Source organism: Arthrobacter sp. TmtSoilC79 (assembly GCF_059739405.1).
In genome coordinates, this window is the sequence record NZ_AP046051.1 from 2,214,460 (window position 1) to 2,272,130 (window position 57,671).

The following is a 57,671-nucleotide window of genomic DNA, read 5'->3' on the forward strand; positions in this document are numbered from 1 at the left end:
GTCCTGTACCTGGAGCCCGCCGGGATTGTTGAATCCTTTCCGCTGCCGGGCGGTGTGCGCAGATGGGTGGTCAGGTTGGGGTCACCGGACCAAGGCACGACGGCGGCCGGGCTGGCTGCGCTGATCGGCGCCAGAACCGGCGAGTTCCCGGATGCGGGCAGCAACACCATGGTGAGCGCCTTCGAGGTCCGGTCGCGCCTGGCAGAACGAATGGTGCACGGCCGGGTGGTTTTGCTCGGCGACGCAGCCCACGAAATCAGCCCGATCGGGGGCCAGGGCATGAACCTTGGCTGGTTGGATGCTGCAGCATTGGCGCCCATCATGGATGCATCATTCGGTGGTTCGGACGTGGGCCGGTTGCTTCAGGTCTTTGAAAAATCCCGCAGGAAATCGGCCCGGCGTGCATCGCGTCAGGCTGGACTGAACATGGCTTTGGGCAGGCCGTTGGCGCCGGCTGCCATGGAAGCCCGGAACAAACTCTTTGCCCAAGTGCTTGGGCTTCCGGCAGTCGCCGGGCTGGTGGAACGGCGCTTCACCATGCGCTAGCTATTCCGGCGTCGTGTAATAGCAGTCGTACGTATCCTGGCTGACGATCAGGCCGTCCCGGAGCTCAAAAACGGCTGTACTCCTGGCCCGGATGGTGTCGCCGCGGTCCCAGTGCGGAAGATCGAGCAACAGCGTGGCCGACCAGTTCATTTCAAGGACAACCCGGGTGCCCTGGGCGGTGGTTCTCACCACTTCGAATCGCTGATCGGCAACAATGTCCTTGCTGTGGTCGGCGCCGGCCAAAGTTTCCTGCAGGTTCCTGGTGGAGCCGGTTTTGGACAGGGCATGGGGCCACTCAGTCAGCTGGAAGTCCGGGGCAAGGAAGGGCCGCAGCTCAGCAGCTCCGCCGCCGGCTTCAACAGTCCGGACGAATCCGAGCACACGGTCCAATGAAGATGAATCGCTCATTCGTAGAGCCTAGCCCAACTCAACGGCGACCCTTGGGGATAGGCTCTTGCCATGAACCATCAACCCCATCCTGAGGCCGTGGGCCCGGCTACGGACTTCAACTCCACGCAGATCAGGGACGCCGTCCGCAGGTTGCTTGATGCTGATGGACTCCCCCCGATTGTCCAGGCCGGACACCCCGTGCTGCGACAGTTGGCGGCGCCCTATGACGGCCAATTGGACGACGTTGAACTCGCAGCCCTGGTGGACCGCATGCGTGAGGTCATGCACGATGCGCCCGGTGTCGGCTTGGCTGCCCCGCAGCTGGGCATCCCCCTGCAACTCGCGGTGCTGGAGGATCAGTATGATCTTGACCCGGTTTCGGCCGCTGTCCGGCACCGGGAACATTTGGAGTTTCTTGCCATTGTGAACCCGCAGTACTTGCCGTTGGGCTCGGAGACGGCCTCCTTCTATGAGGGCTGCCTCTCCGTCAACGGCTACCAGGCGGTGGTGACCCGGCACCGGAATGTGGAGCTGAGATACCTCACACCCGCGGGTGTGCGCGTGGAGGAATGGTTCTCCGGCTGGCAGGCGCGCATTGTCCAGCACGAGACGGACCACCTCCATGGAACGCTGTACCTGGACCGCGCCGAAATCAGGTCCCTTTCCAGCAATGCGGAGCATTCTGCCCGTTGGGCCGCTCCGGACATTGATGATGCCCGCCGGAACCTGGGCTTCCTGCGCTGAAAGGATCAACCAACGCAGCGTGCCGCCGCCAGGTCAGCCCTCCACTTGGTTTGACGCGGTAGGCAGGTGCTGTGCCCACCAGCGAAGGATGTGCTCAAAGCGCTGCTTCCGGTGGTGTGGTGTCCCTGACCTGGACAATTCGTGGTCCTCGCCCGGAAACACCAACAACGCGGTATCCACCCCTCGGGCCTTGAGTTCGGAGTAGTAGCGCTGCCCTTGTTCGATGGGGCACCGGAGGTCGTCTTCGCTGTGCACTACCAGGGTTGGAGTCTGGACGGAACCCACCACTGCCATGGGGCTCTGGGCAGTCATCTGTTCAAGGGTTCCACCGGTGTATTCGCCCCCGAAGAACCAGCCAATATCGGAAGAACCCGTGAAGCTGACCGGGTCCAGGAAGCCGCGTTCGACGATCGCTGCTTTGAATCGGTGATCGTGGGCGATCGTCCAGGCAGTCAGGTAGCCACCATAGGAGCCGCCCATGATGCCTACCCGGTCCTTGTCCAGGGCCTTGTGGGCGGCTATGGCTGCATCCAGGTATGCAAGCACATCCTGCATGTCCAGCGTGCCCATTCGCTCCTTGATGGCACGGCCATGTGTTTGGCCGTAACCGGCCGATCCGCGGGGGTTGCACATCACTACTGCGTATCCTGCGGCAGCGTAGACCTGTGCTTCGTCGAAGAAGGCTCCGGTGTACTGGGCGAAAGGGCCGCCGTGGATCGTGAGCAGTACTGGATGGGGTCCGGGACCATCAGGGAGGACGAGCCAGCCATGGACGGGATGCCCATCGGAGGATTCGGCCTCGAAGTCCAAGGGCTCGCTGACCCGGGAATTGTTCCTGAGGCCGGCTGAGAAATCTGTCAGCAAACGCAGTTCCCCGCGTTCGAGGGAAGCGACATCGCCCACGGAAGAGGCATCGGCAAGGCTCACCGCGATCTCTCCGTTGGCAGCTACCGTTGCGCCTATGACCACCCTTGCGCCATGGACCAAGGGGGTGATCTCGCCCACCGCGTTGACATCAAGCAGTTCAACGCTGCCCAGGGCCGTGTTCAGGACAAGGACGCTGGAAGGGCCGCTGGGTTCCAACGGTCCGGAAACGTCCAAATGTTCGACGTCGGTCAGGGCCGTTGCTTCTCCCCCGCCGGTTGGCATGGCATAAAGGACGCCGTTCCGGGCAACGAAGTCCCTGCCCGTAGTCCCGAGGTCCTGGGCTGTATAGAACAACCAACCACCATCCAGGGAGGCGCGGACGCCGGTGACCGTTTGTAGTTTGCCGTGGGAAGGCTCGACGACGGACGGCTCGCCACCGGCGGCATCCACCCTGTAAACCGAGGTGACCAGATCGTCGTCGTGCCCTTCATGCAGGGCCGCCACGAAGAAAAGGTGCGACCCGTCGGCAGAAAAACACGGGGACTCGTGGTCTGCGCCGCCAAAGGTCAGTTGCGTCGCCGCGGGAATACCCGGGGCGGCAGATTTTGGCTGTTCGTGGGCAGCCCGCCCACGGGGTGCCACTGCAGGCTCACCGCCCAACTCGGGAACCTCAACCACGAACACCTGCTGGGGCTGGTCGGCGGTGTATCCAACACCGTTCATCCGGTACTGGTTCGCCGTGATCAGGCGGGCGTCCTCGCCGGCTGCGCCCACACCGTCCACCGTTCCGTACCGCCCTTGTTCCGGGACGCGGGCCAAGAATGCAATCCGATGGGAGTCCGGCGCCCAGATGAAGCCGGCAACCCCTGAGTGTTGGGCAGTAATCCGTTGCGGTTCGCCGCCGGCGGCCTCCACAACGAACAACTGGGGTTTGCCGTCGGGATCACTTCGGAGAAACGCAAGGACCAGTCCGTCGGGTGAGAAAGCAGGGGAACTGTCCCTGAAGCCGCGGGTAATGCGACGCGGGTGCTTGGTGGTGTCCAGGGGCACTGTCCACAGCTGGCCGACGTAGCTGTCGGCGTCAAAATCCGGCCTGGTGACTGATACCACCGCCTTGGTCCCATCAGGGTGGATGGCCGGGGCGGACACTGAGTTCAGCAGGGGCAGTTGCTCGGGTTTCACGAGGGTGAGCCTAGCCCGGGACCCCGGTGGGCGGCTCCAGACACTCCGTCCAGCCTTAGGATTGAAGCCATGTTCTCCGATGCCCTCGCCGCCCTTCGCTGTCCCCTGTGCCAAGGGACGCTCCAGGTGCGGGAAGATCCGCGGAGGGCACTTGCCTGTGGGTCGGGGCACCTTTTCGATGCCGCCAAACAGGGCTACTTCAACTTGCTCACGGGCAAGGGCACTGTTTTCGAAGCAGACACCGCCGATATGGTGGCCGCCCGCCACCGGTTCCTGGACGCTGGACACTATTCAGGTTTGGCCGCAACAGTTGCGAAGGAAGCTGCGGGAGCCCTCCAGGGTCCCGGCGCCCTGGTTCTCGACGCCGGCACGGGCACGGGGCACTACCTCAATGCAGTTGTTAACCAGTCCGGAGCGGCAGCGATCGGCTTGGACATCTCCAAGTTTGCACTCCGCAGGGCTGCCCGCCTCAATCCCCAAGCGGTGAACCTTGTGTGGGACATTTGGCGTCCCTTGCCGGTGGCCGATCATTCGGTGGACGTGGTCATGGTGGTTTTTGCCCCGCGAAACCCGGCCGAATTCGCGCGGGTGATCCGTCCCGGCGGAAAACTGATAGTGGTGACACCCAGGCCGGGACACCTTGCCGAGGCAGCAGCGGCCACCGGAATGCTGGGCATTGAAGAGGGCAAGGAGGAACGTTTGGCCGGGACGATGAAGGACCATTTCAGTCCTGCTGCCGCTTACGGCCTGGACATCCCCCTTGAGCTGACTGGCCCGCAGGTGCAGGACCTGGCCTACATGGGACCGGCCGGCCACCACCACCGGCGCCACGCGGAGCAAGGCGTCCCTGCCGGTGTGCTGGCCACCACGGCCAAGTTCCGGATCAGCGTATTTACCGCGTCCTGACGTGGGACGGCGCATCGGGCTAGGATGGAAGAACAGCGACTGTGATCCCGCCCGCGGGATCCGGGACCAAGGGGGAATCGATGTTCGAATGGCTCGGCGAGAATTGGTGGGCCCTCTGGCTCACAGCCTTCCTCGCGTTCGCAGTGGTGGAAATGCTCACCCTGGACCTCTTCTTCATCATGCTCGGCGGCGGAGCCTTGGCAGGCTTGGTGGCCGACTTTGCCGGCGCGGATTTCTGGCTCCAAATTGTCATCTTTTGCGTTGTTTCCCTCCTCATGATCGCGTTCGTGCGTCCCGTCGCCCTGAAGCACCTGCATAAGGGCCCCGAAGAACAACGGTCCAACATCGATCGCCTCATTGGCCAACCCGCCCTCGTCATCGAAGCCGTGAGCGGCACCAGTGGGCTTGTCAAAATTGGCGGCGACGTCTGGAGCGCCCGCAGCACCGCAGGGGTCATCGATCCCGGTGCAACAGTTCAGGTCACCAAAATCGACGGCGCGACGGCGGTAGTCGCCTCGCCCGCCGAAAACACCCCGCGCTGACAGCGCGCCTTACATTTATGCGGTTCGGCACTCTGGCCGGACCGCGACATCAGACCACGCAATTGGGGAACGAAGGAGATGTATGGACGGCTTAGGAGGAACAGCAGCAGCAATCGTGCTGATTGTTCTCGTTATTTTTGTCATCATAGTGTTGGTCCGCTCGGTCAGGATCATCCCGCAGGCACGCGCCGGCGTCGTTGAACGGCTCGGGAAGTACCAGCGGACGCTGAATCCCGGGCTGACGATTCTGATTCCGTTCGTTGACCGGCTCCTGCCGCTCCTGGACCTCCGCGAACAAGTGGTGTCCTTCCCGCCGCAGCCCGTCATTACCGAAGACAACCTGGTGGTCTCGATTGACACCGTGGTTTACTTCCAGGTCACGGACCCCAGGGCAGCGACGTACGAAATCGCCAACTACATCCAGGCGGTCGAACAGTTGACCACCACCACGCTCCGTAACGTGGTGGGCGGGCTTAACCTCGAAGAAGCGCTCACCTCCCGCGACCAGATCAATGGTCAACTGCGCGGCGTTCTGGACGAAGCAACGGGCCGTTGGGGAATCCGCGTCTCGCGCGTGGAACTGAAGGCGATCGATCCGCCCCACTCCATCCAGGACTCGATGGAGAAGCAAATGCGCGCCGAGCGTGATCGCCGTGCAGCCATTTTGACAGCTGAGGGCACCAAGCAGTCCCAGATCCTTACTGCCGAAGGCCAACGGCAAGCTGCCATCCTTGCTGCCGAAGGTGATGCCAAGGCGGCCATCCTTCGTGCCGACGGTGAAGCCCAGGCAATCCAGAAGGTCTTCGATGCCATCCACAAGGGCAATCCGGACCAGAAGCTCCTTGCTTACCAGTACCTGCAGACCCTCCCGAAGATCGCTGAAGGAAGCTCCAACAAGCTGTGGATCATTCCCAGTGAAGTGGGCGAAGCGCTCAAGGGAATTGGCGGGGCCCTCGGTGGGAGCAACGGGGACTCTCCCGTAGGTCTTTTCGGTGGACATGACGGCACGGCCTCCGCCGGCACGGCCTCCGCGGAGCCCGCAAGGCCCGCCGAATAACTGGTACTACGGCGCTACGAGCGGTCAGCCACTCCGGCTGGCCGCTCGCTGCATGTGGGTGCTTTTAGGTAGTGGTGGTTGTTCGGCGTATAATGGGATATTTGTCCGGCTGGTTCAGTGCGGATGGAACATAAAAGCTTTGCCATGCGTTGCAATGAGTGATGCAAGGTGTGCAGAAGTAGTCCGTAAGGATCGTGAAAACGGCTTACGGCCAACGCGGGGTCCTTGCTCCGCGTACAGACAGAGGGAGTAATCATGAGCGATCGCAGCCTGCGGGGTATGCGTCTTGGCGCCCAAAGCATGGAAACTGAATCCGGCGTTGAACCGGCACCGCGCCAGCGGGTCGAGTACCGCTGCGAAGACGGCGAGCAGGTCTTCGTGACCTTCTCCTCCGAAGCTGAAATTCCCCCGGTATGGGTTTCCAAGACCGGCAAGGAAGCCCTCCTGGTCGATGGTGAGCGCCCGGTGGACGCTAACGAGAAAGCGGTCCGCACCCACTGGGACATGCTCCTGGAGCGCAGGAGCCTTCCTGAGCTGGAGCAGATCCTGGAGGATCGTTTGAACATTCTGCGTGAGCGCCGTGGAGAGCGCCGCTCCGCTTAGTCCGCACCTGTACTGGACCAACCGGCCTGTATGACCAGGCTGTGCGGACAGGCGGCTGGGCGACAGACGGTTGCGCGGACAGACGCAAAAAGGCCGGGTTCGGTTCCCACTGGGAACCGGATCCGGCCTTTTCTGTTAAAAAGCTACTTGGCCGTGGCCGAAGACTTGCCGGTCAGCTTGGCCCAACGGGCCGCCAATCCCCACTTGGTAACGTTGATCATGGCTTCCACCACGATGTTGCCGCTCATTTTCGAGGCACCCAGTTCACGTTCGACGAAGGTGATGGGACGTTCCTCGATGCGCAGGCCAAGCTTGGCTACCCTCCATGCGAGGTCCACCTGGAAACCGTAGCCAACCGACTCTACTTCATCCAGGTTCAGGGCTTCGAGGGTGCTGCGCTTAAAGGCGCGGTAGCCGCCGGTGACGTCCTTGATCTTGACCCCGAGCATGATGCGGGCATAGGTGCTGCCGATCCTGGAGATTGCCTGGCGGTAGAGCGGCCAGTTGACCACACTGCCACCGGGTACCCAGCGCGAGCCCATGGCCAGATCCGCTCCGTCTTTGACTGCATCCAGGAGCAGGGGCAACTGTTCGGGCTTATGCGAACCGTCCGCGTCCATTTCCACCAGGACGTCGTACCCCGCGGCGAGGCCCCAGTTGAAGCCGGCAATGTAGGCAGCGCCGAGACCTTCCTTGCCCTTCCGATGAAGCACATGCACCTGGTGGTCCGCAGCAGCGAAGTCATCTGCGAGCCGTCCCGTACCATCAGGGCTGTTGTCGTCAACCACCAGGACATCGGACTCGGGAACTGCTGCGCGCAGCCGCCCCAGGGTCACAGGGAGCGATTCGAGCTCGTTGTAGGTGGGAATGATCGTCAGGACACGCAAGTAGAGGCCTTTCCTTGATGGAGCGGTCAGTGTGCAGGATCAGCCATAGCGGCTGGAATTCCGGCGCAACTCTCCATTATAGGACGCCGAAAGGCACTGCCTCGGCGGCTGTGGCGTCCGACACAATCAAAAGTGCACTTTGGGGCGGGGCATGGCCCGCGGGCAGATCCGCAAGCCCAGGACCAGTGGCGACCGGGCAATGAGTCCCGGTCGGACTGTTTTCTGGGTCGTTGCGGACCTGCCCACCTGTTTGCCGCCACCATGAACGGTTTCCGGCCACGACCGGACCACCAAACCGCGGCTCTCGTACCCTGGATTGATCATCCGTAGAGCCCTAATGCTACGGACTCACCCCGGGCTGTCAACCGGTCGGTGACCTGCGGATCCGGGTGTCATCCCAGCTCAAAGGCACCTTGGATGATGCAGAAAATATGTGCCTAGACGCGGAGCGATTCGTGGGCGAACAGCTCCCGCCCCTCACGAACCGTCTGCAGGCAACGGGGGTCACTGCCGGTGTCGAGTGCCGGCAGCAGCGGGGTCCGCGCCCGCGGATCCGTGCTCCACGACTGAACCCGGCTGTCTGCCACCTGGACCATGAGCTCTTCGACTTCCCACACAGCGAAACTGGCGGGCGCACCTGGCACCAGTTGTCCCATCAGGGGGTTGCGGTGCTTCGCGGCCCGCCAGCCGGCGCGGGTATGGCCAAGGAAGGCGGCCCTGGCGGAAATCCGTTGGTCCGGGTTGCTGTGTTCCAGGCACGCGCGCACGCTGGACCACGGCCGCAACGGTGTAACGGGGCTATCGCTGCCAAAGGCAATGGGGACGCCACTGGCGTAGAAGGACGCAAATGGGTTCATGGCCTTGCTGCGACCACCCAGGCGCTGTTCATACAGCCCGCCCGGAGCACCCCAGGCGGCGTCGAAGCCCGGTTGGACACTGACGGTCATGGAATACTTGGCCAGTTTGTCGATGGCGGATTGATCGGCCAGTTCAACATGCTCAAGCCGGTGTCCGGCAGCCCGGATCCGCTGCTCCCCCACCTCGGCAGCAGCAACGTCCAACGCTTCCAGAACTGCGGCCAGGCCAGCATCGCCAATGACATGGAACCCTGCCTGGATGCCGAGCTGGGATGTGGCAACCAGATGCCGGGCTGCTTCATCGACCGAAAGGTACAGGCTACCGCGGTTCCCGGGAGCGTCCGAATAGTCCTCCAGGAGGGCGGCCGTCCGGGAACCCAAGGAACCGTCCACGTTGAGGTCTCCGGCGAGACCCAGGACCTTGGTCCCAAGACCGGCCAGAATACTCTCGGCGTGTTCTGCCGAGGATGCCAGGTCACCCCAGTACGGAAGTACTTCAGGGCTGATGCCGTCCTCATTCCACGAGGCAGAGAGCTGCAGGTCCTCGGGGCCGCAGATATGGGGCGCCGACATCTCGGCCATAGCCACGTATCCGTTGGAAGCGGCTTCCTTAAGGGCACGTTCCTGGAGCGCGCGCCTTTGGGCTTCTGGGAAGCGTCGGGCGGCCAGGCGTGCTGCGGTGTGGGCTCCGCGTATCACCCGGGCGTCCCCGCCGAACCCGTCAAGGTTCCTGAGGCCGGCCGCTGCGGCCAAGGACGATGAGACCAGGGCGGAGTGGACATCGATGCGTGAGAGATAGACCTGTCGTCCGCCCGATGCTCGATCCAGCTCTTCAAGCGTAGGCAAAGAGGGATCGTTCCAGGCGGTTTCATCCCAGCCGTGGCCAATAATGGTGCCACTGCCGCCCGCGCCGGCTACGGCGTCGAGCAGCTCCCGGGCGGAACGGACCCTGCCAAGGTCCAGGCCGGACAGGGCCAGGCCCGTTTCCGTCAGGTGAGCATGGGAGTCGACAAAGCCGGGAGCCAGGAGGGCGCCACGGAGGTCGATGATCTCCATTGAAGAGTCAGCGATGGACGTGGCGGCCTGCTCCGAGCCAACCCAGGCCACGGTATCGCCATCGACCACGATGGCCGTGGCAAAGGGATCAGCGGCTGTATAGATGGACCCGTTGCGGTACATGGTGACCTTGCGGTCCGCTCCAGTCTGGTGCTGGCCGGCCGGTGCGCCTGGCTGATTCATGCGGTGTGCTCCTTGAGCGTCGAAAAATGTCAATCGGTGGGGGTGGCGCTAAGCCACGGTGGAGTAGGCCACTACACCGCGGCGAACCAGGTCAATGGACTCGCGGCAAATCCGTGCCACCCTTGGATCCAGCTGCGGGATCTTTGCCAGTTGGTCCAGCAGATCCACTACTTGCTTGGCCCAGCGCACGAAGTCCCCTGCTGCGAGGTCGGTGCCGCTGAGAACGTCCTGGAGATGGCGCCCCTTGGCCCACTTGTACATTGGCCACATCAGACCCAGCTCCGGCTCGCCGGTCAAGGGAAGTCGGTGGTGTTCTTCGGTGTCCTCCAGCTGGGACCATTCCCGGACGACGATATCCACCGCTGACTCCAGGGAAACGGACGGCATCCTTGGCCGCAAGCCACGGTCTTCGCGTTTGGCTTGATACACCAGCGTGCTGGCCAATGAGGCAAGTTCGGCGGCGTCGAGATCACTAAGGGCTCCGCGCCGGACTGACTGGGAGATGAGCAGATCCTTTTCACCATAAATCCGGCGAAGCCGCTGCCCATCGGCGCTGATGGTGACGTTGCCGGCGTCGTTCGTCTCCAGGTAGCCGTAGGCGGAGAGCAGATCGCACACGCGGTCGAACGTCTTTGCGATCGTGTTGGTGCGGCCCTGGATCTGGCGGACCAGGCCGTCGGTTTCCCTGCGCAACTTCCACCAGCGCTCCGACCACCGGGCGTGGTCTTCCCGCTCGCTGCATCCGTGGCAGGGGTGCGCCCTGAGGGCACGCCTCAGATCCGCGATCTTCTTCTCCTGGTCCGGCAGCCGCGCGCCCAGGCCGAAGTCCTCGTGCCGGCTGTTGCGCCGGCTGTGCGGTGCGTCTTCGCTGATGGCGTGGCGCATGGAGGATGCGAGGTCGCGGCGTGACTTGGGTACTTTTGCATTGAAGGACTTGGGAATCCGGATCCTGGTTACCGGAGAAACAGGTCCTTCGAGATCGTGCACGCCAATCCGACGAAGCTGGTTATCGGCGGTCAGCACTGATGGCCGGGGCTCACGGGCGTTCGGATCCACGTCAAGAACCACCGCATGGCCGGCAAGCCTGCCGCTGTAAATGCTGATGACATCGCCGGGGATCAACCTGGCCAGGGAATCAGCAACGTGCGACTTACGGGCACGCTGGTGGTCCCGGGCCGCGAAGTTCTCGGCATCGCTGAGTTCGCGCCGGAGTTTTGCGTACTCGGTGAAGTCACCCAGATGGCATTGCATGGACTTGGCATAGCCGGCCAGTGACTCTTCCCGTCCCCGCACCTGCCGGGCAAGGCCCACCACGGAACGGTCAGCTTGGAACTGCGCGAAGGAGGACTCCAGGATTTCGCGCGCCCGGACGCGGCCAAACTGGGCGATCAGGTTAATGCTCATGTTGTAGGTGGGCCGGAAGCTGGAGTTCAGGGGATACGTGCGGCGTGAGGCCAGGCCGGCCACGGCAGCGGGGTCCGTCCCCGGCTGCCACAGCACCACGGCATGGCCTTCGACGTCGATGCCCCGGCGTCCTGCCCGGCCTGTCAGCTGGGTGTACTCCCCCGCAGTGATGTTGACGTGGGCTTCACCGTTGAACTTTTCCAGTTTTTCCAGGACCACGCAGCGGGCCGGCATGTTGACGCCCAAGGCCAGTGTTTCCGTGGCGAAGACAGCCTTGACCAAGCCGTCGGCAAAGAGCTTTTCCACCACCTCCTTGAAGGTGGGCAGCATGCCTGCGTGGTGGGCGGCAAAGCCCCTCATGAGTCCGTCACGCCAGCCCCAGAAGCCCAGGACGTCGAGGTCATCGGCTGGAATCTCGTGACTGGCTTCGTCCACGCGCTGGGCGATGACCTGCTGTTCACGCTCGGTTGTCAGCCACAGCCCTGAGGCGGCACACTGTGCGACTGCAGCGTCGCAGCCTGCCCTCGAGAAAATGAAAGTAATGGCAGGCAGAAGATCCTGGCGCCTCAGGCTCTCAATGACTTGTGGCCGGCTGGCCTTGCGCACAGGACTGCGCTGCTCGGATTGCTGCCGTTCGTCGCGGTGACGGTCCTGACGACGGCGGCTGCGTCCGCCGTGGCCGTAGCGGCCACTCATGTTCATGCGGCTCTCGGAACGGGCCATGGCGAGGAGGTCCGGATTGACCTCAAACTCGGGCCCGGTCACCGCTTGACGGACTTTGGCTGCGGACGAACGCTTCGGGTGGACCTTCCGGCGTTCCGCGGAGGTGGGTTCGGTGGCTTCCTCAGCGGCCTCGGAGATCTCGGGCACCTCGGTTTCCGGCGCGCCAGTGGCTTGTGGCGCAATTTCATCAAAGGTGGTGTCGCCGGCGAAGAGGTCGACTATTTCGCGGCCCACCATGACGTGCTGCCACAATGGCACCGGCCGGTGTTCGGACACGATGACATCGGTATCGCCGCGGACAGTGTCCAGCCAGGCGCCAAACTCCTCAGCATTGGATACCGTGGCGCTCAGGGAGGCCACTTGTACCTCGCTGGGCAGGTGGATTATGACTTCTTCCCAGACGGCACCGCGGAAGCGGTCGGCCAGGTAATGGACCTCGTCCATCACCACGAACCCCAGGTCACCAAGGGTTTCCGAATCCGCGTACAACATGTTGCGCAGGACCTCGGTGGTCATGACCACTACAGGGGCGTCCCCGTTGATGGTGGTGTCACCTGTCAGGAGCCCAACATTGGCAGCGCCGTACTTTGATGCCAGCTCCGAGAACTTCTGGTTGCTGAGCGCTTTGATGGGGGTGGTGTAGAAAGCCTTGAGGCCGCGTTCCAAGGCCAGGTAGATCGCGAATTCACCAACGATCGTCTTGCCTGCTCCCGTGGGTGCTGCAACCAGCACGCCACGGCCTTCCTGCAGCGACCTGCACGCCTCACGTTGGAAGTCGTCCAGTTCAAAATCCAGGGAACGGCTGAAAGCGCCCAGATAGGTTTTGGACTCAGCAGCCCGCTGCGCTGCAGCCTGGTAGCTCTCTGACGGTGAAGGAGACCCGGAAATAGAGGACATGCATCAAGCCTAGTGGCCCACGGTCTAGAGATTCTCCAGATCCGTGGCCGGCGTCGCAATGTCCGCAGTGGCTTCAGTCTCAGCTGCCCTCTTGATGGCGCGGCGTTCGCGGCGGCGGTCATTGAGGACGCAGACTCCAATGGCCGCGAAGAACAGGAGCAACATGGGTGCTGCGAGATAGAACATGCTCATGGCATCAGCGCCGGGAGCAGCCATGGCAGCGAACAAGCAAACCAGGAAGATGGTGATGCGCCAACTCTTGATGAGTTGCTTGCCTTTGACAATGCCGGCGAGGTTCAGCCCAACCAGCACCACGGGAACCAGGAAGGCAATGCCGAACGCCAGCAGGAGCCTCAGCACGAATGCCAGGTAGATTTCGGCACTGATGAAGTTGGACCCGCCCTGCGGCGTGAAGTCGGTCAGTACGCGGACGGCGTTGGGCAGGACCAGCCAGGCGAGCAGTACGCCGCCGATGAAGAGGGGCACGGCCGCGGCCACGAAGGACAACGCCAGCCGCCGCTCCTTCTTGTGGAGGCCCGGCACGATGAACGCCCAGAGCTGGTAGATCCACACCGGGCTTGCCAGGAGCACGCCAAGGAACACCGAGACCTGGACCATGAGGTCAAATGAACTGGCCACTCCATCAAAGTTCAGGGTGGCGGCACGCCCCTCCTTCTCGTTGAGGTCCTTGATCGGTTTGATCAAGGCCTCCAGGAGCGGCTGGTAGACGATGAAGCCCACCACGGTGCCCAGGATGATGCCGATTGCAGCCTTGAAGAGCCGGTTCTTCAGCTCCTTGAGGTGGTCAAGGAGCGCCATCCGGGCTTCGGGGTTGGCCTTGCGCCCCTTCGTTTCTACCACTTCTCTTTAGACGCGGTTGGAGGGCGGAACGTCAGTCTCGCCGTTGTTCCTGGCCTTGGCGTCGGGGTGGCCTACTACCTTGCCTTCAACGGCGTCGGAAGCCTCCGCGGAGTCCTTCGTTTCAGAAGAACCGTCCTTCTTCATTTCCCGGACTTCCGACTTGAAAATGCGCATCGACTGCCCAATGCTGCGCGCCATGGACGGCAGCTTCGGCGCTGCGAAGAGCACCAGAGCCAGGACGATGATGATGATGAGATGCCAGCCTTCGAGCCTCATGTGGGGAGGTCCTTTCCTTTTGGATACATCCTACGTCTATCTGAATTCAATGTCGTGCAGGGATTGGGGCTGACCCCGCTCTGCTTTGCGCTTGACGCGCTTCTGGCGACGAACTTCCTGGCGGAAGGCTTTGGCCGTCAGGTAATCATGACGCATCTGATCCGGTGAGGCAAAAATTGCGGACCCCGGCACGGGGCTGTCTTCCGGCGTTTCAACATCGGAGGTTTCGGGCGCAGGTGAAAGGTTGCTGAAACGTTTACCCGCGTCGCCCAGTTCATGAACAGTTGACATGAATTTCCTGAACAAGCGATACCCAAGCGTCAGGTGAAGCAGCAACGAAAGGGCTATGAGCGCGATCCACAACAGGATCCAGAACCACCAAGGCATCTGAGTAGTCTAGCCAGCCGTGCCGTCGGAAAGGGAGTCGTACTGATTCGCCGCCGCGTTCAGCCATACCCGTGTTTCCTCCCGCAAGGCCTGCGGGTCCAGTATCCGGACCGCTCCGCCGTGTTGCGAAACGAACATTGGCAGCCACTCTGCGGTGCCGAACCGTACTTCAGCGAGGAGGCCGCCGTCGGGCAGTTGTGCCGTGCGTTCAGCGTAGTAGTCATCCGCCAGCCCGGAGCCTTGCCTGGTCAGCTGGAGCACCACCAGGACGTCGTCGTCGCTGGGCGTAAACAGCCGTGCAGGGTAATCCTGCTCTGCAGTAGCCAGTCCCGATGCCGGAAGTCCGTTCGGTTCAACAACTTCCACTCTGTCCAGGCGGAAGTTCCTGATTCCGGCCTTGCTGTGGCAGTACGCCTCGAAGTACCACGTATTATCCATCGAATAGAGCCGCAACGGATCAACATCGCGTTCGGTCAGTTCATCGCGTTGCCGGGAAAAGTACTTCAGATGCAGTTGGCGTCCGTCCCGGATCGCCTGGGTGATGACGGCGAAGGCCTGGGATTGTTCAGGCTCTATGGATTGCCCCGCGACGGCACCGGCCAAGCGTCCGGCCTGCCCCGCCGCGCCGGTCAGCTTGATGGTGACAGACTCCAGGGCGCTCCCCGGCTGGTCTTCGGAGACGCCGGCCAGTGATGGCAGATCGCCCAGCATGGCCAGGCCGGTCAGCAAGGCAGCGGCTTCGTCTTCGTTGAAACGCACCGGACGGTTCAGCTCCAAATGCTCGGAGATGTACACATGGTCGTTTTCCCACTGGATATCCAGGAGGTCATCCGGGTATCCCTCCGGAAGTCCGGAGCAGATGAGGATCTTGAGGTCATCAATCAGCGCTTTGCGCGTAATACCGAAATGATCTGCCACTTCCTGGATGTGGAGCCCTTGGTGGTGTACCAGGAAAGGGACCAACTGAAGCATCCTGGCCAGTTGGTCTTCCGAGGTACGTTTGCGGGCCCGCTGCGCCCGTGCGGCCTCAGGAAACTCCACCGGAACAGCCGGTTCAGCGTCGAACTCCAAGGCAGCCCTGAGCCGGCGAACGACGGCGTCACGCAGCTCGGCGGGACCCTCCACTTTGACGTGGGGGCCGTAGGAGGCCAGTTCTTCAGCAAAAGCCTCCGGGTCGCGGAACTCAACGGTAACCCGGTCACGGCCACGGTCATCCGGAGCCGTTTCGAGGGCCCTTTTCCGCAAGGCAAGCAGCCGGTCCTTGTCGACAACCAGCACCGCCCGCTGCTCGGGCAACTCGTGCAGGGCATCCAGCTCAGCCCGGGCATTGAAACCGGCCGGAGGTTCGAAAATGCTCCCGGGCACCACGGTTACCGCGGTTGTCATCCGCGAAAGGCGGAACAGCCTCTTCGCTCCCCTCCCCCGGTCAAAGCCCACGAGGTACCACTGGCCAAAGCGGCTGCCCAGGCCCCAGGGCTCAACCTCGCGCACCTCTTCACGCCCGGTACTGACAGCGAGGTAGCCGAAGCGGACCGGATGGTTTCCGTGCATGGCTGCTACGACGTCGTCGAAGGCCTGGCCCGCGGGCTTGATGCGGGGCTGGACGCCGGCAGGAAGGTCAACGTCCGCGAAACCTCCCGCGGCCTGAAGTTTTCGGACCGCGTTCGCAGCGGCCGAACCAAGTGCTGCCCGTTCCCACAGTTGCGCGGCGAGCAACAGAACGGTGCATTCTGCAGGCGTCAGGCTTACATCAGGGAGCCGGTTGGAGTCCTTGCCGATGCGGTAGCGCGTTGACGCCGGGTCATCGACACCGAAGTGCCGGGGGTCGGTGAGGGTCTCGATGTCAAAGCCGAACTGCTTCAAATCCACTTTGTCGCGCTCGAACATGCGCCCAAAGGCAACGTCGTTCTCTGCGGAGTCGTGATAGACCTTCTCGCGGAGGACGGAGCGTGGAAGGCCCACCCTGGTATTGAGCAAAGCCAGGAGAAGGTTCAGGAGTCGTTCAGTGCGGGATGCGGACACGTTGCTACGTTACTAAAGACCGGCGGGAAAGCAGCAAGGCGCGTCACCAACCGGGAAAACCGGAAGGTGACGCGCCTTGGCTCAGAGCTCAGTCCTAGCGGACAGCCACGAGGTCGACAACGAAGATCAGGGCTTCGTTGGGCTTGATCGCTCCACCGGCGCCACGGGAGCCGTACGCGAGTTCGGAGGGGATCTCGAGGCGGCGGCGGCCACCGACCTTCATGCCCAGCAGGCCCTGGTCCCAGCCCTGGATGACCTGGCCTACGCCAACACGGAAGTCCAGCGGAGCGCCACGGCCCCAGGAAGCGTCAAATTCTTCGCCGGTCGACCAGGCAACGCCGACATAGTGGGTGGAAACGGTGTCTCCGGCTTTGGCTTCCGCGCCGGTGCCTTCGATGAGGTCCGTTATGACGAGGTCAGTGGGGACGTCGCCTTCCGGGAAGTCGATTTCGGGCTTGGTGCGGTCGAAATCACGCTGTCCAAATGACATGGTTGCTCCTTGGTGTGAGGGACGGATTGTGTCAGGAACCAGCTTAAACCAGCACCCTTGCAGTCCGTGTACGTTCTGGTGTGGTTACTTGACGCCGAGGATGTCGACGACGAAGACGAGGTCGCCCTTGGCTTTACCCTGGCCGGCTTCACCGTAGGCCAGGTCCTGAGGGATGACCAGCAGGACGCGCGAGCCAACAGTCTTGCCTTCCAGGCCCTGGGTCCAGCCCTTGATGACTCCGGTAAGGGGGAAACTGGTGGGCTCTCCCCTGTCGAAGCTGGAGTCGAACTTGGTGCCGTCCGAAAGGTTAACACCCACGTAGTTGACCGTGAGGGTATCAGTGGTCTTGACAGCAGCTCCGGAGCCCTTGATGAGGTCCTGGGCGATGAGTTCCTTCGGGGCGGCCACGCCGTCCACGGAGATCTGGGGAATGCCCTTGTCGTCTTCCTTCACGGTGGGCAGGCCGGCGGGAGGAGTCACAGCTTCACCTTCGGGCTTCTCCAGGACAGGAGCGGCATCCTTGGCAGAGACAATCTTGAAGACCACCAGTTGCGTCGCGGCGGGAGTACCACTGGAGGAATTGCCGGGAGCGGCAATGGCAACGTGGCTGCCGACCTTGGCACCGATGATGGCGTTGTAGATCAGTTCATTGCTGGACTTGATCTGGTCCGTCAGGTCGATCGGCTGGGGGCCGTTTGCGTAGCCGTCTTCCAAGGTCTTGCCATCGTTGCCGTCCACGGCAACGTAGGCCAGTTCGGCTGTTTGTCCGGCCTTGACCCGCTCTCCGTCGCCTTCACTGACGACGTCGACTGTGGGTTCGGCCACCGTCAGGGGCTTGGAGAACTCGATACCCGGCGCTTTGTCGTTTCCGTTGTCCGTCACCTTCACGGAGTCGAGCTTGGAAACGTCGCCAACGGATTTGCTGGTGGGCTCGGCGGCCGGCGTGCCCGAACCACCGCAAGCGGTGATGAGCAGAAGGGCGGGCAGGAGGATTGCTAGGAGTCGGCGCACAAAAAAGACACTTTCGTCGGGGCAAGGGAAGCTCGGAAAGGCACATTGCGCCTCCAAGCAGGTTGGGTCCCGGGAAGAGACCACTATCCAGAATAGCCCGTGAAGCTGGGAGTCAGCTCATAGAGTCCAGCAGCGCATCCACCCGCTCATCGACGCTGCGGAAAGGGTCTTTGCAAAGGATTGTCTGGTGGGCCCGGTCGTTGAGCTTCAAATGGACCCAGTCGACGGTGTAGTCGCGGCCAAGTTCCTGTGCCCGGCGGACAAAATCTCCCCGCAGCTTCGCCCTCGTGGTCTGCGGAGGTGCATCCACGGCATCCTTGACATCTGTTTCCGTCACCAGCCGGCGTGCGGCGCCCCGAGCCTGCAGAAGGAAGAAGAGTCCCCGCTGCCGGGAAATATCGTGGTAAGTGAGGTCGAGCTGGGCAATTCGCGGCGAATCCAGGCTGAGGTCGTGACGACGCATGTACCCGTCCATCAACTTCTTCTTGATAGCCCAGTCCACCTCGGTATCAATGGTGGACGTGTCACCGCTGTCGATCGCGTCCAAGGTGCGCTTCCACAGGTCCAGGATCAGCGGCACGTGGGCATTGTGCGCCCCGTTGGTGGCCACAAACTCAGTGACCTTGCCCAGATACTCGCGCTGGATGTCGAGGGCGGTCAGCTGCCTGCCGTTGGCAAGCCTGACCAGCGCACGGCCGGTCAGGTCGTGGGAGATTTCACGGATGCTCCGGATGGGGTTCTCCATCCGCATGTCGCGCATGATCACCCCGGACTCGATCATGCGGAGGATCAGGTCCACGGTTCCCACCTTGAGCAGCGCCGTTGTTTCGGACATGTTGCTGTCGCCCACAATGACGTGGAGGCGGCGGTAGAACTCCGCGTCCGCATGCGGTTCATCCCGGGTGTTGATGATGGGCCGGGACCGGGTGGTGGCTGAAGATACGCCTTCCCAGATGTGGTCGGCGCGCTGGGAGAACGCAAAGGTGGCGCCGTGGGGTGTTTTGAGGACCTTGCCTGCTCCCGCGATCAACTGCCGGGTCACCAGGAAGGGAATGAGGATCTCGGCCAGACGGGAAAACTCGCCGCGGCGCGGGATCAGGTAGTTCTCGTGGCTGCCGTAGGAGTTCCCTGCGGAGTCGGTGTTGTTCTTGAACAGGTACACAGTTCCGTTGAAGCCCTCGGCCGCCAGCCTTGCCTGCGCCTCGTCCACGAGGTCGTCCAGGATCAGTTCGCCGGCCCTGTCGTGGGCAATCAACTGGGCGAGGTCGTCGCACTCAGCAGTGGCATACTCCGGATGTGAGCCCACATCCAGGTAAAGGCGCGAGCCGTTGGTCAGGAACACGTTCGATGACCTGCCCCAGCTCACTACCTTCCGGAACAGGTAGCGGGCAACTTCCTCCGGAGCCAGCGGCCGTGAATCCGGGCTCGAATAGGAGATGCCGAATTCGGTCTCGATGCCAAATATTCTCTTATCCATCTCAAGACTCCTCTGTGAGCAACCGGGTCATGTCCTCCGGCAACAGCCTGCGGAACGCCCTCCGGGAGCCGCGGTGGCTTTCGGAGGCACGGTACAGGACCGCAGCTTCGACGGCGGTGGACGGAAGGGCGTCAGCGTCCTTGTCCGTGGAAAGGGCACGCAGGGCCAAACGCATGGCTCCGGCAAGGCTGAGGTCGGGCTCCCACGCACCACTGACGACGTCGGAAATTTGATCGGCAAGACCGCCCATGACCACGAAGCCGTTCTCATCGGCGATGGAACCGTCAAAGGTCAACCGGTAAAGATGGTCCTGCTCCTGCGCCAAACCTACCTCGGCCACAGCGAGTTCCACTTCAAACGGCTTCTGTTCGGCGGTGAATACAGCTCCCAAACTCTGGGCGTAAACACTCGCCAGGCCGCGGGCGGTGACGTCTTCCCGGTCGTAGGAGTAACCCCTGACATCGGCGTACCGCACGCCGGCCTGCCGAAGGCTCTCGAACTCGTTGTACTTACCCACCGCGGCGAACGCGATTTTGTCGTAGATCTCACCAATCTTGTGCAGTGATGGCGAGGGATTCTCTGCGATGAGCGCAATGCCGTCAGCGCAACTGATCACCACTACCGAGCGGCCCCGTGCGATGCCTTTCCGTGCAAAATCCGCACGGTCCTTCATGAGTTGCTCAGGTGAAACATAGAACTGCTGGGTCATCTCAGGCCTCCCGTCCAGCGATGGCGCGGGATTCGACAATCTCCCCCGCGATGGCGGCGAGATCCCGTTCCGGAACCCGGCGGTTTCCGGCACGGTTGACGGTGTAGACCACAGGCCAGAGTTGGCGGACAGGATCAGGCCCGCCAGTAGCTGAGTCGTCGTCGGCGGCGTCGTACAGGGCCTCGACGGCCACAGCTACGGCCGCTTCTTCGGAAAGGTTTGGCTTCCACAACTTCTTCAGCGCTCCACGGGCAAACACTGAACCTGAACCCACGGAGTGGTGTTCCTGCTCTTCGTAGCGGCCACCCGTGACGTCATAGGAGAACAGCCTGCCGACCCCTGAGACCTGGTCAAAACCTGCAAACAATGGAATGACCGCCATCCCCTGCATGGCCATGGGCAGGTTTCCCCGGATCATGGCACCGAGGCGGTTGGCCTTGCCTACGAGGCTAAGCAACGTGCCCTCGATTTTTTCGTAGTGCTCCAGTTCAACTTGGAAAAGCCGGGTGATGTCAATGGCAAGACCAGCTGTTCCGGCAATTCCCAGGACGGAGTACTCATCCGCCGGGAACACTTTTTCGATATGCCTGCTGGCGATGATGTTGCCCATGGTGGCGCGACGATCCCCCGCCATCAGCACACCGCCGGCATAGGTCAAAGCGACGATCGTGGTGGCATGCGGAGAGGCAGGTATGGTCCCGGCCGGCAAGGATTGGTTGAACGGCAGGAGTTCGGGGCGCGAGCGTTGGAGATGCTCCGTGAAAGAAGATGTTGCCTGGTTGGCCAGGGGGCCGGTTGACGGGTCCTGCATTGCTGCACTCCTTCGACTCTGCGTTCCGATGCCCGGCGGCCTCACGCCTGCCGGGCAGTACATCCTGTAACGGGGGTCCTGTTACTGGCCACCCTTTTGGACAAACGCCCTGACGAACTCTTCAGCGTTCGACTCAAGAACGCCGTCGATTTCGTCGAGGAGGTCATCCACGCCCTGGGTCGCATCCGACGCCTGGGCCGCTGGTGCCGCGGGCGGGGCCTCGGGGACATCCACCTCGGTTTCGGTGTCCCGGGACTGCGGTTGTTGCTGCTCCTGTGCTGCCATTTTCTTTCTCCCTACTGTCAGTCTCCTGATGGTGGAGACTTCCTACTGCCATATTGCCACGCTGCGGGCTGCTGCGTATGGCTTTGACCAGGCCAGGATCCTCCCGTGGCGGGGCGTCCTCAACTCTTCGCCGGCGGAGTATTCCGGCCCATTAATTCGGACAGGAATGCGCCGGCTTCATGGTGCCGCTCAAACAGGGCACCGGTCAGTGCCTCAGTGCCACGCAGGGGTTCACGCGTGGGGACCCTTTGCAGCTTGCCCAGGCCCGGAACATCAAAAATGACCGAGTCCCAACTTGCCCCGACCACGTCCTTGGCGAACTTGGAAACACACCGGCCGCGGAAGTAGGCGCGGGTGTCCGACGGCGGTTCGGTGACCGCCCGGGCGATGTCGGCGTCGTCGACGATGCGCGTCATGCGGTCCTTGGACAGCAGCCTGTAGTAGAGGCCCTTCTCCGGCCGGATGTCAGACCACTGGAGATCAACCAAGCCCAGGCGGGCGTCGTTCCACGCCAGTCCGTCGCGGTTCCGGTATCCCTCCAGGAGCGATTTCTTGGCTACCCATTCCACGGAGGAAGCGGCCACACCAAGATCAGTGCCCAGCGTTGTCAGCGTCGATTCCCAGCGTGCAAGGACGTCGTGGGTGTGGCCGTCTCCCGTGACGGAATCCGCCACTCCCGTTTCCTGGGAAAGTTTCGCGGCTGCCTCGTAGTACATCCATTGGATGTCCAGTGCTGTGACCCTGCGGCCATCGAGCAACCTGACAGTGGCTGCCAGAGTGGTGTCGTGGCTGATGGCCTGAAGCGCCTGGACAGGCTCATGAACCTCAATTTTTGGAGCCTGGCCTGCCTCCACGAGGCTAAGGACCATAGCCGTGGTACCGAACTTGAGGTAATTGGAGGCCTGGCTGAGGTTGGCGTCGCCAATGATGACGTGGAGCCGCCGGTACTTGTCGGCTGTCGCGTGCGGCTCATCGCGGGTGTTGATGATCGGGCGCCGGATGGTGGTTTCCAGGCCCACTTCCGCCTCGAAGAAGTCGGCCCTCTGGCTGATCTGGTAACCGGGGGTGGAACTGTCTTGCCCCAGTCCAACCCGTCCGGCCCCGCAGACCACCTGGCGGGAGACAAAGAACGGAGTCAGGCCACGGATGATGTCGCCGAAAGGCACCGAACGCGGCATGAGGTAGTTCTCATGTGAACCATAGGACACAGACTTGTTGTCCGTGTTGTTCTTGTAGAGGTTGATGGGAGGCAGGCCGGCATCAGCTGCCACTTTGCGCACGGTGGCCAAGGCAACCAAATCCCCTGCGGCATCCCAAGCCACAGCGTCACGCGGGTTGGTGACCTCAGGGCTGGAATACTCAGGGTGCGCGTGGTCCACGTAAAGGCGTGCCCCGTTACCAAGGACCATGTTCATCAAGAGGGAACCGGACTCGTCCGCACCATCGAGTTCCAACTCCTGGCGGCCATAGGCCAACGCGACGGCCTCGGCGTCGAGCACTGGTGGCTGGTCCGTGAGTTGGCTGGGGTCCGCGGCAGCCCTGTCCAGGGTCCAGCCACGGGCGTCGTGCAAAGGTTCTTCGTCCGTATAGTCCCAGCGCGTTTCGGCGCCGCCGGCAGCCCGTTGCCGGGTAACCGTGGCGTACGCCTGAATGATCCTGGCAGACATCATGGTGGCGTTCGCCCCGGGGGCGGACGGTGCATGGATGCCGTATTCAGTTTCCGAGCCCATGACGCGCATGGCACCGCCGGCGGGCAACTTCTCTGCAGGCGTACCGTCCGGTCTTGCCGTCATAGGTACTGGCCCGTGTTGGGGGTGGTTTCAATGGACTTGCCCGGTTCCTGTCCTGCCTTGCCTTGGACGATGGTGCGGATGTAGGTGATCCGTTCGCCCTTCTTGCCCGAGATCCGTGCCCAGTCGTCCGGGTTGGTGGTGTTGGGCATGTCCTCGTGCTCGCGGAACTCATCCACCACTGCCCGCAGCAAGTGCTCGATCCGGAGCCCCTTCTGGTTGTTGGTCAGGAGGTCCTTGATGGCGTACTTTTTGGCACGGTCCACCACGTTCTGCACTACGGCCCCGGAGTTGAAGTCTTTGAAGTAGAGCATTTCCGTGTCGCCGTTTGCGTACGTGACCTCAAGGTACTCATTGGACTTTTCGGTGGAGTACATGGCTTCCACCGTGCGCTGGACCATGGCGTCGACGGTGGCTTGCACGTCTCCGCCGTACTCGGCCAGGTCCTGGGCATGGAATGGCAGGTCGGTAGTGATGTACTTGCCGAAGATGTCCGCAGCGGCCTCGGCATCGGGGCGCTGGATCTTGACCTTTACGTCCAGGCGGCCCGGCCGGAGGATGGCGGGATCGATCATGTCTTCACGGTTGGAGGCGCCAATGACAATGACGTTGTCCAAGCGCTCAACGCCATCGATCTCGCTGAGCAGCTGGGGAACAATGGTGGTTTCGACGTCGGAGGAAACGCCGGTGCCGCGGGTGCGGAACAGCGAATCCATCTCATCAAAGAAGACCACCACGGGGCTGCCGTCGGACGCCTTTTCCCGTGCGCGGGAGAAGATCAGCCGGATGTGGCGCTCTGTCTCGCCTACGTACTTGTCCAGCAGCTCCGGGCCCTTGATGTTCAGGAAGTAACTCTTCAGGTCGGTATTGCCGGCGCGCTCTGCAGCGCGTGCAGCGAGCGAGTTGGCCACAGCTTTGGCAATAAGTGTCTTGCCGCAGCCCGGAGGGCCGTAAAGCAGGATACCCTTGGGTGCTTTCAGGCCATGCTCCCGGTAGAGGTCCGGATGAAGGAACGGCAATTCCACGGCATCGCGGATCTGTTCAATCTGCGGGCCCAGGCCGCCGATGTCCTGGTACGTGATGTCCGGTACCTCTTCGAGGACGAGGTTCTCCACCTCTGCCCGAGGCACCTTTTCCAACGCATAGCCGGTCCGTGAATCCAGGGAGAGGGCATCCCCGACTTTCAGGTGGACACTCTGCAGTGCCCCCGAGAGCCGGACCACACGTTCTTCGTCGGCGCGGCCTACCACCAAGGCGCGGTCCTTGCCAAGCATTTCCTTCAGCGTTACCAGCTCGCCGGCCCGTTCGTAGCCAAGGCCCGCCACCACCAGCAGGGCCTCGTTCAGGAGGACCTCCTGCCCAACGGCAAGCTGGTTTACGTTCACCAGCGGGCTGACGCCCACCCGCATCTTCCGGCCGGCGTTGAAGATGTCCACGGACTCCTCCGTGGCGGCCTGGCTGGAACTGCCGGCTGTTGGCTGCTTCCGCGGATTGATCTGCACCACGGTCCCGAAACTGTAAGGCGGCTGGCCCTCTTGCTCCAGTGCACCCTTCAAACGGAGGATCTCGGCCTTCGCCGTCTCCAGCATGCTCACAAGCTTGCTGTTGTTCTGGGTCGCGGCTGCCAGCTGGCGGTCAATGTGGCGAAGCTTGTCCCGGAGGATATTGATCTGCCGTTCGGCAACAGTCAGGTCGCTCGAGGGCTCGGGCGGTTGGACAGCTGCAAGCCTCCGGCTTGCTGCTTCTTCCGCTGCGGCGTGTGCTTCTTCCGGCGTCGGCCGTCCAAGGTCGTTGTTTGACGTATCCACGATTCATCAGCCCCTTCCTGCGCTTAAGAAGACCTTAGTCCCGAAAAGCTCAGGGTGCTGGGTGACATCCGGAATGCGAACCCTATTGTGACCTTTGTCAGTTTGTGACTGCGGGATCATCCTGGACGTTGGTCCCGGCAATGGCGTCGCGGGCGGCCCGGCGGAGTTTCTTGTCCGAAACGGACCTCTCCCCCACAGCGGCCGGTGTCCATGCGTTGAGGTCCTCTTCGCTGAACTCGGTCTTGGACGGGCGGCGCTTGACGGAAATTCCGGTCACGCCCTCGGCAAGCCGGCGGGTCACCAGGAGGAAGCCTGTGTGGGCCACCATGCGGTGGTCCGGCCGGACCGCCAGGCCTTCGAGGTGCCAACCGCGCACCATCGACTCCCATGCGTCAGGCTCGGTAAAGCGTCCATCAGCGCGGATGGCTTCCGCTGTGCGGGACAACTGGGTGACGGTTGCCACATAGTTGATCCAGACGCCGCCGGGAGCCAGGACCGTAGCCACGGCATCAAGGCACTCCCATGGAGCCAACATGTCCAGGACCACGCGGTCCACGGAGCCGGGGGCCTCGGCCTTGACCACTTCTTCCTGGAAGTCACCCAAGGAAATCTGCCACGCAGGGTGCGGTCCACCGAAGATGGTCTCCACGTTGCCGCGGGCGATGTCCGCGAATTCTTCACGACGCTCAAAGGAATGGAGGTAGCCGTTGTCGCCGACTGCCCGCAGGAGCGAGATGGAGAGGGCACCGGAGCCGACGCCGGCCTCGACTACGCGTGCGCCCGGGAAGATGTCAGCCATGGTGACGATCTGGGCGGCGTCCTTCGGGTAGACCACTGCGGCGCCCCGGGGCATGGACAAGACGAAGTCCGAGAGCAGGGGCCGGAGGGTCTGGTACTGCTGGCCAACGTTGTTGCTGACCACGGAACCATCGACCTTGCCGATGATTTCGTCATGGTTGAGGAAGCCCCGGTGGGTATGGAAGGCACCGCCCACTTCGAGGGAGATGGTGTTCATGCGGCCACGTTCGTCAGTGAGCTGGACACGCTCGCCTACGCGGAAAGGCCCGCGCCGACGTGCGGCACCCGTGGGCTGCGGGGCCTGGCCGGGGACTGCCTGGCTGGCGGCTGCCTGGTCGGCGGTTGCCTCGTCGTTGCCTGCGTTGGCTTCGGGGGCGGCGGTTTCGCTGCTCATGTACTGTTCCTCGCTCCTGTACGGCCGGGCCGCAACATCATGCTGGCGGTTGGGCGCCAAAAATTCACTGGGTTCTTCGGTAAAACCGCCGGCATGCAACTCTACCGGCAAGGATGTCAGGCGCGCCCGCTGCGGCGGGCTTCCTTACCTGTTATGGCTGTCACTACTGCCTGCTGGCGCAGAAGGCCGGTGACGATTCCGTTGTGGTCCACCACAGCGTATTCGCCGCCCTCCAGCCGTGCCAAGTACTGGATCAGTTCCTGGCCCTTGGACCATTCCGGGACATATGCGCCGGCGCCCAGGGCATGGGCCACTGCGGTGACGGGCGTCGTCGTCGTTGATTGGGGAGGCACTGCCGCCGCTGCGCCGAAGTCGACAACGCCCTGCGGTTTGCCATCAGGTCCGCAAATTACGACGGCGGGACTTCCGGCCGGTGATATGTCCAGGACGTCGGCCACGGTGGCCGAGTTCGGCACGCCGACGGCGCGCTCCGCCAGGCCCGCAGCACTTACAAGGTAGAGGCGGCTGCGGAGCTTCGCGTGATGGATGGAGCTTGAGGCGCCCATCCATAGGAAACCGCAGACGAGGACGGTGATCAACATGAGGTTGATGTCCAGGGGTGAGCCGCTGATGAGGGGAAGGCCGATGAACCAGATGACCAGGGCGGCCACGATGATCCGGCCGGACCAGCCGGCAGCGATGGTGCCCTTGTCCTGGTCGCCGGTAGCTTTCCACACGGCCGACTCCACCAGTCGCCCGCCATCCAACGGCAATCCGGGGAGGATGTTGAACAGCCCGATCAGGAGGTTGGCCCACATCAGGATATTCGCGAGGATGTCAGAGACGCCGTTCAGGGCGCCGGTGGACAGTACTGCCCACATCCCTGCCGCCAAAACGAAGTTGGACGCCGGCCCCGCCAACGCCACCACCACGGACCGTCCCGGAGATGCAGTGAAGTTCTCAAACTGTGTGTGGCCGCCCCAAAGGTTCAGCACAATCTTTTCGGTAGGCCATTTGAAGACCTTGGCGCTGAGGGCATGTGCCAATTCATGGACCAGGACGGAGACCGCGAGGAGCAGTGCGTAACCCAGGGCAACAAAATAGGCCCCTACGCCGAGGTCCGGCATCCGTACCAGCAGCGCGGGTCCGTAGACGATGACCGTGAAGCCGGCGATGACGAACCATGAATACGCCAGGTAGACGGGAATCCCCGCGATCTTCCCGAGGGGGATGCCGTCTTTCTTGGTGGTTGCATGGTGCGGTGTGGCGGAGCTGGTCACCTAGTTGGCCCCTTCAAGCTGGTTCGCTGCAGCGAAACGGTCTTCGACGAGTTGCTGCAGATCGGCTGGGGTCCGTCCCACCAGGGTGTCCCAGGCAACCATGCGGGAATCCTCCGGCAGCGGCACCTGGTGTGGAATGCCGACGGTGACAACACCGGAGGCGATCGCCGCGGTGGCGCCCGGAACGGAATCCTCGAGTGCGACGCAGTGGTGGATCGTCAGGTCCGGATCATCAAGGCGCAGGCGTTCCACCCCCGTGAGGTAGGCCTCAGGGTGCGGTTTTCCATTGGCAACGGTATCGCCGGTAACCATGAACTCGAAGTAGGGCTTGGGAAGGCTCTCCACCACCACGCCGGCCAACGGGCCTTCTGACATGGTCACCAAGGCGCAGCGAATACCGGCCTGGTGGAGATCATCGAGCAGTTCACGGGCCCCGGGCCGCCAAGGAACCTCTTTGCGAACCTGCGCGATCACCTGTGCGCTCAAAGTATCCACGATCTCACGGGCCTCAAGCTCGACGCCGGCGGCCTGAAGGACAGCAGCGGAGTGAAGCAGGGACTGTCCCACCAATTGCATGGCCTGCTGGTGGGACCAGCTTCCGCCATGGGACTCCACCAGCGCACGCTCGGCCGCGATCCAATAGGGTTCGGTATCGACCAGTGTGCCATCCATATCCCAGAGCACGGCTTTGAGGAGGGGCTGGCTGGGTAACGAATGCATGGTTTCAAGTCTACGTGGAACCTGGCGGACGCCCGCGCGTGCATTGCGCTGTGGGCGAATAAGGGACACGCACCGGTGCCCAATGCCATGCATCCACGAGGGTCTTGGACGTAGGGTGAGTGGATGAACAGTGTGGACGGGACACCCGAAGGACAGGACATCACCGCGGAGCCCGAGCGTTTCCTCAAGGAACCTGCGGAAGGCCAGCGCGTCACTGTAATGCTTGCCGCCTTTGAGGGCTGGAACGATGCAGGCGAGGCCGCAAGTGATGCGCTGCACTACTTGAACAAACTGTGGGACGGCAAGAAGGTCGGCACAGTGGACGCCGAGGAATATTACGACTTCCAGTTCACCCGGCCCACCGTGCGGCGCACATCCTCCGGAGCGCGCAAGGTCAAATGGCCATCGACCCGGATCTACAAAGCAGCCGTACCGGACAGCAACGTGGACGTGGTCTTCGTCCTGGGTACCGAGCCTTCCTACCGATGGCGTGCCTACACCACCGAACTGCTGGTTCATGCCGAAGCGCTCAAGGTTGATTCGGTCATCCTGATTGGCGCGTTGCTGGCAGATGTTCCCCATAGCCGCCCGATCCCGGTCAGTACCACCACGGAGGACAGTTCCCTGCGGGAACGGCTGAACCTGGAGGCCTCGCAATACGAAGGGCCGGTGGGCATCGTAGGTGTGCTCGCTGAGTTTGCCATGCTGGCCGGACTTCCCACCGTTTCCCTCTGGGCGGCGGTCCCCCACTATGTGGCCCAGCCGCCGTCGCCAAAAGCCCAGCTTGCCATCCTGCACAAGGTGGAGGACCTCCTGCAGGTCCCCCTGGACAGCCAGGCCCTTGCCGAGGAATCGGAAGCCTGGGAGCGCGGCGTGGACGAACTTGCTACCGAAGACCCGGAGATCGCCGCTTACGTGCGGCAGTTGGAAGAAGCCAAGGACACCGCCGACCTCCCCGAAGCTTCCGGCGAATCCATTGCCCGGGAGTTCGAGAGGTACCTCAAGCGACGCGGCAAAGACCGCCCCTGAGGCGGCACGGACACAAGAACGGCAGCGGCCCCGCAGCATGGCGGTTTCTCGGGGCCGCTGCCGTTTGCTTGGGCTTGAGGGCTTAGAGTTCCACGCCCAGCAATGCGTTGATTGCGTCTGAGATCAGGGCACTGTCCTGTTCCGAAGCTGTGGCGTTGGCCCGGAGCGTGACATCGGCCCACTCGTCGATCGCGGCAATGGCTCCCGGGGCGTTGAGGTCGTTGGCCAGCTCGCTGCGCATGGCGGTCACCAGAGGTCCTGCGGAACCTGCAGGGGCATGCCCGGCGGCATCACGCCACCGCGCCAGCCGCTTCTTCGCTGCGGCGAACTCTTCCTCGGTCCATGACCAGTCCGAGCGGTAATGGTTGGCCAGGATGGCCAGACGGATGGCTGCTGGTTCTTCACCGGCGGCGCGGAGCTTGGAGACAAGGACAAGGTTGCCCTTGGACTTGCTCATTTTTTCTCCGTCCAGGCCCACCATGCCCGCGTGGGAATAGTGCTGCGCCAACGGCACTCCGGACAGGGAGTAGGCGTGGCCGGCTCCCATTTCGTGGTGCGGGAAGACGAGGTCCGAGCCCCCACCTTGGACGGTGAAGGGTGCGGGGAGGTATTTCTGCGCGATGACCGTACATTCAATGTGCCAGCCAGGCCGTCCGTCTCCGAGCGTTGCGCCGGGCCAGCTGGGTTCACCGTCACGGGCGGCACGCCAGAGCAGCGGATCAAGTGCATGGCGTTTTCCGGGCCGTGCCGGGTCTCCGCCGCGTTCGGCGAAGAGCGCCAGCATCTCTGCCTCACCGAGTCCGGAGACATCCCCCAGTGTCCAGGCGTCTGTTGCGTCCGAGCGCTTGCCGGCCATTTCGACGTCGTAATAGACATCGCCGTCAGGTTCGCCGTCGGTACCGGGCACCCGGTAGGCAACGCCGTCCGCAATAAGGCGCTCGATGGCCGGCACGATGTCCGGGATGGCCTCGACGGCGCCGATGTAGTGGTTAGGTGCCAGCACGTTCAGTGCGCCCATGTCGGTCTGGAACAGCTCGATCTGGCTCTGGGCCAATTCGCGCCAGTCCACGCCCGTGGCGGTGGCGCGCTCGAGCAGGGGGTCATCGATGTCCGTGACATTTTGGACGTAGGAGACGCGCAGGCCAGCGTCGCGCCAGGCCCGGTTCAGGAGGTCGAAGGCCACGTAACTTGCTGCATGGCCCATATGGGTTGCGTCGTACGGCGTGATGCCGCAGACGTACATGGACTGTTCGGGTTGCCGCTCAACCTCCACTACACGGCCAAGGGCTGTGTCGAACAGGCGTAGTTGCGGCATGCTGCCGGGCAGCTCAGGAACAGGGCGGGAGGTCCACGATTTCACTACTCAACCTTAGTGCTAGGCACTGATGACACCGAAATAGAGGAGGACATACAACGCCAGTCCCAGCAGAATCCGGTACCAGACGAACAACCGGTAGCTGCGGGTGGAGACGAACTTCAGGAACCATCCAATGATGATGTAGCCCACCACGAAGGCGATGACGGTGGCCATTGCAGTCTCTGCCAGGCCATACGGACCGGCCAGTCCATCGTGGGAAACCGTCTTGTACAGCTGGTACAGGCCACTGCCGAATACTGCCGGGATGGCGAGCAGGAACGAATACCGCGCAGCGGCCTCACGGGTGTAGCCCATCAGCAGTCCGGCCGTGATGGTTCCGCCGGAGCGGGAGACTCCGGGAATCAAAGCCATGGCCTGGGCGAAACCGTACAGGATGCCGTGCTTGTAGGTCAGCTGTGTGAGATCCCTCTCCTGCCGTCCGATCGCGTCCGCAACGGCGAGGATCATGCCGAAAACGATCAGCATGGTGGCGACGATCCACATGCTCCGAAGCACCGACTCGATCTGGTCCTGGAACAGCAGGCCCAGGACGATGATCGGAAGGCTGCCAAGGATGACGAGCCATCCCATGCGGGCATCGGGATTGTTGCGCTCCACTTTGCCTGTCAGGGACCCGAACCAGGCGCGGATGATCCTGACGATGTCGCGCCAGAAGTAGACGATCACGGCTGTCTCTGTTCCCAGCTGCGTGATGGCAGTAAACGCGGCACCGGGATCGGAGGCGTTCGGGAGGAACGAGCCGACGATCCGCAGGTGTGCGCTCGAAGAGATCGGGAGGAATTCGGTAAGGCCCTGCACCAGGCCCAGCAAGGCAGCTTCAATCCAGTTCACGTGAATAGACCCTACGTCATGAAGACTGGGAACTCCCCGTAAGCTAGCAGCTATGCAGCAGCGTTATGTCGGGAACAGTGGGTTCCGCGTGTCCGCCTTGTCCCTCGGAACCATGTCCTGGGCACAAGAGACCGACGAGCAGGACGCTGCCGAAGTCCTGCAAGCATTCGTCGCTGCCGGCGGCACGGTGGTTGATACGGCGGCCTCCTATGCGCAGGGCCAGGCCGAGGCCATGCTCGGTTCCATGCTGGGCGATGTCGTGGCCCGCTCCGAGCTGGTCATCTCCACCAAAGCCGGCGTGTCGTTGTCGGACTCACGGCGCAGCATCAACGCCTCGCGCGGGGCCATGCTTTCCGCGCTCGATGCCAGCTTGGCAAGGCTTGGAACCGACTACATCGACATCTGGTTCGCCCACGAGTGGGACCCCAACGTTCCCCTCGACGAGACCCTTTCGGCGTTGGAACTTGCCCAGCGGACGGGCCGTGCCCGTTACGTGGGAATTTCCAACTACAACGGCTGGCAGACCGCAAAAGCCGCTGCCGTGGCAGGCTTCACGCTGGTGGCCAACCAGTCGGAGTATTCCTTGGTCCAGCGCAAGGCTGAATCGGAACTGATTCCTGCCGTGGAGGACGCCGGACTGGGCCTCATGGCGTGGGCGCCGTTGGGCCGGGGCGTCCTGAGCGGAAAGTACCGGGGGCAGATACCAGCAGATTCACGTGCCGCCCAGAACCGCCTGGCTGCCTACGTGGAGCCGTACCTGGAGCCGAGGGCCTCGCGGGTGGTGGAAGCGGTGGCCATGGCCGCACGCGGATTGGGGCGCTCTCCGATGGATGTTTCCCTGAGCTGGCTGTTGTCGCGGCCAGGTGTGGCAACGGCAGTTGTCGGCGCGAGGAACGCCGTCCAGCTCAAGGAACTGCTGAACGCGCAGTTTACGGCCCTGCCGGCCGAGATTGGACGTGCGCTGGAGGACGTCTCAGCCGCGTAGCTGCTTCCTAGCGGCGGTCCAGAATATCCAGCAGGTAGCTGCCATACCCGCTCTTGGCCAGCTTGGCGGCTTGTTGACGCAGTTCGTCGTCGTTCAGGTATCCCATCCGCCAGGCAACTTCCTCCGGCGCTCCGATCTTCAGCCCCTGCCGGTTCTCAGTGGTGCGGACGTAGTTCGAAGCATCGTTGAGGTCGCTGAAGGTCCCGGTGTCCAGCCATGCGGTTCCGCGCGGGAATTTCTGCACATGCAGCCTGCCACGTTCCATGTACTTCCTGTTGATGTCCGTAATCTCCAGTTCCCCCCGGGGCGATGGCTCAAGGTCTTTGGCCATGGCGACTACCTCGTTGTCATAGAAGTACAAACCAGGAACCGCGTAGTTGCTTTTGGGCGCGGCCGGTTTCTCTTCGATGGATACCGCCAGGCCGTCGTCGTCGAACTCCACCACGCCGTAGGCGGAGGGATCCTTGACCCAATAGCCAAAGATGGCACCGCCGTCGACGTCCACGTAGTGGCGCAACTGGTTGCCCATGCCGGGACCGTTAAAGATGTTGTCCCCGAGGATGAGGGCCACTTTGCCGCTCCCGATGTGCTCCTCCCCCAGGATGAACGCCTGGGCCAGCCCGTCCGGCGTCGGCTGCTCTGCGTACGTGAGGTTGATGCCGAACTGTGAGCCGTCGCCCAAAAGCCGCTGGAATTGGGCGGCATCGCCGGGCGTGGTGATGATCAGGACATCCCGGATCCCGGCAAGCATCAGCGTGCACAGGGGGTAATAGATCATGGGTTTATCGAACACCGGAACCAACTGTTTGCTGATTCCGAGCGTGATGGGATGAAGCCTTGAGCCAGTTCCACCTGCAAGAATAATTCCTCGCAAACCTGCCGTCCTCACCTGTGCCCAGTCCCGCCGCGGACGGCTACTCTAGGGCCATGCAGAGAATCCTTGTCACCGGCGGGGCCGGATTCATCGGATGCAACTTTGTCCACTACATCATGGAGCACACCGGCCTGCATGTCACGGTCTTGGATAAATTGACCTATGCAGGCAATGCCGGATCCCTGGCCGGTTTGCCGCCTGAACGGTTCACCTTTGTTCGCGGCGACATTTGCGATGCTGCAACGGTGGAGCCGCTGACTTCCGACGTGGACGCTGTGGTGCACTTTGCCGCAGAATCCCACAACGACAACTCCCTGGAAGAACCCCGGCCCTTCATCGACACCAACCTGCTGGGAACTTTCACCCTGATCGAGGCCGCACGAAAGTACGGGACCCGGTTCCATCACATCTCCACCGACGAGGTCTACGGCGACCTTGCCCTGGACGACCCCGCCCGGTTCACCGAGGAATCCCTCTACCGTCCCACCAGCCCGTACTCTGCCACGAAAGCGGGTTCGGACCTGCTGGTGAGGGCATGGGTCAGGTCCTTCGGCCTCAAGGCAACCATCAGCAATTGCTCCAACAACTACGGGCCCTACCAGCACGTCGAGAAGTTCATTCCACGCCAGATCACCAACATCCTTGAAGGCTCCCGTCCGCGCCTCTACGGCAACGGGCGGAACGTCCGGGACTGGATCCATGTGGAAGACCATTCCTCCGCCGTGATGGCGATTCTTGAAGGTGGCCGCTTGGGCGAGACCTACCTGATCGGGGCAAACGGAGAACGGTCCAACCGGGAAGTGGTGGAGAAGCTGCTGGCCATCACGGGGCTGCCCGTCGATGCTTACGACTTGGTGACCGACCGCCCCGGACATGACCTCCGCTATGCCATTGATTCAACCAAGCTCCGAAGGGAGCTCGGTTGGTCGCCCCGTTACTCGGATTTCGACGCCGGTCTGGCTGACACCATCGATTGGTACCGGGAAAACGAAGCCTGGTGGCGGCCACAGAAAGCCTCCACGGAATCCAAATACGCCGGCCAGGGCCACTAAGCCGTGGAACCTTCACAGCAGCTCCGTTCGCGGACTACGACCATTCCCGGGCTGGTGCTGTTTGAGATGCCGGTTCACGGCGACGAGCGGGGGTGGTTCAAGGAAAACTGGCATCGGGAGAAGATGCTGGAGTTGGGGCTTCCGGATTTCGGGCCGGTGCAAAACAACATCTCCTTCAACGCCGTCCGGGGTACAACGCGCGGAATCCACGCCGAACCGTGGGACAAGTTCATTTCGTTGGCCACAGGGAAAATCTTCGGGGCCTGGGTGGACCTGCGGGAAGGACCCGGATTCGGCACCATGTTCTGCGCCGAGATGACGGCAAAGGACGCAATTTATGTTCCCCGGGGCGTGGGGAATGCTTTCCAAACGCTGGAGGACAACACGGCGTACGCGTACCTGGTCAACGATCACTGGAGCGCGGAGGCGCAGAAGCATTACACCTTCCTCAATGCCGCCGATGAGCATGTGGCGGTACCGTGGCCAATTCCCCTCAACCAGGCCGTGTTGTCGCCCCAGGACCAAAAACACCCCCGCTTGAAGGACGTCAAGCCCATGCAACCGCGGCGAACCCTGGTCATCGGGGCGGACGGACAACTCGGCAAAGCCCTGCGTGCTGTGTACGCAGAAGACGGAAGCGTGGAATTCGCGGGCCGCGCGGACTTCGATCTTGTAACCGGGAAGCCGGATGGTGCCAGGGACTGGCGGGAATACTCCACCATCATCAACGCAGCGGCTTTCACGGGAGTGGACGCTGCCGAAACACCGGAGGGCCGCGCAGCTGCCTGGGCCACCAACGCAGTTGCGGTGGCCCGCTTGGCGAGGACCGCCGTCGAACATTCACTGACGCTGGTCCATATCTCCAGCGACTACGTCTTCGATGGAACCGCAGACGTGCACCGGGAGGACGAAAGCCCCAGTCCCCTGGGGGTCTACGGCCAAAGCAAAGCCGCCGGAGACCTGGCAGCGGCCACAGTACCCAGGCATTACATCGTGCGGACCAGCTGGGTGGTGGGAGAGGGTCGAAACTTTGTTCGAACAATGGCCGCACTGGCAACGCAGGGTTCGTCGCCGTCGGTGGTTGAAGACCAGTGGGGCAGGCTCAGCTTCGCAGCTGACATTGCTGCAGCGATCCGCCACCTCCTGGACAGCGGCGCCCCCTACGGCACGTACAACGTCAGCAACAGCGGCGAACGGACATCATGGGCCGGCCTCGCCCGGGACGTTTTCCGGCATATCGGGGCTGATCCCGGGCTGGTAAAACCTGTCAGCACGGCAAACTACGCCGGACCAGGTACAGCCCCAAGGCCCCGAAGCAGTGTTTTGGACTTATCCAAGATCCGGGCCACGGGATTCGACCCCGCGCCGGCGATGCAGCGCATGGCGGAATACCTGGACGGATTGGAAACCTAGCGGCGTCCGCAAAAAGGGCCTACAGTGGCCCTACGGCAGCCCATCCGAGGCAGGGCCGGGAGACAACTCAAGTGAACACGCTGGACGGGCAGCCGTGGCTGTCCGCGGCGATCCAGGCAGTGCAGCAGCATGGATCGCCGGCCCATTTGTTGTGTCCTGAGCTGGACCCGGAAGCCTGGAGAGCCAAGAATGCTGCTGCCAAAGATTGCGCACCGACAAGTCGCACTCCCCCACCCTCCTTCGGCCATGCAGATCAATGGCAGTGCGCTGCTGTTCAACCCCCACGGCCGAGGCTCCAAAGCCGGTCCCGGCCGGGTTCGGACCCGCGCAGCCCGGGCGGTACAGGAGGAACTCCCTGACGAACGGTGGATCACCCTGGGTGGCGCCCCTGTGAAGTTGACGGACTTCGAACACGCCGTGGGATTGATCATGGACCGGGCACAGGCCGGTGGCGCCAAGCCCTTGGGCGTTTGTTCGGCCAACCTGGACCACCTGCGCCATTTCGGTACAGGGAGCCGGTGGAACGGAACGTTGGACCAGCCTGCCCTGGTGGACTGGCTGACATTGCTTGACGGGGCCCCTTTGGTGTCAGCGGCGGCCAGGATCACAGGCAAGCAGTGGCCGCGGCTTGCCGGCAGCGATCTGGTGGGACCCTTGCTGGACGACGCCGAACGCCGGGGGCTCCGGGTAGGTTTCCTTGGTGGCAGCCCGCAGGCGCAGGAGCTCATCCGGGACAGGTTTGCCCGGGAACGGCCCCGTTTGCACGTAGCGGGCTGGTGGGCCCCGGAGCGTCCGGTGCTCCATGACGTCAGCGCATCCCGGGAGCTGGCGGCGGACATCGCTGCCTCGGCCGTGGACCTGCTGGTGGTTGGCTTGGGAAAGCCCCGGCAGGAGCTCTGGATTGCCGAATATGGTCAGCTGACAGGGGCCAACGTCCTTCTGGCCTTCGGTGCGGTTGTTGATTTCCTGGCCGGCAGGATCATGCGCGCTCCTGCGTGGGTCAGCAGCCATTCACTGGAATGGGCATGGCGGCTGATGCTCGAACCGCGGCGGCTGGCGCGCCGGTACCTTCTGGAAGGACCGGGGGCTTACCTCACGCTGCGCACGTCCAGCAGCGCGGCTGTGCCGGTGCCAGTGCCAGTCCCGGCCGTGCACGGACCGGCAGTAGCGGTGCCGGTGCCAGCGCCAGGTCCGGGGACGGTCCCGCCTTTGAGTGCAACGACAATTCCCGGCACCCCGGAGGACGGGCCCAGCCGTGCTCCGGGGCTGTTCGTCCCGGCCGGGGCCAGGGCCGACGTCGCCGTACTGGTGGTGACGTACAACAATGCCGACGACGTCGCGACGCTGATTGCCGGCTTACGGGAAGAAACGGCGGAACAGTCCATCAGGGTTGTGGTGGCGGACAACTCCCCCGATGACCTCACCATGGCCGAGGTGAAGCTGCATCCGGACGTCGTAGCGGTGCCTACCGGAGGAAACCTCGGGTACGCCGGCGGCATCAATGCCGCCATGCGTGTAGCCGGAGATGCGGACGCGTACCTGATCCTCAACCCGGACTTGCGGGTGGAGCGAGGGGCGGTAGCAGCGCTGCGTCGAAGGATGGCCCTGTCCAACGCCGGGGTGGTGGTTCCGGTCCTGCTGGATGACGACGGCACCGTGTACCCGTCGTTGCGCCGGGAGCCGGGCCTTCTGCGAGCGCTGGGTGACGCGGCCCTGGGTGGCCGGGTGCAGGGCAGGCCGGGGTGGTTGTCCGAGATGGACTTTGATTCGGAGAGTTACCTTCATGCGCACCGCGTTGATTGGGCCACGGGGGCGGCGTTGCTGATCAGTGCTGATACTGCCAGGGCGGTGGGTGGCTGGGATGAGCAGTTCTTCCTGTACTCGGAGGAGACGGACTATTGCCGGAGGGTGCGTGACTCGGGCCGTTCGATTTGGTTTGAGCCGCTGGCGCGGATGTGGCATGAGCGTGGGGGTTCCGGGAGTTCGCCTCAGTTGACGGCGTTGATGTCGGTGAATCGTGTCCGGTACGCGGCGAAGTATGGTGGCCGGGGCGCGGTGGCCGCGTTTACGGCGGTGGCGTTGCTTGCGGAGCTTCTCCGGTTCCACAAGCCTGGGCATCGGGAGGCCGCCTTGGCTTTGGTCGACCACAGGCGGCGGAGGGCGTTGCCGCGGGCAACCAGGGGTGTCTCCATTGCGGGGACGGATCCCCTTGCTGGAATGGCTCCGGCTACCGGGGCGGCTCCGCCTGCCGGGGCGGCTCCGCCTGCCGGGGCGGCTCCGCCTGCCGGGGCGGCTCCGCCTGCCGGGGCGGTGATCATTCCTGCCCACAATGAGGCGTCCGTTATCGGTAGGACGCTGCGGTCCTTGGAGGAGGTGCTTGCTTGGGGCACTGTGGAGGTCATTGTGGCGTGCAACGGGTGTACGGATGGGACGGAGGACGTTGCTGCAGGGTTTCCCGGGGTCCGGGTCCTTCGGGTGGAGGCGGCGTCAAAAGCGGCTGCGTTGAATGCGGCGGACCAGGAAGCAAGGCTGTGGCCCCGCCTTTACCTTGATGCCGACATAGAGGTCAGTACGGAGGCGGTTGCTGCTGTCCTGGTATCCCTTGAAAGCGGTCCGGTGCTGGCTGCGCGGCCGGCTTTCCGTTATGAGACGGCCGGAGCGTCGCCCTTGGTGCGTTCCTACTACCGGGCGCGGGCGAGGATCCCTTCCACTGCGCAGGGTCTTTGGGGTGCGGGGGCTTATGCCCTGGGCAGGGTAGGGCATGAGCGTCTGGGCAGCTTTCCGGCGTTGACGGGCGATGACTACTACGTTGATCGGCTTTTCAGTGGGCTGGAGAAGGCTGTGCTGCCTGCCGCGCCTGTGGTGGTGAGGACTCCACGGACGCGTTCTGCCCTGGTGGCTGTGCTGCGCCGGGGTTACCGTGGCAATGCCGAACAGGACGGGCAGGAGGCCGGGGCGTCGACGTCCCGGACTGTCCGGGAGCTGCTGGGCTCGATCACCGGGCCGGTTTCGGCGATTGACGCCCTGGTCTACGGTACCTTCGCCGTGGCCGGCCGCCGTCGTCCGCTGTTGGAGCGCAAGGCGGCACACGGCTGGGAGCGGGACGAGACCAGCCGGTAGTCAGAAGCCGCAGCTCCCGCCGCCTTCGATGCGGTAGAGGTGGACGGCGTTGCCGTCGGCGAAAGTGTCGGTGAAGGTGCCCTCGACCACCGGGATGGTGCGGTTTTCGTCAATCACGACGGCGGTGCTGCCGCCGCATTGGAGGCGGAAGCTTGCCGGACCGCCGGTGTTCTTGTTGGCCCCGGCGAACACGTAGACCTTTCCGCCATGGAGTTTGGTGGTGACATCCACCGGACCTGCTGCGGTGGTGGCGCCGTCGAGGAAGGGGGCGTTCAGTACCGGGGCGAGTGTGGTGATTTGGTGGTTGACGGCGGTCAGCGTCGACACGATGTTCCGGCCGCAGTCCCTTATTACGTGTTGGGTGACGCACTCACCGCCGAAATTGTGGTTGAAATAGATGATTCCCCTGGCACCGTGGATGAGGCTGCTCCACACGGCGGCCCTGAGTTCGGGGCCGGTGATGGTGGTGGTGTTGGGGACGTCCCCTGACGGGTGGCCGTTCTCCACGAACGCCCACACAGGAATTCCGGCGCCGGGGTCCTGGAGTTTTCGCAGTCTGTCGATCGTCCAGCCGTAGTTGGCGGCGAGCCGGCATTCCTCACGGGTCAGGTCCCTCGTGTATCCGATGATCGCACCGCCTTCGCCTTTGCCGCAGATGTTGGGATCGGTAAACCAGTAGTTGTCGGCGGAAACAACGTCCTGGACTCCCCGGATGAATCCGTGCGCTTCCTCGTCGGATTCCCAAAAGGTGACGCCCTTGCCGTAGTTGGAATAGAGCAGGGCGCCCTGTGGCGCGGTCGCGCGCCGTTCCTTTTGTATGGTGTACCCGCACGGTGTGCCGGCAGGGAAACACGGTGCACCTTCACCGGGGTATTTTCCTGTCCACCGGGCATCCCCCGGTCCGGCCCACATGTCCACTTCATCGCTGAGGACGAATCCGGCGGCAGCTTCATGCCCGAAAGTGGGCAGCGCGTACATGCCGGCGTCCTTGATTAACTGAACGTCTGAGTTCCCTGTCAATTCAACGTAGGTGTTCAGGCCCGCTGCGGCGTCCATGGCAGTGTTGCCTCGATCCAGGACGCTTTCGAGCCATACGCCGATAGGAAAGAAGGAAGGGTCCGTGGGGAGGCTGTTGGTGAACTTGCCGTAGTAGTCCGGGCCTCCGTCCACGTCCCTCAGGACCGGGGAGGAAGCCGGGACGGCGGGTCGGCTGTTGGAGGTTTCAGGAGCCGGGGACGCCGGGGTACCCGGCGCCGGGCTTGAACCGACGACGGCGATCAGGCTGACTGCCGCGATGGCGAGCGTTGAGCCGGCCAAGAGGCCCAGTGTTTTGCCCTTCATCGTTGCCCTGCCGTCTGGATGCGGGCGGCCAGGATGCGGGCGCTCTTGGAGACGTCAAAGGATTCGGCCAGGGTTCTCCGTGCCCGCTGTCCCATGGTTGTGGAGAATGAGGGGTGTTGGAGGGTGTGGAGGATTGCCTCTGCGAGGGTCTCCGGGCTTCCCGGGGCCACCAAAGTACCTGAGTGTCCGGTGGTGATCAGGTCCGGGACACCGCCTGCGGATGTTGCCACTATGGGAAGTTCCATGGCCATGGCTTCCATGATGGCCACGCCCAGGGGTTCCTGGTGGCTGGCCAGGGTGAAGACATGTGCTGTCTCGAGCTCTTCCTTGATCCGGGCTTCGGAGACGGCGCCCAGGAGTCTTACCCGGTGGGTTAGGTCCAGTTCCTTGATGATGTTCTCCACTGTTCCCCTGTAACCTCTGCCTCCGAGCTCGTCCTCTCCGGCGATGGTCAACTCCACATCTGTTCCGGTGTTGGCGATGATGCGGACCGCGGCGAGGAGTTCCGCGTAGCCTTTGCTGGGGTTGAGCCGGCCGCAGCAGAACAGCCGTGCCGTCCCGATGCCATCCCAGGGAATGTAGGGGTTGGTGCGCCTGAAGGTGGACAGTTCCACACCCATGGGCGCCACGCTGAGGTCCGGGGGCGTGAAGCCTTCCAGTTGTTGCCGCACTTCTGTCAGCAGCCGCTCAGTGATGGCGATGGAGAACTTGGCGTTGGTCCATTTCTGATGCTGGTTTGGACCGTAGTCGCTGAGGGGCCCATGGAGGGTCAGGCTGTAGGTGATTCCGGAGAGCATATGGGCGAACAGGGCTGCCTGGGCCGCGTGGGCGCAGGAATGGACATGGATGTGTGACCACCCCCTTGCTTGTGCGTGCCGGGCAAGCGCGGCTCCTGCCCAAAACAGTCCGGCCGTTCGAAGGACGTCCGGAATTTTCGCCGTGGTACCGGAGGTGCGGCGCAACAGCCCGGACGCTGCTGCAAGGGCGTCCATGTGCCCCAGTCCGGCGAGGGCGGATGTAGCTGTGCCCCCGATATCCGCCATGCGTGGCGGGGTGAGGTAGTGGATTTCGGGTAGGTGGTTCCCGGCCCACGGAGGAATGGAGCCCTCCTGTTTTGGGCGTCGGGTGGAAACGGGCTCCGGTTGGTGGCCGAGGTCGATCAGTGCTTTGAGCTCACGCCAGAAGAATGCGTGCGTTTGACCCGGGAATTCCGGTACCAGGTAACCGAATCTGGTCATTGCTGCATCTTCCCTGGCCGTTATCGGCTGTTGGTTGGTTGAACATTGGCGGTGGGTCTCCTGCTTTCCCGGGGTTTCAGCTGGGGGTGGAGCCCTACAAGGATTTCCGAAGGGGGCAGCGCGTTGTTGTCGTTGATTGCGTCCTTGCCTGGAAGGACCAGGGCGGAGGTAGCAGTTTCGGCGCTGCCGCGGTCCCTGCGTTTGCTGGAATCGTCCTTCGGTTTCCTTCCGCGGTTCCTGGCGGCCTCGACGGAACGAGCCAGTGAAACCGAGCCCAAGGTGAGAACGAGACCGGCAACAACAACGACTATGACCGACCTCAACCTGCTGGAAAATTGCTCCGTGGCTTTCCCGGGCGAGGCTACGGCGAGCGCCGTGAACAGGTACCTGTCGGAGGCTCCGTTGATGGTCTGGATGGTTCGAAGGTCTTGTTCCAGGCGCTCCCCCAGTGCTTTGGCTGTATTGATGGCCTGTGTCTTGTCATCTGAGATTCCGGAGATGTCGATCAGGAAGGCATCCGAGGGCCGTTCCACTTTGTAGTCGGTGCTCAGGCCTTGTGCGGCCAGGAGATCGCCGGTGGCAACATCGTTCAACCGGGTCACGGCAACCTGGGCCACGAGGGAGGTATCGGCGGACCGCAGATAGGGGTTGTCGCTGTTGAGCAAGCCCAGGGCCGGATCCTTTTCGATTTGCTCCGAGGTTGGTACTTGCGGGGTGACGATGGCGAAGGTTGTCCGGGCTTCGTAGGTTCGTGGGGCGTAGGAGAACATGTATACCGCTGCCACGGCCGTCAGTAACAGGACGGGGAGTACGAAGACTTTGTATCGCCACAGGGTTTTGAGGACGGCTACGGGGTCCATGATTCCTCCTTGGGGAGTAGTTGCTTGGTGTTCTCTGGTGAATGGTTTTTGCTCTCCAGTGCGGCACCGTTGTCGTCAAGGCCGAGTTCCTGGCGGACCATGTTCCAGGTTCCGCCGGCCAGTCCAACGATGAAGGGATAGGTGAGGGCGAAGACCGGGAAGGACATGGAGTCGAAGGTCAGGGAGCAGATGGCGGCCACGATTCCTGCCGCAGCGATCGCCCCCGCCAGGCAGCGCAGTGCCGGGAGGCGCGAAGCCCGGGCTGCGAGGAGGGCGGACAGGCCCGGAAAGGTCAGGTAGGCGATCAAACCCACCAGTCCCACCAGTCCGATGGTGACAGTTGCATTCAGGTATTGGTTGTCAAGGATGTGTATTGCGTTCGTTGGCATGTAATTTCCCGGGCCGACACCGAACAGGGGATGCTCCTGGACCATGGCAGCGACCCGCGGATAGTTGTTGGTCCGGGTCGTGATGGAGGGATCGCTGTCTCCGGCTGTCAGGGAGGATGCCAGGGTGCCGACCAGGCCGGGTACGCCAAGGAACAGGGCGGCAACAATGACAGGGGCGGCAACAAAGGCCCAACGCCGTGCCAACCGGGGCAGGAACGGCAGGAACACTGCCATCCCAGCCAACAGGCCCAGGATCCCCGACCGTGAGACTGTGGAGGCGATGGCGAAGACCAAAAGCGCTGTGATGGTCCAGTGCACCCACTTTTTGCCTCGGGGGTCATACAGGCACCTCCATATGGACAGTGGGAGGAGCATGGCGCAGATGACGGCCATCTCGATGGAATGGAAAGTGCTGCCCGAGACCCGCATCAGCGAGCCTCGTATCTGGAACGTTGTGTTTCCCCCGTTGTTGGTGAACCCCGGCATAGCCATTTGCAGCCATTGCATGGGATCAACCCGGAAGAAGAATTGAACTGCGGCCACCACGCAGCAGAATGCCGCTCCGGCCAACAGGGCCCGGGTCAACGCCATGGCAGCGTTCAAGGTCCGGACGGCCTCTGCAGTGACGAGTATGATTCCTGCACTGGCCAGCAGGAGAATCAGCCATCGGTCAGCGGCTGCGCGTGCAGGGCTTTCGCTGCCCCCTGTGTAGCCCGAGTACATGGCCGCATAGGAAGCACAGGTCCCCACCCAGAGGAGGACGAAGCCCATCCGCCCGGGGTGCCGGGTATCCAAAGGGTTGGTCAAGCCAAACAGGACCGAACACATCCACACGACCAACAGCAGCAGTGCGATCAACAGCGGCACCGTCCCCACGGCTCCCAGCGGTTTCAGGACCATGTTGGAGGGAAAGAAGAAGATTCCGAAGGCGGCGAACTTCAACAGCAAGGGCACGTGCGGACCCGCCGATGATCGGCCGGCAGCGAGGTCATCCAGCACGGGAGGTGAGGGGCGCCGGAGGCTTGGGAGGGTCCTTGAAATCTTCATGGCAGCCCCGGGCTTCCCGGTTCCCTGGCACAGACCGATTCAAGGATCGTGGCGAAGTTTTCGCAGGAAACCGACCAGTCCAGCCGCCGACGCTGCGCGATCGCCGCGGCCCGTGCGGAAATATCGGGTGCCTCCACAGCCTGTGCAAGTGCTTCTGCCAGCTTGCGGGGCGCGGCAGGTGCCCACAGAACATCGGGGTCCCTCATCACCTGCGCCGCGAAGGACGATTCATTGAGCACCGGTACGTTGCCTGCGGCCAGCAGTTCTTCTGGTACGAGCGAAATGTTGGTAAAGGAGATGGCCAGCCCCGCGATGGTGCGGTTGTAGAGATCATTCAGTGCTGCCGGGCTGAGGTTGCCATGGTTTGTCACCGGGATGGACCACCCCGTGATCTTGTCTCCGTAAACGTGTATTTCCTGCTCCGGATGCAACGTGTGGAAGTGCTCCAACGCCAGTTTGGCCAAAAGGTAGCCGCGTCGATCCACTGCACGCTTGGCGTAGTAGACCACCCCTTGGCGGGAGGCCCGGCTCTCTGGCCTGCCCAGGAGGCGGTAGGTAGCTGTGTCGCAGGCGAACGGGACCGTGGCGTCGGGAGCCTGCCCGGTTTCTGCCTTCATCACAGCGGCGATCATCTCTCCGAGGCCGATGGTGGTGAATCCCAGTCTGTAACTGTTCTCTGCCAGCCAATACAACGTTCCGCGGGGATAGAAGTAGGGCTCGTAATCCTGGATGAAGTAGAAGCTGTGAAGGTCCGGACCCCGCCGGGCCGCTGCCGCGTACGCGGTTGGCCATGAACTGGCAACCACCGCGTCCATACCTTCGAAGCCGTCGGCCACACTCCGAATCCGGGCGTTGACTTCAGGCCAGTATTGCCGGATGACCGAGGTATGCCGGGACACGTCGTCGTTGTTGCGATCGTAAAGGAAGAGCGTGCATCGATGGCCACGCTCGGCCAAGGCCTGCACCATGCGGAAAAACGTGGTGTGGCCCCCGGAACCGGGCCCAGGCGGTGTGCAGACCCAGCCGATGTCAAGGCTGCCCGTTCTGGGACGGGCGCCGGCGGCCGCACGTCGCCTGTCCAGGTCCACGATGTCCTCGGGCCGAACAGGAAGCGTGGGCTCCGCCCAGGCCAGGTTTTCCAGCGCTTTGACAGCTGTCCTTTGCAACACCTTGGTGGCAACCGAACCCCAGCCATCCTGCCTCGCCTGGCTGATGACCCTTCCTGCAAGGCCTCTCACCGCGCATCCCCCCTTTCAGGGCCAAGGGAGGCGTGACGGAACGAATGAAGTGCCTGCCTGCGCACCTCCAGGGGTATCCCCGCTTTGGCGGAGAGCATCAACAAGCTCTTGTCCTGGGGTGCCTCACGCAGGAGATGCTCGATCTCCTCCTGGCCAAGGGGCACTTCGGCGGAGTGGACGATCCCCTGCATTTCGCTGACGGTCGCCTCCGGGCCACCGGCAACTTCATCGACATAGAGGCCGTAGAGCATCATTTCAGAGAAGTGAAGCTGCCCGCCGACAGCGGTGGACCAGTCCCGGCCCGTGACGTCCTCGACGTGCCCGAGCATGTCCCTCACTACCCAAGGCTCCCACAAGCACGGCCAGCAAATGTAGTCGGCCAAGTCTCCAGCCGGAGGAGGCGCAAGGCCCAGCAGCCGCCTGGCCGAGACGTGCCAGAGCCTGTGCCCTGGAAGGGTCGCGTCAACGGCGCCGGGTGCGCGGTAAAGGGGAATGCGGCCGTTCCGTCGGAACGTATCAAGGGTTGTATGGCGGATGAGCACACTGTCGGAGTCCAGGAGCAGGGCCCCGGCGACATCCAGCCGCGCCACAACAGCCAGTTTGATGATCTGCTGGGCGATCCACCCGCGGACCGGTGGCCAAGGGCGGGCTGCGTTGATCCAAACGTTGAAACCCGGGGACCTGAAAAACGAGGCCGGAAGGAAGTCCCGTGCTGCGTGCACTGCTGTCCGGGGACCGCGCAGGCCGCTGAAGGCAGGAAAATCGCGGTCCGGCACCACGATGTGGTGCACCACGCCGGGATCAGTCATCTCAAGCACTGAGTTGTTGAGGTCCCCGCACAACTCCCGATCCGGCAAATAGCTCGGAGTCACCACTGCCAGCTCGCCGCTGCCCAAGGTGCCCCGATTCGTGGCCAGGTGCTTCCCCATCATGCCGGCCCTTCCATTTCATGCGCCCGCACAGGAAGGGATGACCCCTGCCCGAGCAAGCCACGCACAGTCCCCGCCAGTTGTTTCCCCTGCCGGAACGTCAGCAGCACATAAACGGCTGCGCCCAGGAAACTTCCCAGCACAACCGCCATCCAAGGTTCCGTGATGCCCATCGTGGCAAGCCGGGCAACATATCCGGCCGCTATTGCCGCCAACAGGGGAGCAATACTTCCACGCAACAGATCCCAAGCCCGGACACCCAACACAGAGCTCAGAACCTTGAGGTACAACGGGATGACAACCAGGCAGGCGGCCGCAGCATGCGCCATTCCTGCCCCCGCTATCCCCCACTGCCGGATCGAAAAATAAAGGGCCGGTACCAGGACTGCGAGCCACGCCACTTGAACCCAGAACAGCCACGCTGTCCGGCCCGCCCCGACGGAAAGGTCAGCGAACAGTTCAACCAGAATCCTCGCCGCCCCGAAGACCCCCAAAGTGGCCAAGGCGACCGACGCCGGCTCCCACCTGGATCCAAAAAAGGCCAGGACCATCGGGTGGGCCAAACCAACAACCAACGCCGAAATCGGAAAAGCGACATAGGCAACCCCAGCCACGAACCGGCCAGCCAGCAGCCCCAGCCTGCCCTCGGTATACAGGCGGCCGAAAACCGGAACGGCAGTGGCCCTGATCACCGATGTGATGACGGCGCTCGGCAACCCCGCCAGATTGAAAGCGAGCAGATACAAGCCAAGCGCCGTCGGATCCAGCATCCGGCCAATCAGGAGGTAGTCAACGTTCAGCGTCACGAACACCACCAGGTTGGCCATGGCCAGCGGCATGCCCAGCCGCAGAACTTCCATAGCAACCGTCCGGTCAAACCCCGGCGCGAACCTCTTGGGCGTAATGATCCAATAGCCGGCCAGGGCAACCAACTGCCCACCTACCCTGGACCATGCGAGCGCCATTGCTCCCCAACCGTCCAACGCCATGGGCACCACGAGGACCAGCACGCTGAGCACGCTGCAAACATCAACCACCACCCGTGGCTTCTGCAGGAACTCCCGCCACACCATGGTCGAAGGTACGGCACCGGCACCTTGCAACAGGATGGTCAGCGAGAGCACTTGGATCACCGGCGTCGCAGCAGGATCATCAAACGCTGCTGCCAGGGCGGGCGCGAAGACGATGGCTGCCGCCGTCATGATGGCACTGGTAGCCAGAGCAATGGAGAAGACTGTAGGGGCAATCCTGTCCGGATCCCCTGTGCCGCGCGCCAGGGCGGCGGTGGCGCCCAACTCGGCCATGTTCGTGGCGATGGTCTGCACCACAATGGCCACCGCGAGCGCCCCGAAGTGCTCAGGAGCGAGCATCCGGGCAACAATGATGGTGGTGGCAAACTGGACAATCCTGCCCAAGGCCATGTTGAGGCCACCCCACAGCGTGGCGCTCGCAGCCCTGTTGCCCAGGGTACGGTCCTGGCCGCTGACGGTGGTCATGAAATTCCCGTCATGGCCCATAGCCGCCAACGGACGCGGTCCAGTTGGCTCCGCACAAACCCGGTGAGCAGCCGGCCGGCCCCGGGTCTCCGACCACGGGCGGCTTGGGTGATCCTGGCCTGCAACGCATTGGCCCGGTGGATGTTCCCGGGAACTTCGTGGAGGCCCTCAAGGAATTTGCGGAGTTCTACGGCCGCTTCCACCGACCCGCGATTGTTGATTTCCTTGAACCCCAACTGTGCAGCTTCCCTGCTGAGGGCGCGCTTGGCCCGCTGCATCTGCCGCACCCGAATTCTCGGATCCCCCGGGAACCTTGGGTCTTCGAGGACCCGGAAGGCTTCAAGACGGTGCTTGAGGTCGACGGCGGCCGCAGCAAACTCGGTTTGGTGCATGTTGGCACCATGGACCCGGTAGAAAGCCTGGACCGGCCCGTTGATCCTTCCCACATCCCAGGAACCCGCAGCCCGAAGCCAATACTCAAGGTCCCCCGAGTGCGGCAAGGTGGTGCTGTAAGCGCCCACACTGAGCACGGCAGCGGTCCTCATGACCACTTCGGGCGAGAGGATGAAGTTCCTCCCGCGTGCACATGCCAAGGAAACCCACTCCTTGCCCTCCCACACAGTCCACGTGGTGTGTTCGTGCGAAGAGGGTCCCGGAGGCCTCACGGTGAAGTCCCGGGGAAGGCCGTACACCATACCCACCCGGGGCTTGGCTTCCATCAGCGCGGCTGCCCTGGCCAGCGCACCCGGCGCCAGCACGTCATCCGCGGAGAGCAGCGTCACGTACCGGCCCCGCGCCCTGGAGAGCCCGTCGTTGTACGTGGCAATATGCCCCTGGTTGCTTTCGTGGAGCACCACGCTGATCCGGGAGTCCTTGGACGCCAACCTCCAAGCCACGGCGGCGCTGCCATCAGTGGAGGCATCATCGACCACAATGACCTCAACGTCCACACCCTCCTGCCCAACGGCACTGGCAACGGCCTCAGGCAGGAACCGCCCATAGTTGTAGCACGGCACCACCACGGAAACGTCCACGGGTTGCCGCAGGGGAACGGGCCGCATCAATTTCACAGGATGCCCTCCAGTGCAGGTGAATTTCCGCGCCTGATCACCCGGGCAGGAACCCCGGCCCATGTCTCCTCCGCCGGAACATCGGTCAATACGGCAGCACCCATGCCGATCGTTGCATTGGCGCCGATCGAGGTGCGCTCGCGGACGCTGGCATTCATGCCGACATAGGCGGCGCGGCCAATGTGGACGTTGCCGCCCAGTGAGACCCCGGAGGCGAAGGTGGCAAAGTCGCTGATGTCGTCGTCGTGGGTGAAGGTCACTCCCGGCATGGCCACTACGTGGTTGCCGATGGTCACTGAGGCCGTCATGCTGACGTGGGCCAGGAGGATGCTGCCTTTGCCGATCATGCAGCCTTCGGGTACCTGGACGGAGGGATCTATTGCTGTGGCATAGCGTTCCTCATCCAGCCCCAGGGTCCTGAGCCGCATGACCACAGCTTCCCTCCCCGCGCCGGATCCGATGCACACCAGCAACAGTGCATGCGGGAATTTCAGGGCGTCCCGGATGGGGCCAAGGACGTGGGCGCCGTCAACCACCCGCCCGAGTTTGTCTTCGTCGTCATCGAGGATCCCGATCACGTCGAATGGCCCGTTGCTGCGGACCATGGCCAGGACCTCCCTGGCGAGGCCGCTTGCCGCTATGAGGAGAAGTTCGCTCATCCCAGGCGCCTTGCTGCCCGCAGGACCGAATCGATGACCCGGACCTGGTCGTGAAGGGAAAGCTGGTGGTAGAGCGGCAGGATGAGCGTGTGGTCGGTCAGCCATTCGGTGGCATCCAAGGACGCAGCGCCGGTGTCTTTGCCGGCGTAGGCCGGTTGACGATGAGCTGCCATGATTCCGCGTCGGGCGGAGATTCCGTCCTCGGCCAGGACGGACATCAGCCCGTCGCGCCCCACGGGGAACTCCGGCCCCACTTCAAGCCAGCAGGACTGGAAATTGCTGGTCCCGTAGTCCGGGTCGCCTACCAGGCGGAGGCCCTCAATTCCGGCGAAGGCGTTGGTGTAGGTGGCGGCGAGTTCCCGTCGTCGCTGGATGGCTTCGCGGAGCCGGCCCAGTTGGACGAGTCCGACGGCGGCCTGAAGATCGGTCATGCGGTAGTTGAACCCGATCTCGAGGTACTCCTCCGGGGGAGCAAGGATGCTTGCGTGCCGATCGGCAGCGGAGACACTCATGGCGTGTTCCCGCAGGCGCCTTGAGGTATCAGCGAAGTCCTCCCGTGAGGTGGAAAGCATGCCGCCTTCCCCTGTGGTGAGGATCTTCCTGGGGTGGAAGGACCAGGCTGCTACCTCCGCTCCCGCCCCCACGGGCAGGCCGTGATAGCGGGAACCAATGGCGCAGGCAGCATCTTCCACAACGGTGATTCCCAGGGGATCGCACAGGGCACGGATGGGATCCAGGTCAACAGGCACCCCGCCCTGGTCAACAGCGATCACGGCCTTGGTGGCCGGGGTCAGCGCCGCTTTCAGTGTCTCGGCGGTGACGCAGCCGGTAGCGGGGTCGACGTCGGCAAACACCGGCCGCGCTCCAACGTATGTTGCGGCATTCGCTGTTGCGATGAAGGAGAAAGATGGCACCACCACGTCATCACCTGGCCCCACCCCGGCCACCACAAGCGCCAGATGCAGGGCTGTGGTGCAACTGGAGGTCGCCACGGCGAAGCCGGCCTGTTGTACCTGGCAGAACGCTTCCTCGAACTGCCGGACTTTGGGTCCTTGTGCCACCCAACCGGAGGCAATCACCTCGGCCACAGCCTGGGCCTCCTCTTCACCCAGCCATGGCTTCATGACATCAATGCGGGCCAGGTGCAGCGCCGAGGCAGTCATCTCGCACCAGCTACAGGAGCCTCAGGACGGGTAGTGTTCCGCGCTGCGGAGATCTCGGCGCGCAGTGGCCGCCACCAGGCGACCAGCGAGCGCAGTCCATCCTCCAGGCCGACGGCGGCCTCGAATCCGAGGTCAGCCTTTGCTGCCGAAGTGTCGGCCAAGCGGCGCGCCACCCCGTTGACTGCCCTTTCCGGCCCGTGCTCCAGGTGCAGCGGGGACTCCATGACATCGAGCAGCGTTTGGGCCAATCCCGCGAGGCTGGTTTCAGTCCCACTGGCAATGTTGTAGACGCCCTCGGTGCGATCGCTCACAGCTGCCAGGACGTTTGCCCTGGCCACGTCCGCAGTGTGGATGAAATCCATCGTCTGTCCGCCGCTGCCGAAGATCAACGGCGGCCGGCCATCGACAATCCGTTCCATCCAGCGCACCAGCACCTCGGTATAGAGCCCGTGAACATCCATCCGCGGACCATAGACGTTGAAGTACCGCAGGGCCACGTAATTCAGGCCTGACATCGCGCGGAAGCTTCGGGCCATGCCTTCGTTGAAGGACTTGGCTGCGCCGTAGAACGTGTCGTTGTTGTGATGGTGGTGGCGTTCGGTAGTGGGAAAGTGCTCTGCCATGCCGTAAACCGATGCACTGGAGGCCAGTATCAGCTTCTCCACCGGGTTTTGGGCGGCGGCCTCAAGCACGTTGAAGGTTCCATCCACCAGGACTTCAAGGGCCAGCCGGGGTTCCTCGGCGCACTGGGTGATGCGGATGGCTGCCTGGTGGAATACCAGGTCCTTGCCGCGGGTAAGGTCATGCACCAGGTCACGGTCCCGAAGATCGCCCTGGACCAAGTCCACCCGGCCACTGGCCAGGGCAGCATCGAGGTTCGCAAGGCGTCCCCGCACGAGGTTGTCAAGGACGTGAACGTGCGCCGCACCGGCGTCGAGCAGTTGGTCAACCAGGGTGGATCCTATGGTTCCGGCGCCACCGGTGACCAGGACGTTGGCGCCGAGGATATTTTTCACCGTGCAACCTGGAGATTGACCTCGTTGCCGGCCACCACGGTGGACTGGCCGTCGGTACTGAGGCTTTGGGTGACGGCTTCGAGGACCGACAGGACCCGAAGTCCGGATTCGCCGCTGGTGCGGGGCATGGTGTGGTTCCGGATGGAAGAAGCGAGTTCAGCCACTACTTGGCCAAGGGGTTCCCGTTCCTGCAGGGCCGGTGACCATGTGTCGCCCAGGCGGTAGGAAATAGCGGAGGTCCTCTTGTCCGCAGCTGAGCGTGGCTGGTGTTCAAGGCTGACACCGCGGTCGTAGACGCTCAGGCGTTGCTGTGGGTTCAGGTCATCCCACACAAGGGTCCTCTTTGACCCTCCGATGATCATTTGACGGATCTTGGTGGGGCTGAGCCAGTTCACATGGATGTGCACCATGGCATCGTTGGGAAGGCCGAACGTCAGGTGTCCCACACAGTCGCGGCCCGTTCCCAAGGGATCCGCCCCATGTGCGGCGATCTCCGTGGGATGGAGGCCACCGGGCAGGACGAAGTCCAAAATGGAAAGGTCATGGGGAGCCAGGTCCCAGAAGACGTTGACATCCGGTTGGACCAGGCCAAGGTTGATGCGCACCGAATCGACGTAGAGGATGTCGCCCAAGGCGCCGGTGGCGACGAGTTCCTGGATTTTCAGGACTGCAGGGGTGAAACAGTACGTGTGGTCCGCCATCAGTACCAAGCCCCTGGCTTTGGCTTCTTCGACCATTTCCAGGCCTTTTGCCCGGCTGTCCGCCAGTGGCTTTTCCACCAGGACATGCTTGCCTGCGCGCAATGCCGTCATCACCACTCCGTGATGGGTGTGTGCAGGCGTTGCTACCGCAACGGCATCGAGGTTGTACGTGTCCAGGAGTTCATCCAAAGACTCGACGACGGCCACCCCGCCTACCGTCTCAGCGAGCTTGAGGCCCCGCTCGACGTCGAGGTCGCAAATGGCCACCAGATCCCAGTCGGGGCTGGCTTTGAGGTTTCGGGCAAGGTTGGGACCCCAGTAGCCTGCCCCTACCACTGCAATGCGGAGTTTTGGCCGCAACGCGTGCCCGTTCAGTTGTCCTGATGGAATAGTTCTTATGCTCATTTCCCACTCGACTTCTGTGTTGAAAGCGCGGTTCTTGTCAGGTGTTGCGTGATGTTCTTCAGTAGGCGCCGGAGGGCCGGGTCATGGCCCGGAAGGTCCGCCACATGATGATGAGGTCCCCTGCTATGGACCAGTTCTCCACGTAGTAGAGATCCAGCCGGACTGCTTCGTCCCAGGGGAGGTCGGAGCGTCCATTTATCTGCCACAACCCCGTGATTCCAGGTTTGATCAACAACCGGCGGTGCGTGTGGCGCTCATAGCCGCTGACCTCCTTGGACAGCGGAGGCCTTGGCCCAACCAGGCTCATATTGCCCACCAGGACGTTCCAGAACTGCGGAAGTTCGTCCAGGGAGTACTTGCGCATCCACCGTCCGCACCGGGTAATCCGCGGGTCGCCGCGGATCTTGAACAGGACTCCGGCGCCCTCGTCCTGGCTGCTGAGGGCATCCAGGTGTGCTTCAGCGTTCACCACCATGGAACGGAACTTCAGCATCTGGAAAGTAGTGCCGCGCTTGCCGATCCTCTCCTGTTTGAACAGGACAGGCCCGGGGCTGTCCGCCCGGACTATTGCGGCCAGGGTGAGCAGGACCGGCGCCAGGACCAGCAAAGCTGCTGCGGAAACCGTGATGTCCATCAGCCGTTTAAGCGTGTGTTTGCCGCCTGAGTAGTGCGGAATATCAACGTGCATCAGGGGAAGGCCTTCGACTGGCCGCCAGTGGATGCGCGGGCCGGCCACGTTGGTCAGGGTTGCGGCCAGGACCAGCTCAGCTGCATTTTCCTCCAGCTGCCATCCAAGCTCCTGGATGAACTGGTTTCCTCCGGGAACCGGGCCGGCCACTATCACTGCGTTGGCATTGGTGTGGCGGACGGTATGGGCCACACCGTAGATGGAGGACAGTACCGGCACCCGCAGGTGGTCCACTGAAAGGACGGCTCCGCGCCGGGCCCCGGGGAGGCAGGCACCGACGATGTCGTAGGCGGCGCCTGACTTTCGGTTGATCTGTTTGATGACGTAACGGACGTCCTGTGGTTCGCCCACCACGATCGCCCGCGAAAGGCAGCGGCCCCTGGACTTTTCGTGGCTTAGCCAGCGGCGGAAGCCCCATCTGCTTCCGGTCAGGGCCACCAGTCCCAGCGGCAAGGAGACCAGGACAAAGGAACTGACAGCCTCCAAACGGAAAACCACGGCGACGATGCCCAGGAATCCGAAGACCCGGAAACTGGCGGAAAGTACCCGTTTGTACTCCTCAGGTCCTACGCCGAGGACTTTGGGATCGCGGGTCCTGTACACCTCCAAGGCCACCAGCCACACCACGCCAAGAATCAAGCCCAACACCAGGTGCTGGGCATGCGGGGGGCTGCCCGGAGGCAGTGCCGTTCCATTGGTGTTCAATGCCAGCCCGGCAATGACAGCCACGGCAACCAGCGCCGTGTCAGCCAGCCGGAGGCTGTTGGTCAGCAGGCGCGTCCACGTCAAACGGTCGTTGAACAGGTCGTTCAACAGGGCCTTGGTGCGGGCGGGACGGTGGGTGACTGGCGGCCGCGTGGAATCCAGGGTGACATCCGGGCCCGGGGCCGCCAGTCCCGCCTTTTCGGTCTGCTGTGCAGCAGCGGACCTGCCAATCCAGGGAGACAGAGGCGGATTGGCGTCGGCCACGGCAGGATGAACGGGGAAGGTTGACCCCGCTGGGGCATGGGCCGCACCGTGGGGTGCCGCTACCTTGCCTGATCGCAAGACTGGAACTCTAACCATGTCAGCCCTCTTTGCAGACCTGCCGTTGCCTTCCTATCAGTGAAGCCGCGGCACTTCCGGGGCGCACCAGTAGTCGATACTCAACTTTGCCCGGGATTACCTGTGACCCCTACGTGCAAGTACCTGACTTGGGGTGGCGGGACTACGTGCCACGGTGGGCGGGAATCCCGTAAATCCGGGCGTGAAAGGGCACAAACTTGTCCTGGACGGCACAAAAAACCGGCCACCCGAAGGGCGGCCGGTTGGCGGGCTATTAGTCTTCGACGATTTCGAGGTCTTCGTCGGGCACCTCGTCGTCTTCGTCGTCATCGTCCTCGAAAACCTGGAGCGGAGTAACCTCGGAATACGCCTCGTAGAGTGCGTCCTCGTACACTTCGAAGGCGTCGGCAACGGCGAAGAACGAGGCCTCGACGTTGGGGTCTCCCTCACCGCGGCGGGCGGATGCCGCGGCCAGGTGCTCTTCAAGGGCGGCGGTCAATGACTGAAGCGCGACACGCGGATCGATGCTCATGACTTCACGTTAGCCGGAAAAAGACGAAAATGGAGAGGGATGAGAGAACAATTTCCGGGTAGCTCCGTAGAGCGCCAAAGAGACTATGCACGTCAGTACGAGTACCTCGTTCTGACGGTGGGACCTGACGATTCACTGCCAGAGGCCCGGCGCCGGCTCGCCGAACATTCCGAGTACGGCAAATGGGAACTCGAACGCAGCGTGCTCTATCTTGGCGGGGGTCGCCGGTTTTGGCTGCGCCGCAAGGTCTATTCAGTACAGCGGACCGTGTAGGCGCCTAACCTTCCAATGGCCCCAACCAGGCGTTGGCGACCGTGTTGTGCGCGGATTCGTCGTTGGAGGGGTGGAATATGCCGGCCAGGACGTCGCGGTAAAGGCGTTCCATCTCCGAACCCCTGAAGTAGCTGGAGCCTCCCGTGACCCTGATGGCAAGGTCCACCACGTAGCGTGCGTTTTCCGTGGCGCGGGATTTGAGGCCCACCAGCTTGGGGAACCACTGGGCTCCGTGATCCACCCTGTTGTCAACATCGCGGGCAATGCTGGAGATCTGGGGCGCGATTCCGTCCATGGCCAGCGCGGCGTCAGCTACCTTCCACCGGATGTCCGGATCCTGGGCGAAGCTGCGTCCGCCGTGCTTGGCAGAGACCCGGCGCTTTACGTTCTGCACTCCCAGTGTAAAGGCCCGTTGCGCCACCCCCGTGTAGACCGCTGCGAGGAGTGTTTCAAAGCAAGCGAAGATGGCGAAGATGAGCAGGTCCTGGTTGGGCCCCACCGGCAGTTTCCGGAAGATCCGCTCCGGCGGGACCACGGCGCCATGCAGCAACGTGGTGTTCGAAGCACTGGCCCGCATGCCCAGGGTGTCCCAGTCGCTGAGTGTTTCGTGGCCGGGTTCGTCGCGGCGCAGGAAGCCGAAGACCAGCTCACCCTCTCCGGACCTGCCGGCGGGATCCTTGCCGAAAGTTCCCAGGCGCGTCCAGCCGCGTGAGAGGCTGGTGAAGATTTTCCTGCCCGTGAACTTGTAGCTTCCATCGGGCAGCGGTTCGGCGGTGGTGCCGGAGTCGAACAACATGGAATCGTTGCCTGCCTCGGAAATGCCGAAGGCGAAAACTTCCCCTCGCCCGGCCTCCTTCAGGACGAAGTCCAAGGAATCATCGCCGCGGGCAGCCATGACCTGGGCGACGCCGGTCCACACCAAGTGCATGTTGACGGCCAACGCCGTGGCGGGGGCGGCCGTGGCGAGCCGTTGCTGTACGGCAGCTACCGCTTCGAGACCGAGCCCAAATCCGCCGTCGGACTCCGGTACGAAGAGCTTGAGGTAGCCGGCGGCGGCCAGCTCCTCCAGGTCCTCGTGGAAGAATTCGTTGTTCTGGTCGTAGCCGGCCGCGCGGCCGCGCAGCCGTTCAAGCAGGGCGTCGGGAAGGATTTCCTCGGGCGTTTTCACCAGGGCTCTTTCTGTTGATCGCTGTCTAGTAGTTGCTCAGCAGCCGGTTCAGGACGCGGGCTCCGAACTGCAGGGATTCGGCGGGAACGCGCTCATCCACGCCGTGGAACATTCCGGTGAAGTCAAGCTCATCGGGGAGCATCAGTGGAGCGAAGCCGTAGCCCGTGATTCCAATCTTGCTCAATGACTTGTTGTCCGTGCCGCCGGAGAGTGTGTAGGGAAGGACCTTCGCGCCGGGATCCTCCGAGTGAAGGGCGTCGATCATGGAGTCCACCAGGTTGCCGGCAAACGGCACCTCCAGGGAGACGTCCTTGTTGACGTAGCTGATGTCGATGCCCTCGCCCGCAAGCTCCTTGATGGTCTCGAACACCAGTTCCTGCTGGCCCGGCAGGGTACGGCAGTCCACGAATGCCTCGGCGGATTCCGGAATGACGTTGTGCTTGTACCCGGACCGCAACAGGGTCGGATTTGAGGTGTTTTGCAGCGTCGCACCTACGAAGCGGGCAACCGTGCCCAGTTCCTTCAGGATGATGTCCGGGTTGTCGGGATCGAATTCGACGCCGGTCAGTTCGGTAACGCCGTCAAGGAACTGCCGGGTGGTGGGAGTCAGTTCCACCGGCCACTGGTACTCACCGATCCTGGTGACAGCCGCAGCAAGGCGGGTGACGGCGTTGTCGGTATTGATCTGGGACCCATGGCCTGCGCGGCCGTGCGCCAGCAGCCGCAGCCAGGAGAGGCCCTTCTCCGCCGTCTGGAGCAGATAGGTCCGCTGCCCGCCGATGGTGGCCGAGAAGCCGCCCACTTCCGAGATTGCCTCCGTGGCTCCATCAAAGAGCTCCCGGCGGTGTTCGATCGCGTAGCGGGCGCCGTAGGTACCCCCGGCCTCCTCATCGGCGAAGAACGCGAAGATGATGTCGCGTTTGGGTTTGCGGCCTGTCCTGGCGAAGTCGCGCATGACCGAGAGGATCATGGCATCCATGTCTTTCATGTCCACGGCACCGCGGCCCCAGACGAGACCGTCCTTCAACTCGCCGCTGAAGGGATCAACGCTCCACTGGTCCTTGAGTGCCGGCACAACGTCAAGGTGACCGTGAACCACCAGGGCGTCGGCGGACGGGTCCTCCCCTGCCATCCGGGTCACGACGTTGGCCCGACCCGGCGCGGATTCGAAGATCTCCGCCTCGAGGCCCACCTCGGTAATGAGCCCGGCCGTGTATTCGGCAGCTGCGCGCTCCCCTGGTCCGGTGTCGTCACCGAAGTTGGAGGAGTCAATGCGGATCAGCTCCTGGCAGATCCGGACAACTTCATCTTCGGGGCGGATGACAGACATGGAAACTCTCCTTGCGTGGCTGGGCTGCAGGTTCCGGCAACGTGCGCAGCGGCTTCCGCAGCGCGACCGTCCCGTATCCCATCAGCCTACTCACCGGACAGGGCCCCCGTCAGGAATCCGTGGCGCCGGAAGACTCCGGGTGTCGGTCGACGCCGTCCTGACCAGCGTCGATTTTTACGCAACCGGAAACCGTGTTAGAGTTTTTCTCGCTGCTTCGGAGGAAAGTGAAGCACCGGAAGGTGTAAAACGGCCCATCTGAACACCACCTGCGCGGGTGGCGGAATGGCAGACGCGCTAGCTTGAGGTGCTAGTCCTCGAAAGGGGGTGGGGGTTCAAGTCCCCCTCCGCGCACCAACGCAAGGTCTGGAATCCATGGATTCCGGACCTTGTTTTGTTTTCCGGGCCAATTTGCTACCGGGCCTGGATCCCGGTTCTTCCG

51 protein-coding genes and 1 tRNA gene (1 of these 52 running past the window's edge) are annotated in these 57,671 nt (G+C 63.0%); 13 read left to right on the forward strand and 39 right to left on the reverse strand.

The genetic code is table 11. The annotated features are described in order from the left end of the window. Positions 1–546 carry the 3' portion of an FAD-dependent oxidoreductase gene (locus tag AC6JA3_RS10290; RefSeq protein ID WP_347783359.1) on the forward strand. Its footprint begins 585 nt before the window's first position, so only the last 546 of its 1,131 coding nucleotides appear in the window; its start codon lies beyond the left edge, outside the window; the stop codon is at positions 544–546. Here AC6JA3_RS10290 and AC6JA3_RS10295 read toward each other — a convergent pair whose 3' ends face one another. Further along, positions 547–954, reverse strand: a complete 408-nt coding sequence (locus tag AC6JA3_RS10295) for a nuclear transport factor 2 family protein (RefSeq protein WP_026540720.1) — start codon at positions 952–954, stop codon at positions 547–549. 51 nt (positions 955–1,005) lie between these two features. Here AC6JA3_RS10295 and AC6JA3_RS10300 point away from each other — a divergent pair, with 51 nt between their 5' ends. After that, positions 1,006–1,680 (forward strand): peptide deformylase, encoded by a 675-nt coding sequence (locus tag AC6JA3_RS10300; protein WP_091551849.1) that lies wholly within the window; start codon positions 1,006–1,008, stop codon positions 1,678–1,680. 33 nt (positions 1,681–1,713) lie between these two features. Here AC6JA3_RS10300 and AC6JA3_RS10305 read toward each other — a convergent pair whose 3' ends face one another. After that, the gene (locus tag AC6JA3_RS10305) at positions 1,714–3,729 is read right to left on the reverse strand and encodes a S9 family peptidase (RefSeq protein WP_347783360.1); all 2,016 of its coding nucleotides are present in this window, start codon (positions 3,727–3,729) and stop codon (positions 1,714–1,716) included. A 69-nt stretch (positions 3,730–3,798) separates the two neighbouring features. Between AC6JA3_RS10305 and AC6JA3_RS10310 the strand changes: the two genes are divergently transcribed. The 4 genes from AC6JA3_RS10310 (at position 3,799) to AC6JA3_RS10325 (ending at position 6,837) form a co-directional block, all read left to right on the forward strand. Beyond that, on the forward strand, positions 3,799–4,635 hold the full coding sequence (locus tag AC6JA3_RS10310; protein ID WP_026540717.1) for a methyltransferase domain-containing protein: 837 nt from the start codon (positions 3,799–3,801) through the stop codon (positions 4,633–4,635). 80 nt (positions 4,636–4,715) lie between these two features. Beyond that, positions 4,716–5,177: an NfeD family protein gene (locus AC6JA3_RS10315; protein WP_026540716.1), complete on the forward strand. Its 462-nt coding sequence runs from the start codon at positions 4,716–4,718 to the stop codon at positions 5,175–5,177. 82 nt (positions 5,178–5,259) lie between these two features. Next, entirely contained in the window at positions 5,260–6,234 is a 975-nt protein-coding gene (locus AC6JA3_RS10320) for an SPFH domain-containing protein (protein WP_026540715.1), read from the forward strand. Between the two features lie 255 nt (positions 6,235–6,489). Continuing rightward, a complete protein-coding gene (locus AC6JA3_RS10325) occupies positions 6,490–6,837 on the forward strand; it encodes an RNA polymerase-binding protein RbpA (protein WP_011774875.1) in 348 nt (115 codons plus the stop codon). A 143-nt stretch (positions 6,838–6,980) separates the two neighbouring features. Here AC6JA3_RS10325 and AC6JA3_RS10330 read toward each other — a convergent pair whose 3' ends face one another. From AC6JA3_RS10330 to AC6JA3_RS10415, 18 genes are all read right to left on the reverse strand, one after another. Beyond that, the gene (locus AC6JA3_RS10330) at positions 6,981–7,724 is read right to left on the reverse strand and encodes a polyprenol monophosphomannose synthase (RefSeq protein ID WP_026540714.1); all 744 of its coding nucleotides are present in this window, start codon (positions 7,722–7,724) and stop codon (positions 6,981–6,983) included. 437 nt (positions 7,725–8,161) lie between these two features. After that, positions 8,162–9,820: an amidohydrolase gene (locus AC6JA3_RS10335; protein ID WP_026540713.1), complete on the reverse strand. Its 1,659-nt coding sequence runs from the start codon at positions 9,818–9,820 to the stop codon at positions 8,162–8,164. Between the two features lie 48 nt (positions 9,821–9,868). After that, positions 9,869–12,844, reverse strand: coding sequence for a DEAD/DEAH box helicase (locus tag AC6JA3_RS10340; RefSeq protein ID WP_026540712.1), 2,976 nt, complete (start codon positions 12,842–12,844; stop codon positions 9,869–9,871). 24 nt (positions 12,845–12,868) lie between these two features. Further along, a complete protein-coding gene (gene tatC / locus AC6JA3_RS10345; RefSeq protein ID WP_035760665.1) occupies positions 12,869–13,705 on the reverse strand; it encodes a twin-arginine translocase subunit TatC in 837 nt (278 codons plus the stop codon). Between the two features lie 6 nt (positions 13,706–13,711). Beyond that, positions 13,712–13,981: a Sec-independent protein translocase subunit TatA gene (gene tatA, locus AC6JA3_RS10350; RefSeq protein WP_026540710.1), complete on the reverse strand. Its 270-nt coding sequence runs from the start codon at positions 13,979–13,981 to the stop codon at positions 13,712–13,714. Positions 13,982–14,017: 36 nt separating this feature from the next. Then, complete coding sequence (locus AC6JA3_RS10355; protein WP_026540709.1) at positions 14,018–14,368, reverse strand: hypothetical protein; 351 nt, start codon at positions 14,366–14,368, stop codon at positions 14,018–14,020. A 9-nt stretch (positions 14,369–14,377) separates the two neighbouring features. After that, on the reverse strand, positions 14,378–16,390 hold the full coding sequence (locus AC6JA3_RS10360; protein WP_026540708.1) for a helix-turn-helix transcriptional regulator: 2,013 nt from the start codon (positions 16,388–16,390) through the stop codon (positions 14,378–14,380). 94 nt (positions 16,391–16,484) lie between these two features. Next, positions 16,485–16,880 (reverse strand): FKBP-type peptidyl-prolyl cis-trans isomerase, encoded by a 396-nt coding sequence (locus AC6JA3_RS10365; RefSeq protein ID WP_026540707.1) that lies wholly within the window; start codon positions 16,878–16,880, stop codon positions 16,485–16,487. Positions 16,881–16,964: 84 nt separating this feature from the next. Continuing rightward, a complete protein-coding gene (locus AC6JA3_RS10370) occupies positions 16,965–17,891 on the reverse strand; it encodes an FKBP-type peptidyl-prolyl cis-trans isomerase (RefSeq protein ID WP_026540706.1) in 927 nt (308 codons plus the stop codon). Between the two features lie 112 nt (positions 17,892–18,003). Next, positions 18,004–19,368, reverse strand: a complete 1,365-nt coding sequence (gene pafA / locus AC6JA3_RS10375; protein ID WP_026540705.1) for a Pup--protein ligase — start codon at positions 19,366–19,368, stop codon at positions 18,004–18,006. A 1-nt stretch (position 19,369) separates the two neighbouring features. Then, positions 19,370–20,077, reverse strand: a complete 708-nt coding sequence (prcA, locus tag AC6JA3_RS10380) for a proteasome subunit alpha (RefSeq protein ID WP_026540704.1) — start codon at positions 20,075–20,077, stop codon at positions 19,370–19,372. A 1-nt stretch (position 20,078) separates the two neighbouring features. Beyond that, positions 20,079–20,888, reverse strand: a complete 810-nt coding sequence (prcB, locus tag AC6JA3_RS10385) for a proteasome subunit beta (protein ID WP_026540703.1) — start codon at positions 20,886–20,888, stop codon at positions 20,079–20,081. 81 nt (positions 20,889–20,969) lie between these two features. Next, complete coding sequence (locus AC6JA3_RS10390) at positions 20,970–21,173, reverse strand: ubiquitin-like protein Pup (protein WP_026540702.1); 204 nt, start codon at positions 21,171–21,173, stop codon at positions 20,970–20,972. Positions 21,174–21,292: 119 nt separating this feature from the next. Beyond that, positions 21,293–22,966: a depupylase/deamidase Dop gene (gene dop / locus AC6JA3_RS10395; protein WP_026540701.1), complete on the reverse strand. Its 1,674-nt coding sequence runs from the start codon at positions 22,964–22,966 to the stop codon at positions 21,293–21,295. After that, the gene (gene arc, locus AC6JA3_RS10400) at positions 22,963–24,771 is read right to left on the reverse strand and encodes a proteasome ATPase (RefSeq protein WP_026540700.1); all 1,809 of its coding nucleotides are present in this window, start codon (positions 24,769–24,771) and stop codon (positions 22,963–22,965) included. The genes dop and arc overlap by 4 nt, the downstream gene beginning before the upstream one ends. Positions 24,772–24,868: 97 nt before the next feature. Beyond that, positions 24,869–25,963: a tRNA (adenine-N1)-methyltransferase gene (locus AC6JA3_RS10405; protein ID WP_026540699.1), complete on the reverse strand. Its 1,095-nt coding sequence runs from the start codon at positions 25,961–25,963 to the stop codon at positions 24,869–24,871. A 116-nt stretch (positions 25,964–26,079) separates the two neighbouring features. Continuing rightward, entirely contained in the window at positions 26,080–27,243 is a 1,164-nt protein-coding gene (locus AC6JA3_RS10410) for a site-2 protease family protein (RefSeq protein ID WP_026540698.1), read from the reverse strand. Continuing rightward, positions 27,244–28,056, reverse strand: a complete 813-nt coding sequence (locus AC6JA3_RS10415) for an HAD family hydrolase (RefSeq protein ID WP_026540697.1) — start codon at positions 28,054–28,056, stop codon at positions 27,244–27,246. A 30-nt stretch (positions 28,057–28,086) separates the two neighbouring features. On the opposite strand from AC6JA3_RS10415, the gene AC6JA3_RS10420 reads away from it, so the two are divergent. After that, on the forward strand, positions 28,087–28,992 hold the full coding sequence (locus AC6JA3_RS10420) for a PAC2 family protein (protein ID WP_026540696.1): 906 nt from the start codon (positions 28,087–28,089) through the stop codon (positions 28,990–28,992). Between the two features lie 82 nt (positions 28,993–29,074). On the opposite strand, the gene mshC is transcribed toward AC6JA3_RS10420, so the two are convergent. Beyond that, positions 29,075–30,352, reverse strand: a complete 1,278-nt coding sequence (gene mshC, locus AC6JA3_RS10425) for a cysteine--1-D-myo-inosityl 2-amino-2-deoxy-alpha-D-glucopyranoside ligase (protein WP_026540695.1) — start codon at positions 30,350–30,352, stop codon at positions 29,075–29,077. A gap of 15 nt (positions 30,353–30,367) precedes the next feature. After that, the gene (locus AC6JA3_RS10430; RefSeq protein WP_026540694.1) at positions 30,368–31,201 is read right to left on the reverse strand and encodes an undecaprenyl-diphosphate phosphatase; all 834 of its coding nucleotides are present in this window, start codon (positions 31,199–31,201) and stop codon (positions 30,368–30,370) included. 52 nt (positions 31,202–31,253) lie between these two features. Between AC6JA3_RS10430 and AC6JA3_RS10435 the strand changes: the two genes are divergently transcribed. Further along, a complete protein-coding gene (locus AC6JA3_RS10435) occupies positions 31,254–32,186 on the forward strand; it encodes an aldo/keto reductase (protein ID WP_026540693.1) in 933 nt (310 codons plus the stop codon). 7 nt (positions 32,187–32,193) lie between these two features. Here the strand turns inward: AC6JA3_RS10435 and rfbA are convergent, their stop codons facing one another. After that, positions 32,194–33,060 carry a glucose-1-phosphate thymidylyltransferase RfbA gene (rfbA, locus tag AC6JA3_RS10440; RefSeq protein WP_026540692.1) on the reverse strand — a complete coding sequence of 289 codons (867 nt, stop codon included), beginning with the start codon at positions 33,058–33,060 and terminating at the stop codon, positions 32,194–32,196. Between the two features lie 53 nt (positions 33,061–33,113). On the opposite strand from rfbA, the gene rfbB reads away from it, so the two are divergent. From rfbB to AC6JA3_RS10455, 3 genes are all read left to right on the forward strand, one after another. Then, positions 33,114–34,112, forward strand: coding sequence for a dTDP-glucose 4,6-dehydratase (gene rfbB / locus AC6JA3_RS10445; RefSeq protein WP_026540691.1), 999 nt, complete (start codon positions 33,114–33,116; stop codon positions 34,110–34,112). Between the two features lie 3 nt (positions 34,113–34,115). Then, a complete protein-coding gene (locus tag AC6JA3_RS10450; RefSeq protein ID WP_091551825.1) occupies positions 34,116–35,525 on the forward strand; it encodes a sugar nucleotide-binding protein in 1,410 nt (469 codons plus the stop codon). 246 nt (positions 35,526–35,771) lie between these two features. After that, on the forward strand, positions 35,772–38,645 hold the full coding sequence (locus tag AC6JA3_RS10455) for a WecB/TagA/CpsF family glycosyltransferase (protein WP_497920115.1): 2,874 nt from the start codon (positions 35,772–35,774) through the stop codon (positions 38,643–38,645). Here AC6JA3_RS10455 and AC6JA3_RS10460 read toward each other — a convergent pair whose 3' ends face one another. From AC6JA3_RS10460 to AC6JA3_RS10525, 14 genes are all read right to left on the reverse strand, one after another. Further along, positions 38,646–39,986 carry a hypothetical protein gene (locus AC6JA3_RS10460; RefSeq protein ID WP_497920116.1) on the reverse strand — a complete coding sequence of 447 codons (1,341 nt, stop codon included), beginning with the start codon at positions 39,984–39,986 and terminating at the stop codon, positions 38,646–38,648. Beyond that, positions 39,983–41,224: an exopolysaccharide biosynthesis GT4 family glycosyltransferase EpsE gene (gene epsE / locus AC6JA3_RS10465; RefSeq protein ID WP_497920117.1), complete on the reverse strand. Its 1,242-nt coding sequence runs from the start codon at positions 41,222–41,224 to the stop codon at positions 39,983–39,985. Before epsE ends, AC6JA3_RS10460 begins: the two co-directional genes overlap by 4 nt. Positions 41,225–41,244: 20 nt before the next feature. Continuing rightward, complete coding sequence (locus tag AC6JA3_RS10470; RefSeq protein WP_497920118.1) at positions 41,245–42,084, reverse strand: YveK family protein; 840 nt, start codon at positions 42,082–42,084, stop codon at positions 41,245–41,247. Beyond that, entirely contained in the window at positions 42,072–43,520 is a 1,449-nt protein-coding gene (locus AC6JA3_RS10475) for an O-antigen ligase family protein (protein ID WP_497920119.1), read from the reverse strand. Before AC6JA3_RS10475 ends, AC6JA3_RS10470 begins: the two co-directional genes overlap by 13 nt. After that, entirely contained in the window at positions 43,517–44,758 is a 1,242-nt protein-coding gene (locus AC6JA3_RS10480; protein WP_497920120.1) for a glycosyltransferase family protein, read from the reverse strand. The genes AC6JA3_RS10475 and AC6JA3_RS10480 overlap by 4 nt, the downstream gene beginning before the upstream one ends. Next, positions 44,755–45,690, reverse strand: coding sequence for a DUF6492 family protein (locus AC6JA3_RS10485; RefSeq protein WP_497920121.1), 936 nt, complete (start codon positions 45,688–45,690; stop codon positions 44,755–44,757). The genes AC6JA3_RS10480 and AC6JA3_RS10485 overlap by 4 nt, the downstream gene beginning before the upstream one ends. Next, the gene (locus tag AC6JA3_RS10490; RefSeq protein ID WP_497920122.1) at positions 45,687–47,183 is read right to left on the reverse strand and encodes an oligosaccharide flippase family protein; all 1,497 of its coding nucleotides are present in this window, start codon (positions 47,181–47,183) and stop codon (positions 45,687–45,689) included. Before AC6JA3_RS10490 ends, AC6JA3_RS10485 begins: the two co-directional genes overlap by 4 nt. Continuing rightward, the gene (locus tag AC6JA3_RS10495) at positions 47,180–48,244 is read right to left on the reverse strand and encodes a glycosyltransferase family 2 protein (protein ID WP_497920633.1); all 1,065 of its coding nucleotides are present in this window, start codon (positions 48,242–48,244) and stop codon (positions 47,180–47,182) included. The genes AC6JA3_RS10490 and AC6JA3_RS10495 overlap by 4 nt, the downstream gene beginning before the upstream one ends. Before the next feature lie 5 nt (positions 48,245–48,249). Continuing rightward, a complete protein-coding gene (locus AC6JA3_RS10500; RefSeq protein ID WP_026540685.1) occupies positions 48,250–48,912 on the reverse strand; it encodes an acetyltransferase in 663 nt (220 codons plus the stop codon). Continuing rightward, positions 48,909–50,075 carry a DegT/DnrJ/EryC1/StrS family aminotransferase gene (locus AC6JA3_RS10505; protein WP_091551815.1) on the reverse strand — a complete coding sequence of 389 codons (1,167 nt, stop codon included), beginning with the start codon at positions 50,073–50,075 and terminating at the stop codon, positions 48,909–48,911. Before AC6JA3_RS10505 ends, AC6JA3_RS10500 begins: the two co-directional genes overlap by 4 nt. After that, on the reverse strand, positions 50,072–51,091 hold the full coding sequence (locus AC6JA3_RS10510) for an NAD-dependent epimerase/dehydratase family protein (RefSeq protein WP_497920123.1): 1,020 nt from the start codon (positions 51,089–51,091) through the stop codon (positions 50,072–50,074). Before AC6JA3_RS10510 ends, AC6JA3_RS10505 begins: the two co-directional genes overlap by 4 nt. Beyond that, positions 51,088–52,197 (reverse strand): Gfo/Idh/MocA family protein, encoded by a 1,110-nt coding sequence (locus tag AC6JA3_RS10515; RefSeq protein ID WP_026546810.1) that lies wholly within the window; start codon positions 52,195–52,197, stop codon positions 51,088–51,090. The genes AC6JA3_RS10510 and AC6JA3_RS10515 overlap by 4 nt, the downstream gene beginning before the upstream one ends. A 58-nt stretch (positions 52,198–52,255) precedes the next feature. After that, positions 52,256–53,950 (reverse strand): sugar transferase, encoded by a 1,695-nt coding sequence (locus AC6JA3_RS10520; protein ID WP_347783364.1) that lies wholly within the window; start codon positions 53,948–53,950, stop codon positions 52,256–52,258. A gap of 253 nt (positions 53,951–54,203) precedes the next feature. Beyond that, positions 54,204–54,461 carry a hypothetical protein gene (locus tag AC6JA3_RS10525; protein WP_026546808.1) on the reverse strand — a complete coding sequence of 86 codons (258 nt, stop codon included), beginning with the start codon at positions 54,459–54,461 and terminating at the stop codon, positions 54,204–54,206. A gap of 39 nt (positions 54,462–54,500) precedes the next feature. Between AC6JA3_RS10525 and AC6JA3_RS10530 the strand changes: the two genes are divergently transcribed. Continuing rightward, positions 54,501–54,734: a DUF5703 family protein gene (locus tag AC6JA3_RS10530; protein ID WP_017200923.1), complete on the forward strand. Its 234-nt coding sequence runs from the start codon at positions 54,501–54,503 to the stop codon at positions 54,732–54,734. Positions 54,735–54,738: 4 nt separating this feature from the next. On the opposite strand, the gene AC6JA3_RS10535 is transcribed toward AC6JA3_RS10530, so the two are convergent. Next, positions 54,739–55,902, reverse strand: a complete 1,164-nt coding sequence (locus tag AC6JA3_RS10535) for an acyl-CoA dehydrogenase family protein (protein ID WP_035760664.1) — start codon at positions 55,900–55,902, stop codon at positions 54,739–54,741. 25 nt (positions 55,903–55,927) lie between these two features. After that, complete coding sequence (locus AC6JA3_RS10540; protein ID WP_347783365.1) at positions 55,928–57,232, reverse strand: M20/M25/M40 family metallo-hydrolase; 1,305 nt, start codon at positions 57,230–57,232, stop codon at positions 55,928–55,930. 268 nt (positions 57,233–57,500) lie between these two features. On the opposite strand from AC6JA3_RS10540, the gene AC6JA3_RS10545 reads away from it, so the two are divergent. After that, a tRNA-Leu gene (locus AC6JA3_RS10545) sits at positions 57,501–57,586 on the forward strand. Positions 57,587–57,671: the final 85 nt, after the last annotated feature.

What these genes read in the sequence shown, in the direction of transcription:
- AC6JA3_RS10295 (WP_026540720.1), bottom strand. Translation starts at nt 954, where the DNA reads ATGAGCGATTCATCTTCATTGGACCGTGTGCTCGGATTCGTCCGGACT.
- AC6JA3_RS10300 (WP_091551849.1), top strand. Translation starts at nt 1,006, where the DNA reads ATGAACCATCAACCCCATCCTGAGGCCGTGGGCCCGGCTACGGACTTC.
- AC6JA3_RS10310 (WP_026540717.1), top strand. Translation starts at nt 3,799, where the DNA reads ATGTTCTCCGATGCCCTCGCCGCCCTTCGCTGTCCCCTGTGCCAAGGG.
- AC6JA3_RS10315 (WP_026540716.1), top strand. Translation starts at nt 4,716, where the DNA reads ATGTTCGAATGGCTCGGCGAGAATTGGTGGGCCCTCTGGCTCACAGCC.
- AC6JA3_RS10320 (WP_026540715.1), top strand. Translation starts at nt 5,260, where the DNA reads ATGGACGGCTTAGGAGGAACAGCAGCAGCAATCGTGCTGATTGTTCTC.
- AC6JA3_RS10325 (WP_011774875.1), top strand. Translation starts at nt 6,490, where the DNA reads ATGAGCGATCGCAGCCTGCGGGGTATGCGTCTTGGCGCCCAAAGCATG.
- AC6JA3_RS10335 (WP_026540713.1), bottom strand. Translation starts at nt 9,820, where the DNA reads ATGAATCAGCCAGGCGCACCGGCCGGCCAGCACCAGACTGGAGCGGAC.
- AC6JA3_RS10340 (WP_026540712.1), bottom strand. Translation starts at nt 12,844, where the DNA reads ATGTCCTCTATTTCCGGGTCTCCTTCACCGTCAGAGAGCTACCAGGCT.
- tatA (WP_026540710.1), bottom strand. Translation starts at nt 13,981, where the DNA reads ATGAGGCTCGAAGGCTGGCATCTCATCATCATCATCGTCCTGGCTCTG.
- AC6JA3_RS10355 (WP_026540709.1), bottom strand. Translation starts at nt 14,368, where the DNA reads ATGCCTTGGTGGTTCTGGATCCTGTTGTGGATCGCGCTCATAGCCCTT.
- AC6JA3_RS10365 (WP_026540707.1), bottom strand. Translation starts at nt 16,880, where the DNA reads ATGTCATTTGGACAGCGTGATTTCGACCGCACCAAGCCCGAAATCGAC.
- pafA (WP_026540705.1), bottom strand. Translation starts at nt 19,368, where the DNA reads ATGGATAAGAGAATATTTGGCATCGAGACCGAATTCGGCATCTCCTAT.
- prcA (WP_026540704.1), bottom strand. Translation starts at nt 20,077, where the DNA reads ATGACCCAGCAGTTCTATGTTTCACCTGAGCAACTCATGAAGGACCGT.
- prcB (WP_026540703.1), bottom strand. Translation starts at nt 20,888, where the DNA reads ATGCAGGACCCGTCAACCGGCCCCCTGGCCAACCAGGCAACATCTTCT.
- AC6JA3_RS10390 (WP_026540702.1), bottom strand. Translation starts at nt 21,173, where the DNA reads ATGGCAGCACAGGAGCAGCAACAACCGCAGTCCCGGGACACCGAAACC.
- dop (WP_026540701.1), bottom strand. Translation starts at nt 22,966, where the DNA reads ATGACGGCAAGACCGGACGGTACGCCTGCAGAGAAGTTGCCCGCCGGC.
- AC6JA3_RS10405 (WP_026540699.1), bottom strand. Translation starts at nt 25,963, where the DNA reads ATGAGCAGCGAAACCGCCGCCCCCGAAGCCAACGCAGGCAACGACGAG.
- AC6JA3_RS10415 (WP_026540697.1), bottom strand. Translation starts at nt 28,056, where the DNA reads ATGCATGGCATTGGGCACCGGTGCGTGTCCCTTATTCGCCCACAGCGC.
- AC6JA3_RS10420 (WP_026540696.1), top strand. Translation starts at nt 28,087, where the DNA reads ATGAACAGTGTGGACGGGACACCCGAAGGACAGGACATCACCGCGGAG.
- AC6JA3_RS10435 (WP_026540693.1), top strand. Translation starts at nt 31,254, where the DNA reads ATGCAGCAGCGTTATGTCGGGAACAGTGGGTTCCGCGTGTCCGCCTTG.
- rfbB (WP_026540691.1), top strand. Translation starts at nt 33,114, where the DNA reads ATGCAGAGAATCCTTGTCACCGGCGGGGCCGGATTCATCGGATGCAAC.
- AC6JA3_RS10455 (WP_497920115.1), top strand. Translation starts at nt 35,772, where the DNA reads ATGCAGATCAATGGCAGTGCGCTGCTGTTCAACCCCCACGGCCGAGGC.
- AC6JA3_RS10460 (WP_497920116.1), bottom strand. Translation starts at nt 39,986, where the DNA reads ATGAAGGGCAAAACACTGGGCCTCTTGGCCGGCTCAACGCTCGCCATC.
- epsE (WP_497920117.1), bottom strand. Translation starts at nt 41,224, where the DNA reads ATGACCAGATTCGGTTACCTGGTACCGGAATTCCCGGGTCAAACGCAC.
- AC6JA3_RS10470 (WP_497920118.1), bottom strand. Translation starts at nt 42,084, where the DNA reads ATGGACCCCGTAGCCGTCCTCAAAACCCTGTGGCGATACAAAGTCTTC.
- AC6JA3_RS10475 (WP_497920119.1), bottom strand. Translation starts at nt 43,520, where the DNA reads ATGAAGATTTCAAGGACCCTCCCAAGCCTCCGGCGCCCCTCACCTCCC.
- AC6JA3_RS10485 (WP_497920121.1), bottom strand. Translation starts at nt 45,690, where the DNA reads ATGATGGGGAAGCACCTGGCCACGAATCGGGGCACCTTGGGCAGCGGC.
- AC6JA3_RS10490 (WP_497920122.1), bottom strand. Translation starts at nt 47,183, where the DNA reads ATGACCACCGTCAGCGGCCAGGACCGTACCCTGGGCAACAGGGCTGCG.
- AC6JA3_RS10495 (WP_497920633.1), bottom strand. Translation starts at nt 48,244, where the DNA reads ATGCGGCCCGTTCCCCTGCGGCAACCCGTGGACGTTTCCGTGGTGGTG.
- AC6JA3_RS10500 (WP_026540685.1), bottom strand. Translation starts at nt 48,912, where the DNA reads ATGAGCGAACTTCTCCTCATAGCGGCAAGCGGCCTCGCCAGGGAGGTC.
- AC6JA3_RS10505 (WP_091551815.1), bottom strand. Translation starts at nt 50,075, where the DNA reads ATGACTGCCTCGGCGCTGCACCTGGCCCGCATTGATGTCATGAAGCCA.
- AC6JA3_RS10515 (WP_026546810.1), bottom strand. Translation starts at nt 52,197, where the DNA reads ATGAGCATAAGAACTATTCCATCAGGACAACTGAACGGGCACGCGTTG.
- AC6JA3_RS10520 (WP_347783364.1), bottom strand. Translation starts at nt 53,950, where the DNA reads ATGGTTAGAGTTCCAGTCTTGCGATCAGGCAAGGTAGCGGCACCCCAC.
- AC6JA3_RS10525 (WP_026546808.1), bottom strand. Translation starts at nt 54,461, where the DNA reads ATGAGCATCGATCCGCGTGTCGCGCTTCAGTCATTGACCGCCGCCCTT.
- AC6JA3_RS10530 (WP_017200923.1), top strand. Translation starts at nt 54,501, where the DNA reads ATGAGAGAACAATTTCCGGGTAGCTCCGTAGAGCGCCAAAGAGACTAT.
- AC6JA3_RS10540 (WP_347783365.1), bottom strand. Translation starts at nt 57,232, where the DNA reads ATGTCTGTCATCCGCCCCGAAGATGAAGTTGTCCGGATCTGCCAGGAG.